This is a genomic window from Pseudomonas fluorescens (genome assembly GCF_001307155.1).
GTDB lineage: Bacteria > Pseudomonadota > Gammaproteobacteria > Pseudomonadales > Pseudomonadaceae > Aquipseudomonas > Aquipseudomonas helvetica.
This window is the reverse complement of record NZ_CP012830.1, coordinates 2,324,170-2,379,155: the sequence shown is the minus strand read 5'-3', so window position 1 is coordinate 2,379,155 and position 54,986 is coordinate 2,324,170. Positions and strand designations below refer to the sequence as shown.

Genomic DNA, 54,986 nt, shown 5'->3' with positions numbered 1-54,986 from the left:
GGTGGCCGAGTTGCTGGCTCGCGTCGGCCTGTCCGACCACGCAAAGAAGTACCCGGCGCAGTTGTCCGGTGGCCAGAAGCAGCGCGTCGGCATCGCCCGCGCCCTGGCGACCAAGCCAAAAATCCTGCTGTGTGACGAAGCCACCAGCGCCCTCGACCCGCAAACCACCGCGTCGGTCCTGCAACTGTTGGCCGAGATCAACCGTGAGCTGAACCTGACCATCGTGTTGATCACCCATGAAATGGACGTGATTCGCCGGGTCTGCGACCAGGTCGCCGTGATGGATGCCGGCGTGATCGTCGAGCAAGGTCCGGTGGCCGACGTGTTCTTGCACCCCAAGCACCCGACCACCAAGCGATTCGTGCAGGAAGACGAGCAAATCGACGAAAGCGAGCAGCGCGACGACTTCGCTCACGTGCCGGGCCGTATCGTGCGTCTGACCTTCCAGGGCGACGCCACCTACGCGCCGTTGCTGGGCACCGTCGCCCGCGAAACGGGTGTGGACTACAGCATCCTCGCCGGTCGTATCGACCGCATCAAAGACGTCCCCTACGGGCAACTGACCCTGGCGGTCACCGGCGGTGACATGGAAGCGGCCTTCGCCCGCTTCACCGCAGCCGACGTCCACATGGAGGTGCTGCGCTAATGGAAATCCTGATGAGTTTCTTCTCCAATATCGACTGGCTCGAAATCTGGCAGGCCACCGGCGACACCTTGCTGATGCTTGGCGGTTCGCTGTTGTTCACCGTACTGCTCGGCCTGCCGCTGGGTGTGTTGCTGTTCCTCTGCAGCCCGCGCCAGTTGCTCGAAGCCAAAGGCGTTTACGCGCTGCTGTCGCTGATCGTGAATATCCTGCGCTCGCTGCCGTTCATCATTCTGCTGATCGTGATGATCCCGTTCACCGTACTGATCACCGGCACCTCGCTGGGCGTCGGCGGTGCGATTCCACCGCTGGTAGTCGGCGCTACGCCGTTCTTCGCCCGTCTGGTGGAAACCGCCCTGCGTGAAGTCGATCGCGGCATCATTGAAGCGACCCAGGCCATGGGCGCGACGACCCGCCAGATCATCGTCAACGCGCTGCTGCCGGAAGCCCGCCCAGGTATCTTCGCAGCGATCACGGTGACCGCGATTACGCTGGTGTCCTACACGGCGATGGCCGGTGTGGTCGGTGCCGGTGGTTTGGGTGACCTGGCAATCCGCTTCGGTTACCAACGCTTCCAGACTGACGTGATGGTGGTGACCGTGGTGTTGCTGCTGGTGCTGGTCCAGGTTCTGCAAACCGTCGGCGATAAGCTGGTGGTGCACTTTTCCCGAAAATAAATGCAATCGCCAGCCACGGCTGGCAGGCGCTCGAAAGGGCGCCTCACAAGGAGTTTGCTGGATGAAAAAACTACTCGTCGCATTCGCTGCCGTTGCAGCGCTCTCCGCTCAGGCCGCTGAAACCCTGACCGTCGCTGCTACTCCGGTTCCGCACGCGGAAATCCTCGAGTTCGTGAAGCCGGCACTGGCCAAAGAAGGCGTCGACCTCAAGGTCAAGGTGTTCACCGACTACGTGCAGCCGAACGTACAGGTTGCCGAGAAACGCCTGGACGCCAACTTCTTCCAGCACCAGCCGTACCTCGATGAATTCAACAAGGCCAAGGGCACACACCTGGTGAGCGTTGCCGGTGTGCACCTCGAGCCGCTGGGCGCGTACTCCAACAAGTACAAGACCCTTGCCGAACTGCCAGGCGGCGCCAACGTGGTGATCCCGAACGACGCCACCAACGGCGGCCGTGCACTGTTGCTGCTGGAGAAGGCTGGCCTGATCAAGTTGAAGGATTCGAAAAACATCCTGTCGACCGTCAAGGACATCACCGAGAACACCAAAGACCTGAAGTTCCGTGAACTGGAAGCCGCGACCATCCCGCGCGTGCTGACCCAGGTCGACCTGGCACTGATCAACACCAACTACGCGCTGGAAGCCAAGCTCGATCCGTCCAAGGACGCGCTGGTGATCGAAGGCAAGGACTCGCCTTACGTGAACATCCTTGTCGCCCGCGCGGACGACAAGGACAGCGACGCGATGAAGAAACTGGTTGCTGCGCTGCACAGCCCGGAAGTGAAGGCGTTCATTCTGGAGAAGTACAAAGGCGCGGTATTGCCGGCGTTCTGATCTGCTGATGTAAAACAAAACGGGGACACAATCACTGTGTCCCCGTTTTTTTATGCCTGTGTCCCGTCTGGCTGCTATGGCCCTTTCCACTGTAGGAGCACAGCTTGCTGGCGATGGCGCCCGCAAGATCGCCATTGCCAGCAAGCTGTGCGCCTACATACGCTTGAGCATCACTGGCAACTGGGCCACCAGTTTCGTGTTGTTCAACGGTGCACGAATGAACCCGCGCTGGGTGCCGTCCGGCCCGATTACCGCCAGGTTGCCGCTGTGGTCGACGGTGTAGTTGGGTTTGCTGGTGTCCGCCGGAATGAACGGAATGCTCACCGCATTGGCGACTTTCTGCAGGTCTTCGACCGAAGCCGGTGTCAGGCCGACAAACTGCGGATCGAAGTAGCCCAGGTACTGCTTGAGCTGCTTGGGGGTGTCGCGGTTCGGGTCGACGCTGACCAGAATGATCTGCAACTTGTCGACCGCGTCCGCTGGCAGCTCGCTCTTGATCTGCCGCAGCTGTGCCAGGGTGGTCGGGCAGATGTCCGGGCAGAAGGTGTAACCAAAGAACAGCAGGCTCCACTTGCCTTTCAAAGCGTTGACCGTGACCGGTTGGCCGTCCTGATTGGTCATCTGCACGTCCGGCAGGTTACGGCTTTGCGGCAACAGGATGATCCCGGCGTCGATCAGCGCAGTCGGATCGCCCTGGCCTTTGCCAGACAGTACTTTGTTGACGGTAAGCCCCAGGACCAGCGCGATCAGGGCAACAAGAATGAAGACGGTTTTCTGGGTTCGGGTCATAGGTTCAACATTAAGTAGTGGTCTACGAGCAGGGCGATAAACAGCAGGAACAAGTAATAAATAGAGTACTTGAAGGTGTTGATCGCCGCGTGCGGCTGAGTGCCACGGTACAGCACCACGGCCCATTGCAGAAACCTCGCGCCCAGTCCCAGGGCGCAAACCAGGTACAGCAAACCGCTCATGTGAATGACATAGGGCATCAAGCTCACGGCCAGCAGGGCAAAGGTGTAAAGCAGGATGTGGATCTTGGTGTAATGCTCGCCGTGGGTCACCGGCAGCATGGGAATATCGGCCTTGGCGTACTCCTCCTTGCGATGAATCGCCAGCGCCCAGAAGTGTGGCGGGGTCCAGGCAAAGATAATCAGCACCAGCAGCAGCGGTTCGGCGCTGACATGCCCGGTAGCGGCGACCCAACCCAACAGTGGCGGTGCAGCGCCGGCCAGTCCGCCGATAACGATGTTCTGCGGCGTCGCCCGCTTGAGAAAACCGGTGTAGACCACCGCATAGCCAAGCAGCGAGGCGAGGGTCAGCCAGGCGGTCAGCGGGTTGGTGAACGCCAGCAGCAGGGCTTGCCCGGCCACCGCCAATAACAGCGCAAAGGTCAGTGCGGCGGTTGGTGAAACCCGGCCTTCGGCCAGTGGCCGCTTGTGCGTGCGCGCCATCACCGCGTCAATCCGCCGGTCCACCACATGGTTGACCGCCGCCGCGCCGCCCGCGCACAGTCCGATCCCCAGGTTGCCAAACACCAGCACCGTCCACGGCACCCCGGCACGCGTGGCGAGAAACATACCGACCAGCGACGTGATCAGCATCAACACCACGACTTTCGGCTTGGTCAGCTCCAGATAGTCACGCCAGATCGCTTGGCGGTGACGTTCGCCGATCAGAGTCGCCATGGCATTTCTCCTTTTATTGTTATCGGCCCGGCCGTGTGTTTACGCCAGCGTCCGGGCGTCTGCTGTCTGACTCGAACCAGGCTGGTTCGTGCGTGATAGTTGACCAGCACCATCGTCAGCAACAGCGCCGCGCCGCCCGCGTTATGGGCCACGGCCACCGGCAACGGCAGGTGAAACAGCACATTGCTGATGCCCAGGGTGATCTGCACCGCCAACGCCCCCAGTACCAACCCGGCGAGTCGGGTCATGCCGACGACCTTGAGCTGCCAGGCCAGCCCCAGCAGCACCAGCGTGACCAGCAACGCGCCAATGCGGTGAGTCAGGTGAATCGCCGTGCGCGCATCGCTGTCGAGCTGTCCGCCGAGGTAGTTGGGGCCGATGTGTTGGGTCAGGTGAAAGCCGTTGGCGAAATCAGCCGGTGGCAACCATTGGCCGTGACAAGTGGGGAAGTCGATACAGGCCACCGCCGCGTAGTTGGCACTGACCCAGCCGCCGAGAGCGATCTGCCCGATCACCAGCAACAACCCGGCCGTCGCCCAGTACTGCAAACGTCGCGGCACGATCAGCGCCGGCAATACACCGGACAAGCGCAAGGTCAGCAGAAACAGCAGGCTCAAGGTCGCAAAGCCACCCAGCAAATGCCCCGTCACCACCTGCGGCCAGAGCTTGAGGGTGACCGTCCACATGCCAAAGGCCGCTTGGGCAAACACCACCGCCAGCAAGAACAACGGCAGCTTCAGGGGTTGGTCCAGATGATGGCGATGAGTCCAGGAACGCGCCGCCAGCAACACAATCAGCAAGCCAAGGGTGCCGGCGAAATAGCGGTGAATCATCTCGTTCCAGCCCTTGTGGGCAACCACCGGCGTGTCTGGAAAATGCAACTCGGCATGGGCCAGTTGGGCTTCGCTCTTCGGCACGCTGATAAACCCGTAGCAACCCGGCCAGTCCGGGCAACCAAGGCCGGCATGGGTCAGCCGGGTATAGGCGCCCAGCAAGACGACAATCAGTGCCAGCAAGGTGGCAAACAGCGCGAGGCGAAATCCAGGTTTGGCCATGACGATGCCCTTATCCGATGTTCGACAGTTTGAGCAGGTGGCGCAGGTCGTTGAGCAGGTCCTTGCCTTTGACGGTAGGGTCGAAGCGCAGCACCAGATTGCCGTGCGGATCGATGATCCAGAGCTGCGCCGAGCCTTTGCCCTGAACATTTTTAGTGTAGGTCGAAAGGTCCAGTGGATAACGCTGCAACTGCGGGTATTCGCGCTTGAGCTTGCCCTCATAGTCCGCGCTCAAGGGTTGGGCCACGGCCAATGCATGGCTGGCACGCGAGGCATCACGACCCAGAGCGACCTGAATCTGCCGGGCCAGGTACACCAACTGCTGACAATCGACCGAGCAGTCCTGCGGTGCGGTCACCAGCATCTGCCAGCGGTCTTCGTCCGCCTGCACCCCCAACTCGGCACGGCTCTGACCGTTGCCGATCAGTTCACCGTGATAGCTGCGACCTTCCGGCACCCAGAACTGCAACTTGTACATGCCGGTGGCTAGGATCATCGGACCAATCACCATCAGCAGGATCAGCACCAGCTGCCAGCGCCCACGACGACGCTGTGGCGCCTGCGCTTCAGACATGTTGGGTGGATTCATGGCCGCTCCCATGCTGTTTCTCCTTTGCGTTGTGCCATCCGAAGTAGAGATAAAGACCGAACAGCGCGAGCGCCATGGCGAACCACTGCACGGCATAACCGAGGTGTTTTTCCGGCCCCATGGCCACGACCGGCCAATCGGCCTCGTAGGACGCCGGCCCGGCTTCTTCACGTAATTCGTAAGCAAACCCGGTTCGACCCAGCTCGCTCCAGAGCTTGGCCGGATCGATCGCCGTCACCAGCCGTGGCCAGTTGGCATTCGCCGGATCGGCGTGCAGTTGAAAGGTCGCACCCGGAGCGACATACACCCAGGCGTCGAGACTCAACGATTGCTCGGGGGTGGTGAACACCGGCGGTGTGCGCCGGTTCGGCCACGGCAGCCAGCCGCGATTGAGCAATAACCAGAGACCGCTCGCCTGGTCGTGAAAGGGTTGCAGCAGCTCGACCCCCGGCCGGCCATTGCGGGTGCGGTTGTCGAGCAGGTAACTGTGGGCCGCATCGAACTGGCCATGCAGGCGAACGCGTCGGAATGCCGGGTCTTGAGTGCTCGACAGTAGTTCGCTGGTCATCGGTTCAGCCACGCGGCGTTCGGCGTAGCTCGCCAGCAACACGCGTTTCTGCTCGCCCCGGCTTAATTGCCAAAACCCCAGAAAGACCAGCAACGGCAGCAGTGCGAGCACCACCAGGGTCGGTGCGATACCTGGCCGAAAGCGCTTCATGGCGTCGCCAAAAAGTTGATAAACAGGGTAGCTATACTCAAGTACATCGCATTCCCCCGGAGTCTCACCATGCTCAAAGCAGCCATCGTCCTGATGCTGATTGCCACGGTTGTCAGCCTGTTCAGCGGCCTGTTTTTTCTGGTCAAGGACGACAGCAGCTCAAAACGCCTGGTCACCGCCCTGAGTGTTCGTGTCGGCCTGGCTGCCATCACCGTCGGCTTGATTGCCTGGGGATTCTTCAGCGGCCAGCTGGTGTCCAGCGCGCCCTGGTAAGCGCCACCTCAAAGCACGTAAACGAAGACAAACAGGCCAATCCACACCACATCGACGAAGTGCCAATACCAACTGGCCGCCTCGAAGCCGAACTGGTGATCGCCATCGAAATGCCCACGCATGATCCGCATCAGCATCACGAACAGGATGATCGTGCCGATGGTCACGTGAGCGCCGTGGAAACCGGTCAGCATGAAGAAGGTCGCGCCATACACGCCTGAGCCCAGGGTCAGTCCCAGCTCGTGATAGGCGTGGATGTATTCCTTGGCCTGGAAGCTGAGGAACGCACAGCCCAGCAGTACCGTCAGCGCCAGCCAGAGCTTCAGTGCACCGCGATGGCCCTTTTTCAAGGCATGGTGGGCGATGGTCACCGTGACGCTGGAGCTCACCAGCAACACCGTGTTCAGCAGCGGCAAACCCCAGGGACTAATGACTTCCTTGGGCGGCGGGAAGAGTGTCGGGTCAGGGGTGTGCAGCAGCGGCCAGGCGAACTGGAAGTTCGGCCAGAGCATGTGCGCGATACCCTTGCCGCCCTCACCGCCGAGCCACGGCCCGGACAGATTGCGCACGTAGAACAGCGCACCGAAGAAGGCGATGAAGAACATCACCTCGGAGAAAATGAACCAGCTCATACCCCAGCGGAACGAGCGATCGAGCTGCGAGCTGTACAACCCCGCGCGGCTTTCCTTGATCACCGTGCCGAACCAGCCGAACAGCATGTAGGCCAGCAACAGGCCGCCAACGAAGAAGATCAGCGGGCCGTGGGATTCCGGGCGTGCGGCCTTGAGGTCGTTGAACCAGGTCGCCAGGCCAAACACGGTGACGAACATGCCGATCGTGGCAATGATCGGCCATTTGCTCTGGGCGGGAACGTAATAATGCTCATGACTTGCCATTTATTGTTCTCCTTATCGGGCACGCTTGAACGCCTCAAGGACCGGCATTGGTGTTTGCCACGACCGGTGGATGACGTGCGGTGATATCGAACAGCGTGTAAGCCAGCGTCAGGTGCTTCACATCCTTGGAAATCTCACGGTCAACGATGAAACGTACGGGCATTTCGATTCGTTCGCCGGGTTGCAGCACCTGCTGGGTGAAGCAGAAGCACTCGGTCTTGTGGAAATACACCGCTGAGTCGCCCGGAGAAATGCTGGGTATCGCCTGCGCGCTCATCGGGTGATCGGTCGGGTTGCGGGCAACGAAGATCATCTCGTTAACCGCCCCCGGATTGATCACCATGTCGTCGGCCTTGGGATAAAACTCCCAGACCATGTCCACGGCGTTGGTCGACAGAAACTGCACGCGAATTTGCCGCGACGTGTCGACCACCTGCTCGCCTTCGTACTGCCCGGCGGTTTTGCCGTTGATACCGAACGCCTTGCACATCACGTCGTAAATCGGCACCAGGACAAACCCGAAGACAAACATGCTGGCCACCACCAACAGCAGCCGGGTGACCAGCTTCTTCAAGGAAATAGAGTCAGCCATGGCGCAAGCCCTCCCACAAAGGTCATGGCGTTCATTTCACTTCCGGTGGCGTGACAAAGGTGTGATACGGCGCCGGCGACGGCACGCTCCACTCCAGGCCTTCCGCACCTTCCCAGGGTTTCGCCGGGGCTGCCGGGCCGCCACGGATGGTCTTGATCACGATGAACAGGAAAAAGATCTGCGTTGCCCCGAAGGTGAATGCGCCAATCGACGACACCATGTTGAAGTCGGCGAATTGCAGGTTGTAGTCCGGAATCCGCCGCGGCATACCCGCCAGGCCCACGAAGTGCATCGGGAAGAAGGCCATGTTCATGCCGATGAACGACAGCCAGAAGTGCAGCTTGCCGAGGGTTTCGTCGTACATGTGGCCGGTCCATTTCGGCATCCAGTAGTAGGCCGAAGCGAAGATCCCGAAGATCGCCCCCGGCACCAGCACGTAGTGGAAATGCGCGACCACGAAGTAGGTGTCCTGGTACTGGAAGTCCGCCGGAGCGATGGCCAGCATCAACCCGGAGAACCCGCCAATCGAGAACAGGATCACGAACGCTACGGCAAACAGCATCGGTGTCTCGAAAGTCAGCGAGCCTTGCCACATGGTGCTGACCCAGTTGAACACCTTGACCCCGGTGGGCACCGCGATCAGCAGCGTCGCGTACATGAAGAACAGCTCGCCCACCAGCGGGATGCCGACCACGAACATGTGGTGCGCCCAGACGATGAACGACAGGAAGGCGATACTCGCCGTGGCGTAAACCATCGAGGTGTAGCCAAACAGTGGCTTGCGAGAGAAGGTCGGAATGATCGAGCTGACAGCACCGAACGCCGGCAGGATCATGATGTACACCTCGGGGTGGCCGAAGAACCAGAACACGTGCTGGAACAGCACCGGATCACCGCCACCGGCAGCGCTGAAGAAGCTGGTGCCGAAGTGGATATCCATCAACATCATGGTCACGCAACCCGCCAGCACCGGCATCACCGCGATCAACAGGAACGCGGTGATCAGCCAGGTCCAGACAAACAGCGGCATTTTCATCAGGGTCATGCCCGGGGCACGCAGGTTGAGGATGGTGGCGATCACGTTGATCGCGCCCATGATCGAACTGATACCCATCAAGTGGATGGCAAAGATGAAGAAGGTCACGCTTTCCGGCGCGTAGGTCGTCGATAGCGGGGCGTAGAAGGTCCAGCCGAAGTTCGGACCGCCACCCGGCATGAACAGCGTCGACACCAGCAACAGGAACGCTGCCGGCAACAGCCAGAAGCTGAAGTTGTTCATCCGCGGCAGGGCCATGTCCGGCGCGCCGATCATCAGCGGGATCATCCAGTTGGCGAGGCCGACAAACGCCGGCATCACCGCACCGAAGACCATCACCAGACCGTGCATGGTGGTCATCTGATTGAAGAATGCCGGTTCGACGATCTGCAGACCGGGCTGGAACAACTCGGCGCGAATCACCATGGCGAACGAACCGCCGAGCAGGAACATCATGAAGCTGAACCACAGGTACAGCGTGCCAATGTCTTTGTGGTTGGTGGTCAGCACCCAGCGCATCAGGCCCTTGGCCGGACCGTGGACGTGGTCGTCGACGATTGCATGACCGTGGTCATCGTTCACAGCATTCATGGCCTGTCTCCTGCAAACGGGTGGGCTGGACGGCTCGGGGTGATTAGCCCCAAGCGTTCAAGGGAACACGCAATAGACCGGGTCATTTGCTTGCCGCCTGTTTGAGGGCCAGTACGTCTTTAGGGGTGACCATGTCGCCTTTGTTGTTGCCCCAGGCATTTCGTTCGTAGGTCACGACGGCGGCGATATCGACTTCCGACAGCTGCTTGCCGAACGCCGCCATGGCGGTGCCGGGTTTGCCGAAGAACACACGATGCAGATGGTCTTCTATTGGCCCGGTCGCGATAGGCGAACCTTTGAGTGCCGGGAACAGCGGTGGCATACCCTGGCCTTCAGGCTGGTGACAGGCAGCACAGGTGGTGTGATAAATCTTGTCGCCGCGTTCCTTCAGCTCGTCGAGGGTCCACTCTTTGCTGGTCAGCTCCTTGAGCTTGGCGGCGTCGGCTTTGCGCTCAGTCAGCCAGGTGTCGTAGTCGGCCTGGGTTTTGACGTCGACCACAATCGGCATGAAGCCATGGTCCTTGCCGCACAGTTCGGCGCACTGGCCACGGTAGATGCCGGGCTTGTCGACGCGGGTCCAGGCTTCGTTGACGAACCCTGGAATTGCATCGCGCTTGACCGCAAACGCCGGCACCCACCACGAGTGGATGACGTCGGCAGAGGTCACCAGAAAGCGCACCTTGGCACCGATCGGCAGCACCAGCGGCTGATCGACTTCCAACAGGTAATTTTCGCCTTTGGCAGTTTTGTTGTGGATTTGCTCTTGCGGGGTGGCCAGGTTGCTGAAGAACTCGACGTCCTGACCCAGGTACTTGTAGTGCCACTTCCACTGATAACCGGTGATCTGGATATCGATATCCGGCTCACTGGTGTCATACATCTTGATCAGGGTCGCGGTCGCCGGAACGGCCATGGCGACCAGAATGATGAAAGGCACCACGGTCCAGAGGATCTCGACCGTCGTACTTTCATGGAACTTGGCAGCCACCTGCCCGGTGGAGCGTCGATGCAGCATCATCGACCAGAACATGGCGCCGAAAACGATGATGCCGATCACCACACAGATCCAGAAAATGGTCATGTGCAGGTCGAATACTGCGTGACTGACTTCAGTCGCTCCAGGCGCCATATTCACAGTCCAGGCCGCTTGCGCCTGACCGAAAATCGACCACAACAGGAGGCCCATCCAGACATGTGGATGTCGCATCATTGCGGGTTCCCCTTATCGTTCTTGTTATCCCGCCGGCTAACACCGACGGCAAGGGAGCGGCTTTTTCAGACTACGAACTTGAATCGCCGGGCCTTGCTGCCTACGCAGTCGGGCGTCATCAGCTAACTCCATTCAGATCCGAGTATAGACAGCGAGTGCGACCCCGCAATGCGATGGCGTAAATGAGCTGAAACACCTGACACTTGCGCCACAGGCCACGGATGGAGAAGGATGTGGGATCGGTGATGGCAAATCGATATAACGCAGTGGCATGAAAGGTGAAATAATTATGACAAATACGTCTTAGCCACGTTTATAAGCAGGCTAACTTATGTCTTCCCCTATTTCCTTGCCTTCGTTTCCTGGAGTTTTCATGAACACCGCCGCATTGCGCGAGCAGATTCAACGTGCACAACAACATGAAGCCGAAACCGGTCAGCTGACCCGTCAGCTGGAAGTCCAATTGCCGCACCTGCATTCATCCATCCAATTGCCAGACATCGACGCCAAGGGCGTGATGACCCGTTTTGTCACTGCTTATATAGAACAAGTGCCGGACTTGCTCGACGCTGCCAATGACGTAGCGCGTGAAGCGGGGATCGAGTCGCAGATCAAACCGGTGCTGACAATCGCCGAGCAGTTCTTCCTCCAGCCACCGGCAATCATGGCCGGTCACGAAGGCCTGGATGGCCTGCTGGACGAAGCCTACCTGGCACATCGCCTGGTAGAAGAGGTTAACGACCTCTACATCAAACATTTCGGCCAGCCACTGATCCCATTGGACATGACTGTTGCCAACCTGATTGCCCACCAACTGATTGGCGAGGACTTCGCCAATCAACTGGATGAGGCTGTGCATCACGCCGTTGATGAGATGCTGAACGAAGAAAGCTTCGCGCTGGAGTCCGTCGAAGCCTACCGGGAAAAACTCAACAGCCCGGACACCGGCGCCGCCTGGAAGCGCTGGCCATGCCTGTCGCGCCAGCTGGGCGTAGGCCTGGAACTGGATCAGCCTGCGGCTTGATCCAACTGTAAAAACCGAACACCTGTGGGAGCGGGCTTGCCCGCTCCCACACTGTTATCTATCCGGCGGAACCCACTCCTACGGTCGTCCGCAATCGCCCCTCCAGCCGGCGCTTCAATCCGCGCGCCTCGATCAGCAGTTTCGAGCCTTTGCTGGCATTGGCCCGCCCCCATTCCTCAAGCAACTCCAGACATGAGTGGTCGATATAACTCAGGTTATTCAGCGGCACATGCACCGTCGCGCCCGCCGGAATAGCCCCCAGCACCCGGGTCAACGCCGGCACCTTGAGAAAGGTCGCAGCCCCCATCAATCGCAACTCCATTTCGCCCTCTGCCGGAAGGTCGATCAGGCTGATTTTCAACCGCGAAGCCTTCCAGGCCAGCTTCGCCAGGGTCAAGCCAAAACCGACCAGCACTCCGGTCAGCAAGTCGCTGAAGATAATCGCCAGCGCGGTCACCGCGTAGGTAATCATCGGCATCCGGCCATACCGTCCCAGTCCGCGAAACGCCTTCAAATCCACCAGTTTCACCCCGGTGTACACCAGCACGCCTGCCAGACTGGCAACCGGGATGCTTTGCAGCACACTGGACAACAGCAACACAAATGCCAGCAGCCAGACACCGTGAAAAATCGCCGACAACCGCGTTTTGGCGCCGGCCTGTACGTTGGCTGAACTGCGCACGATCACGCCCGTCATTGGCAGAGCGCCGACCAGACCGCAGAGCATGTTGCCGATGCCTTGGGCGGACAGTTCGCGGTCGAAATCCGAACGCTCGCCGCTGTGCATGCGATCGACCGCAGCGGCCGAAAGCAGGGTTTCGGCGCTGGCGATAAAGGCCACGGCAAAGGCGGCAATCAGCAGGTTGGGGTCGGCGAAATTCAACAGGTCGGCCGGTTTCAGCCAGTCAATTGCCTCGGCGAGGTTAGCCGGGACTTCGACCCGCTTGACGTTCAATGCCAGCGCCAGACTGGCAAGGGTCGCCAATCCAACGCCAAGCAACGCACCAGGAATAAAGCGCAGCGCTTGCGGGCGAAATTTCTCCCACAGTCCCATGACCAGAATCGTCGACAGCCCAAGCAGACCGGCCTGCCAACCCAGCCCGCCACCCAGGGTCGGCAAGGCTTGGGCAACAGCCGCCGGAAACCCGCTGAGGTTGTCCAGGCCTGAGGGTTTAGGGACTCCGTCGAGCATCACATGTATCTGCGACAGCACGATCAACACACCGATGCCTGCCAGCATGCCGTAAACCACCGCTGGCGCCGTCACGCGGAACCAGCAGCCCAGCCGCAAACGCCCTGCCACCAGTTGCAGAAACCCGGCCAGTAGCAAAATCGGCCCAAGCATCGCCACACCATGCTGGCGCACCAGTTCAAAGACCAGTACCGCCAGCCCCGCAGCCGGACCACTGACTTGCAGCGGCGAACCGGCCAGCCAACCGACCACCAGACCACCGATAATCCCGGTGATCAGGCCCTTGGCCGGCGGCATGCCGGAAGCGATTGCAATGCCCATGCACAAGGGCAGGGCGACCAGAAACACCACCACCGAAGCCAGCAGCTCCCGTGGCAAAACAGCTTTCAATTGCGCAGCACGCATGAGCGTTCTCCTGAGATTCTTCAGGCGTGGCGAAGCCCGACCGCTTTTTCAGCAGCCTTGGCCAGACCAGACAAGGTGTTTAGGAGGATTTAGAAGCGCGCTTTGGGCGTCGCCACGGGAATCGGATGACTGCCATCCAGAGGCAGGAAGCAGCCCTTATCCGCGTCGTAGGCTTTTATTTCGCTGGTTTCGATGCTGTAGACCCAGCCATGGATAAACAGCTGACCGTTGGCCATGCGCGAGGCCACTGAAGGGTGAGTGCGCAAATGCTGCAACTGGGCGATGACGTTTTCTTCGGTAAGCACCTGCATGCTTTCGTTTTCGTCAGCGCAATGGCAGTTTTCCTGGACCATGGTTTTTGCCACTTCGGCGTGGCGTAGCCAGGCTTTGACCGTGGGCATTTTTTCCAGGCTTTGCGGATTGAGTACAGCACGCATGGCACCGCAATCGGAATGCCCACAAATGATGATGTGCTGCACGCCAAGAGCCAGCACTGCATATTCGATGGCCGTGGAAACCCCGCCGTTCATCTGGCCATAGGGCGGCACTACGTTGCCAACGTTGCGGGTGACAAACAGATCGCCAGGAGCGCTTTGGGTAATCAATTCGGGAACGATGCGCGAGTCCGCGCACGCAATGAACATCGCTCGGGGCCGTTGAGCCGTGGCGAGTTTCTTGAAGAGTTCTTCCTGTTGCGGGAAGACCTCGTGGTGGAAGTGTAAAAAACCGTCAACGATGTGCTGCAGCGCTGCATCGGCGCTTTCGGCCTCGGGCAGGGCGGAAGCCGACGCAGCCAACGGCTGTTTATCCTTGTCACTCATGATTCATCCTCTTTGACGGAGTAGGGAAATTTTCCCGATTTACCTGGGATAAAGCCAGCGACTGGTAAGGAAACATCCAGATCGCCGATAAGTGACCATCCAGTCACTTGATGAGCAAGGTACCCACCGAAACTTAACTCAAACTGAATCAACTGCTCTAGAACGTGCGTTCCAGGTTACAAAAAACGTGACTGACGGACAAACACACAACGCTTTTCACTACTCACCATAGGCCAATTGTTGCTAAAGCAACGACATTTGAGCCCCGGGCGGACAAAAGGCTGTGCAGTCCAGGTTGAAGCCTTCACGTTGATTGAGCCCAAGACGTTTTATTGTTTTGGCGAAGCGTTGCGCCAACAGATCGGCGAACGGTCCTTCACCGCGCATACGAGCGCCAAAACGACTGTCATACAGTTCGCCGCCGCGGCTTTGACGGATCAAACTCAATACATGGGCTGCACGCTGCGGATAGTGGGCTGCCAGCCACTCCTCGAACAACGGTGCCACTTCCAGCGGCAGACGCAACATCATGTACGCCGCACTCTGCGCACCGGCCGCGTGAGCTTCGGTCAGCAGGCTTTCCAGTTCACTGTCGTTGATCATCGGAATCATCGGTGAACACAAGACGCCCACCGGAATTCCAGCCTCGCGCATAACCCGAATCGCCCGCAGCCGCGCCTTCGGGGCAGCCGTTCGCGGCTCAAGGATGCGCTTGAGCTCGTCGTCGAGGCTGGTCAGGCTGATCATCACCGCCACCAGCCGCTGTTCGGCAAGCTCACCGAGCAAATCCAGATCACGAAGAATCAACGAGCCTTTAGTGATGATCGTCACCGGATGCCGGTAACGCAGCAGCACCTGAAGAATCCGCCGGGTGATTTTGTGTTCACGCTCGATCGGCTGATAGGGATCGGTATTTGAGCCCAGATTGATCGGCGCACACTGATAACCGCGCTTGGAAAGCTGCTGCTCCAGTACGTCGGCCGCGTTGCTTTTGGCGATCAGCTTCGTCTCGAAGTCCAGACCCGGTGACAGGTCCCAGTAGGCATGACTGGGTCGCGCATAGCAGTAGATGCAGCCGTGCTCGCAACCTCGATAGGGATTGATCGAGCGATCGAAGGGCAGGTCGGGCGAGTTGTTGCGGGTGATGATGGTTTTCGCCGTTTCGATGCGCACCTCGGTGCCTTGGGTCAGCGGTGCTTCCTGGTACCAGCCATCGTCTTCGACCACCGAACGGTTCGGTGCAAAGCGATTGTGCGGGTTGCTGGCGGTGCCACGTCCGCGAGGTGGCAAGGGCGTGAACATTGGAAAAACCCTCATTGCTGTATGCATGTACAGTACCGAAAGATCCAATGTCAGGCCAGTGCCGTTCGGCAGCTTCAGCGAAAAGATCAGGCTAGCCGCCTACCCACTTTATATAACTACTTGCTAATCACGCTATATACGCAAGAACGAGAAACATATAAGCATTGGTCATCCGATAAAGATAACCCGTACTATCCTTGGCACACGCACCACCAGACTGAATAACCATTAAAAGGATTTAACAATGTCTTTCTTTAATCAACGCGGTATCTTTCTGCAACTTATGCAGCCGAGTCCTTCTGAACCCAATACCCTGGTTTCACTGCAACTTGCCCGTAAAGAACTTGGTTGGGATGCGGAAAATGAAATGCAAACCGAGACGCTGGTGAAATCGATTTTCATGACGGCGGTTTCCAGCGACGGCGGGCACTCCTTCACCCTCGGAACCGTGCGCAAGGATGTCGACGGTGATGGCGACATTGATGCCGATGACAAAGCCAAGCTGCTGGCACTGGCCAAAGCTTACGCAAATATTGTTAATCCATGATTAAACTTGATCGCGTAGCGGCTAATGCACTCTACCGATCATAAACCAACGCCTGCGAGGCTCATTTCGCAGGCGTTGATTATTACAACTTAATAAACATCAATTAGAACTTGTTAGTTTTCCAGACTTGTCAGCAGGCATTGATTTCACTTCATCCTTGCGCACGTCAGCGACGTCAGCCGGCTTAATCTGCGCCCCCTTGTTTCCCCAACTCGTGCGAATGAAGTTCACCACATCCGCCACTTCCTGATCCGACAAACGCCAGGCGAATGCCGGCATGGTGAACGTCGACGGCGCCGTGTGGGTCGCCGGCAAGGTAGCGCCCTTGAGCACGATATTGATCAACGAGACCGGATCGTCCGATTGCAACACCGGATTGCCCGCCAGTGCCGGGAATACCCGGGTGTAGCCATGCCCGTCGGTACGGTGGCAGGCGGCACAGTTGTCGATGTACACCGAGGCACCGGGTTTGCTGTCGTCACCTTTCCACAGCGCTTGTGCCACTTGCGGGTCGTACGGGTGTGGCTGATCGTTCGGATCATTCGCCGGCAAAGACTTGAGGTATCGGGCGATCGCTGTCAGGTCGTCATCGCTCATATATTGCATGCTGTGTTCCACCACATCGCTCATGCCGCCGAACACTGCACTGCGGTCACTACGACCGGTCTTGAGGAACTGCACCAGTTGCTCTTCGCTCCAACTACCGAGTCCATCCTTGTGATCGCCACGCAAGCTTTTCGCGATCCAGCCTTCTAACGGCGCACTGCCTGACAGAAACGCACTGCCTTCGTTGGCGCTCAAGGCTTTTTCCTGCATGGTCAGGGCTCGTGGCGTATGGCAAGCGCCGCAATGTCCGAGGCCTTCCACCAGATAGGCTCCACGGCTGATTGCCGCCTCTTTACCGTCGGCCGGCTGATACGCCACGACGCTTGGCGCAAACATCCAGCGCCAGCCGGTCAGTGGCCAGCGCATGCTCAACGGCCAGGGAATGTCGCTGCCCTTGTTCTCTTGAGTGACCGGCGCCACGCCTTTCATGAAATAGGCATACAAGGCTTTCATGTCTGCATCGCTGACACGGGCATAGGACGGATACGGCATCGCCGGGTAAAGCGTACTACCGTTTTTGGCCACACCATGGCGCACGGCTTTGTCGAAATCGTCAAAGCTGTAGTCGCCCAGGCCGGTTTTGTCCGGGGTAATGTTGGTGGAATAGATCGTGCCGATCGGCGTCTCCATCGGCAGTCCGCCTGCAAACGGCTTACCACCCTTGGCGGTATGGCAAGCCACACAGTCACCCGCGCGGGCGAGGTATTCGCCCTGTTTGATCAACGCTTGCGATGCATCTTCTGCCGCGCTGATCGAGCAACTGCCGAGCAGGGCAAGGGTGGCGATAACGAGATTTTTCATGGTCATCGCTCCTTAAGCCTGAACCAGCGGGCCGGGATTCTTCAGGTACTGCTCGCGAATCGCCCGCGCCGACCAGTAGGTCAGTGCCGCGACCAGACCGGTCGGGTTGTAACCCAATCCTTGCGGGAACGCCGAAGCGCCCGGCACGAACACGTTATGTACGTCCCAGCTCTGCAAATAGCGGTTCAGCGCACTGGTTTTCGGATGGGTGCCCATGATCGCGCCACCATTGAGGTGGGTGGTCTGGTAAGAAGCCGTGTTGAAATGTTCACCCACCTGTTTGCCGAGCAGGGCAATGGCCTTGGGGTTCATCGCTTGTGCGATCTTGCTCATCTTGTCGACCATGAAGCGGTTCATCTTGATGTCGTTTTCATGCCAGTCGAAAGTCATCCGCAGCAGCGGCTGGCCGTAGGCATCGCGGTATACCGGGTCGAGATCCAGGTAGTTGCCTCGGTAGGACTGATGCGCACCGTGAGCGTCCATCGACACCTGGTGGGTGTAATAATCGGCAGTCGCACGTTTCCATGCACTGCCCCAGGCGGGTGTTCCCGGCGGGTTCGAAGTTCCGGCAATCGGCCGGCTGCCGGCCTGGTTGACCCACATCGGTGCACCACCGACAAAGCCGTGCGGGCCGTGATCGAAGTTGTCGGCGTTGAAGTCATCCACCGCCACACCATTGCCACCTGCGCCAATGAAATTATTGGTGTGCACGTCTTTGTCGAAGTAGGCCTTGATCGTCGCCATGTTCTGATAGGCGAAGTTCTTGCCGACCACACCTTCGCCGCTGATCGGGTCGTACGGTTTGCCGATCCCGGACAACAGCATCAACCGCACGTTGTGGAACTGGAACGCACCGAGGATCACCAGGTCCGCCGGCTGCTCGATTTCCCGACCCTGACTATCGATGTAGGTCACACCGGTCGCCTTGCGCTTGGTACTGTCGAGATTGACCCGCAGCACGTGGGAATTGGGCCGCAACTCGAAGTTCGGCAATGGCTTGAGCGCCGGCAGGATGTTCACGTTCGGCGAAGCCTTGGAGTACATGTAGCACACGTAGCCACTGCAAAAACCGCAGAAGTTGCACGGTCCCATCTGCGCACCGTAGGGATTGGTGTAGGGCCCTGAGGTATTGGCGGAAGGCAGGTTGTAGGGTTTGTAACCGACAGCATTGGCGGCATTCTGGAACAACTGCGCGGAGTAGGTGTTCTTCTGCGACGCCAACGGGAAGTGGTTCGAACGGTCCGGCGCATAGGGGTTACCGCCCTTGCCTTCGCCGACCACTTGACCTTTCACGGTCCAGGCCTGACCCGAGGTGCCGAAGACTTTCTCGGCGTAATCGAAAAACGGTTCCAGCTCTTCATAGCTGACGCCAAAGTCCTGGATGGTCATGTCCTTGGGGATGAAGTGCTTGCCGTAGCGCTCCTCATAATGACTGCGCATACGCAACTCGATCGGATCGACCCGAAAGTGCACACCCGACCAGTGCAGTCCGGCCCCGCCCACACCATTACCCGGCAGAAACGCCCCGAGCTGACGGTTGGGCAGCGCAATGTCATTCACGCTATGGCGAATGGTCACGGTCTCTTTGGAGATGTCCTGAAAGAGTTTCTTGCGCACGCTGTAGGTGAGTTCGTCGATCACCTGCGGATAGTTGCCGTCGGGGTAGGTGTCCTGCATCGGCCCGCGTTCCAGCGCCAGCACATTGAGGCCAGCCTCCGTCAGTTCCTTGGCCATGATCGCGCCGGTCCAGCCAAACCCGACGATCACTGCGTCGACCTTCTTCATCGTGGTTGTCATGCTCACGCCCTCTCGCCGCGAATAGAAACTGCCGGGAAGGGGTATTGCTCGTTGCGTTCAACCCAATCCATGAAATCGGCGCGCGCGCCGGGAAAGCCGATCATGGTCCAGCCGACCATGCCTTTGTTGCCGCCGTGGATCGGGTCGCAGAAGAACCCTTCCTTGGTGTTTTGCAGCAAAAGGCTGAAAAAAATCTTCGGCGGGACGCTGTCGAATGTTGGCGTACCGGCCTCCAATTGCTTGAGCAAATCGTCTCGGGTAGCGCTGTCTTGCGCAGCAAAAACTTTGCCGTTGAACGCCTTCGACCAGGCGTCCGTCGCGGCGATACCCAAACGGTAGATGTCCTTGGGAACCAGTTTGCTCTGCCAGCCCATTTCCGGCGCAGCGTCCGCATTGAACGGGCCTTGCATGTACCAGAGAGCACCCGCCGCGTACGGGGTATTCATTTGCCGGTCGATGTACTCCGGCACACCCGCTTCGAGTGCACCCGGTCCCTGTTCATCGGCAGGAATCAAGCGGGCAACCGCTGCCTGGATGAATGCCCACTCTTCGGCGGTGAAGTAGCTCGGCTCATAAACACTGCTGCTGACCGGCGTTTTGCCAGGACCGGCCGGTGCGGCTTCAGGAGCGGCCATCAAGACCGAACTGCCCAAACCGGTACTGGCAACGGTGACCACCGGGATCAAGGTCAGGGATTTGCGTAAAAACTCACGCCGCGGGTTGTCTCGATCTTGATCAGACATGGGGGGGGTGCACCTCATCAGGCATTCACGGATAGATCAGCTGCTTCATGGAGCAGCTTGTCGTTTTGGCAGCGATGCAGGCCGATAAGGCCCGAAGGAAAAGAACATATCTGCAAACTTTAGTTACAAATGGTAGCAGGCTAAGCATATGAGTGAATCGTTTCAGTTTAAAATCCACAGATTATTTCTGAAGTATCGAGGGCCCCTCAGGCTTAACGATTCTTTGACAAGCCCCTCACAGAGCTTTGACTGCTCAGGGTTCAGGCTGGGATTTAGTCACCCATTCCTTCATCCACGGCTCCCTGACTCATGTCGAAAAACCACCTCTTGCTCGCACTGTGCCTGTCGCTCATGGCGTTATTTGCGTTCGATCAGGTTCAAGCCGAGCAAACCCAATCCATCCGTCCCGGCGAATGGGCCCAGCCCGTCGAAGCGCAGTACGGCCTTTACCAGATGTCACCGACTCTCTACCGCAGCACACTTCCCGATCACGGAGCGCTGCCGCTGCTGGAAAAACTCCAGATCACGACGGTGATCAATTTTCTGCCCGAGTCCGACGCAAGCTGGCTATCGACACCCGGCATCAACCTGGTGCAATTGCCGTACAAGACCAGCCATGTCGATGACAGCGAGGTGCTCAGTGCATTGCGGGCCATACAAACCGGTCAAAGCAAAGGCCCGGTGTTGATCCATTGCAAACGCGGATCGGATCGCACTGGCCTGATGGCTGCGATGTACCGCGTGGTGGTACAAGGCTGGAGCAAGGAAGACGCCCTCGACGAAATGACCCAGGGCGGTTTCGACGACAATACCCACTTCAAGAACGGCATTCGCTACATGATGAAGGCAGATATCGACAAACTGCGGACCGCACTGGCCAACGGCGATTGCAGTACCAGTGTGTTTGCGACCTGCTCGATGAAAAGCTGGTTGAAAACGGTCAATAGCGAAAAACCGAAGATCTGAGGGGCGCACCACAACCAGCCCCTGCCCCAAACAGGCAAGGCGGGGTCGTGAACATACAATCGAGGAGTGTGGCGTCAGTCGATAAATACCGCCCTTGAGCGCTCAGACTCAAAGGCGGATTACCAAGCGCCGGGAGATCAGGAGTGATCGTCGGGCTTTTTCTTCAGCTTCGGATTGGGGAAGAACTGCACAGCCTGGACCTTGGCGTCCGGGACTTTCAACGCGGTGGTATTGACCCGCGTACCCAATTCCTTGGGCACTGACAGACCTTGCTCGTTCAGCGTGTCGGAATAACCGCAGGCCACGCATTCGCGGTGCGGCACCTCGTCTTCGCTCCACATCATCAACTTGTCCGGCTCGCTGCACGCCGGGCAGACTGCCCCGGCGATGAAGCGTTTCTTGGTTTTGCTCACTGGCGCGTCACTCATGCTGCCGCGTCCTCGTCGAGGCCGCTATGGCGCAAGAGTGCGTCAATCGACGGTGCACGTCCGCGGAAGTCGACGAACAGCACCATCGGCTCCTGAGAACCGCCGCGCGCCAGGATCGCCTCGCGGAACGCACGACCGGTGGCCGCATTGAGCACGCCGTCTTCCTCGAATTTCGAGAAGGCATCGGCCGACAGCACTTCAGCCCATTTGTAGCTGTAGTAACCCGCCGCATAACCGCCAGCGAAGATATGCGCGAAGCTGTTAGGGAAACGGTTGTAGGCCGGCGGACGCATGACCGAAACCTCGTCGCGCACGCCTTCAAGCACTTGCAGTACGCTGCGACCGTCGCCATGGGTAGCGTGCAGCTCGAAGTCGAACAGCGAGAATTCCAGCTGGCGAACCATCATCAGTCCGGACTGGAAGTTCTTCGCAGCGAGCATTTTTTGCAGCAGGTCCTGCGGCAGTGGCTCGCCGGTTTCGTAATGACCGGAGATCAACGCCAGGCCTTCCGGCTCCCAGCACCAGTTTTCCATGAACTGACTTGGCAGCTCGACCGCGTCCCACGCCACGCCGTTGATCCCGGACACGCCGGAATATTCAACGCGGGTCAGCAGGTGATGCAGGCCGTGACCAAATTCGTGGAACAGCGTGGTGACTTCATCGTGGGTCAGCAGGGCAGGCTTGCCACTGTCGGCCGGGGTGAAGTTGCACACCAGATTAGCCACCGGGCTTTGCAGTACACCTTCAGCGGTGCGGCGACGGTCGCGGGCGCCGTCCATCCAGGCACCGCCGCGCTTGTTGGCACGGGCATACAGGTCGAAGAAGAAGCGCCCGACGTGCTCGCCGTTCTCCTTGATTTCGAACAGGCGAACGTCCGGATGCCAGGTGTCGAAACCTTTCAGCTCGGCGATTTCGATGCCATACAGACGCTGAACGATGGCGAACAGACCGCTCAGGACTTTATCGATCGGGAAGTACGCACGCAGGGTTTCCTGGGCAACGCTGTAACGCTGTTCACGGAGTTTTTCGCCGTAGAAACCGCTGTCCCAGCTTTGCAGATCAGGGCAACCCTGTTCGGCAGCGTAGGCTTTGAGTTGCTCGAGATCCTGCGCGGCGAACGGTTTGCTGCGCTTGGCCAGGTCGCGCAGGAAGCTCAGCACCTGATCGCTGGACTCGGCCATTTTGGTCGCCAGACTCAGCTCCGCGAAACTGGCGAACCCCAGCAGCTTGGCCAGCTCCTGACGCAGGTCGAGGATTTCTTCCATCACCGGGCCGTTATCGTTCTGACCGGCATTCGGGCCTTGGTCCGACGCACGGGTGCAGTAAGCGGCGTAGACTTCTTCGCGTAGCGCGCGGTCTTGGGCGTAGGTCATCACCGCGTAGTAGCTAGGGAATTCCAGGTTGATCAGCCAGCCTTGCAAATCTTTGGCTTGGGCGGCGGCGGCCATTTGCGCCTTGGCCGAATCGGTCAGGCCGGCGAGGGCGGCCTCATCGGTGATGTGCTTGGTCCAGGCCTGGGTGGCATCGAGCAATTGGTTGGAGAAATGGCTGCCCAGCTCGGACAGCTTGCTCTGCACCTCGGCGTAACGCTTTTGCTCTGCCGCCGGCAAATCGATACCCGACAGACGGAAATCACGCAGCGCGTGTTCAAGAATGGTTTTTTGCGCGACATCGAAACCGGCTGCTTCCGGGCTATTGACCAGCGCTTCATAGGCCTGGAACAGCTCGCGGTTCTGGCCCATTTCAGTGGCGTAGGCACTCAGCGCCGGAAGGCAGGACTCGTAAGCCTCACGCAGTTCGGCACTGTTGCACACCGCGTTCAGGTGACTGACCGGGCTCCAGGCTGCGCCCAGGCGATCGTTCAGTTCGTCCATCGCCAGCACCAGGCCCGCCCAGGTAGGCTGTTTGCCCTGAGTTTTGAGGATCTCGGCGATGGCGGCGCGGTTGTCCGCAAGGATCTGTTCGATGGCCGGTTGTACGTGCTCGGCGCGGATCGCCGAGAACGGCGGCAGGTCGTAGGGCTGCAAAAGAGGATTGTTCACGCTCACGGTTGGCACCTTGGCTGGAAGAAACATGCGGCCATCTTAATTACAATCGACGCCAACCGCAGCTATCAACAACAGAGAGAGAGCCTATCGTGTCCCTTCGCAAGTACCAGAACCACACCCCCGTGCTCGGCAAATGCGCCTTTGTCGACAGCTCGGCGGTGGTGATCGGCGACGTCGAAATAGGCGAAGACAGCTCTGTCTGGCCGCTGACCGTGATCCGCGGCGACATGCACCGCATCCGCATTGGCCAGCGCACCAGCGTGCAGGATGGCTGTGTGCTGCACATCACCCACGCCGGGCCCTTCAACCCTGACGGTTTCCCGCTGTTGATCGGCGACGACGTGACCATCGCCCACAAAGTCATGCTGCACGGCTGCTCCGTCGGCAACCGGATCCTGATCGGCATGGGCAGCATCGTCATGGACGGTGCGGTGGTCGAAGACGAGGTGATCATCGGCGCTGGCAGCCTGGTGCCACCGGGCAAACGCCTGGAAAGCGGTTTCCTCTATGTCGGCAGCCCGGTGAAACAGATCCGTCCACTGACTGACAAGGAACGGGCGTTTTTCACCTACAGCGCGGCGAATTACGTGAAGCTCAAAGACCTGCATCTGGCCGAAGGCTACGACCAGCTCTGACACCGGCAGACTCACTCAGGAATATTCATGCATTACCAAACCGTTTTATTCGACCTCGATGGCACCCTGACCGACCCGCGTGAGGGCATCACTCGCTCGATCCAGTTCGCCTTGAGCAAACTGGGGATCGACGAGCCAGACCTGACCAAGCTCGAACACTTCATCGGCCCGCCATTGCTGCAAGCCTTCATGCAGTTCTACGACTTTGATGAGCCGAAGGCCTGGGAGGCGGTGAGTTTCTACCGCGAGCGCTTCAAGGTTACCGGCCTGTACGAAAACCGTGTGTTCGACGGTGTCATGCCATTGTTGGAAACCCTTGATGGGCAAGGGCGGCAGCTGTATATCGCGACGTCGAAGCCGTGGGTTTTCGCCCGGGAAATCGCCCGGCACTTCGGTTTCGATCGGCACTTCAAAGTGATCTACGGCAGCGAACTGGATGGCACCCGCACCGATAAGGTCGAGCTGATTGCCCATTTGATGGCCGAAGAAGGCCTGGATCCGGCCACCACACTGATGATCGGCGACCGCAAACACGACCTGATCGGCGCCAAACGCAACGGTCTGGACGCAGCGGCGGTGGGCTATGGATTCGGCAGCCACGAAGAATTGAGCGCCGAACAGCCGGCGTATCACTTCGAGACATTGGCCGAGTTGCATCAGACGTTTTTGCGGGGTTAACCGCTGGACCGCTTTTGTGGCGAGGGAGCTTGCTCCCGCTGGCCGGTCCGCGCTCGGGCGCAGCAGTCGTAACCTGTGGAAGGTGTTCAACTTGAAACACCGTGCCGCATGATATTGGGGTCGCTGCGCGACCCAGCGGGAGCAAGCTCCCTCGCCACAGGGCTATTTGCCAGCCAACGCTTTCAACGCTGCCTTTCGCTCCCCAACTGGCAACCTGCCGAGTTTTTCCACGGCGGCGTAGAAAGCCACCCAATTACCATCGATCTGTCTAAACAAAGCGGAAAACGCCGGCACCCATTGATCATAGAGTCCGAATGGCAGCAGCCGGGCGTTGTTCATCGGGGCATTGATCCAGGCATCAAAGCGCTTGTCGCCGGCCCATTGGCTGTCGCGCAGGGTTCGATAATCGCTGCGCAAACGTTCGAACTCGGCGACTTTACGCTGGCGCATCTGTTCGGTCGCAAGGGGCAATGCATAGAGTTTTTCGAGTCGCGTACGGGTGTCCAGAATCAGCTGGGTAAATTGATCACGTTGCTGCTCTTGAGCTTTGCCGGCCGGCGGTAAACCGCAAGCTGCACGCCATTGGCGGGTGCCTTCCTGTTCGACGAAGGTGGCGAAAGACTCGTTGAACTCTGTGTCGTCCTTCACATAAAACCGCTGATGCGCCAGTTCGTGAAAAATCAGCGTCGCCAGACGCTCGTCACCCCAGTTCATCATTGAACTGATGATCGGGTCGTTGAACCAGCCCAAGGTCGAATAGGCTTCAACACCGCTGATCGACACGTCCATGCCCTGCAGGCGCAGCAGCGCAGCGTTGCCTCGCGCGGCGCTCTGGCTGTAGTACCCGCGATAGGCCACGCACCCGGCGATCGGAAAGCAATGATTCTGCGGCTTGAGGGAAAACTCCGGCGTGGCGAACACATTCCACACCACATACGGTCGGCCAATGTCGGCGTAGAGGCGATAACTTTTGTTGTCTGGCAAGTGCAACCGCTGGCTGGCGAACTCGCGGGCCTTTTGCGACTGAGCCAGGCGCGCGCGCAGTTTCGCGTCACGCGCAGGGTCGGCAACCACCTCGCTCACCGGCTCACGCGCCCGCAGCAATTGCCACTGACCGCTGGCCAACTGACCGTAGTAATTGACGCTCGAGCAACCGTTCAGCAACAAAAGCAACGCGGCCGGAAACAAAACGCGCAAAACGCGATCAAGTAACCGATGGCTTGAAAGCAGCCTGATCACATCAAATCATCCTTGGGGAGTCTGCCCGCAAGACTATCTCGCCTGACTGGAGCTTCGCTATGCGCGCGTTATTGCTGACTGCAAACCTGCTGATGCTGGCTGGCTGTGTTGGACTGCCCCAACCCGACCCGACGCAAGCCTGGATCGACCTCGGGCCCCATCAACATGACACTGTGTTGCAAGCGCTGGAAGTGGACGCCAAGGCCACCGCCGATAAACGCTACTTCCAGATTCCACCGGGCAGCCATGAGTTGAAGGTGCGTTATCAGTTCGCGGTAGAACCAACGAATATCGGCCCCGACGCCGAACCGCTATGGCGCGATTGCCGGTTAAGTGTGAAGTTCAACGACTTCAGTGCCGGCCAGCGATATCAACTGCAAGCGGGGAATATCGGCTTCCGGCCGTGGGCCAAACTCTATGATCAGCAGCGCAAAGTCGTTGGCCAAGCGCATCTGGCGGGCTGCCAACGCACCTGATCAGCGCTATGCTTATTACCTGACCGCTCGGAAATCAATCATGCGCAGGTATCTGCTGTTTTTCGCTATCAGCTCTCTGACTGCCTGTGTGAGCCCGCTACCCACCGCGAACCCGAACATGGCCTGGGTCGACTTCGCCATGCCGACGCCCGGGGGCAAAGTCCTCATGGCCGAGAGCCTGGACAATAAGCGCCTGAAAGACGGGCGATTCTTCCAGGTCACACCCGGCAGCCATGAATTGAAGGTTCGCTTCGACTTTGAGCAGTTTTACGGAGGTTTTGGCATGCAATTCGACTCGCCAAACCGACTGTGCTATTTGACCGTGCGCTACGATCATTTCGAAGCCGGCCAACGTTACCTGCTCGAAGCTCGCTCGCTGACCACCACACCCAGCGCCCGGCTGTATAACGCCAAGCGCGAGCTCGTCGCCGAAGAGAGTCAGACTTTTTGCATCCCGTAAGACGGATTATCTGTCGTTCTTCTGATAGATGATTTTCTTCGTTCCGCCTTCACACGTGCCGACCACCATGTTCTGGTCGTGCACTTCGTCATTGGTGACGATCTCCAGGGTGTAGGACGATACGTTATTGGCCTGGATCTTGGATTCGATCTCGGCCTTGAGTTCTTCGCAGGATTTGGTTGCCGCCAGGGCCGATGTGGCCAGCACACTGCAGATAACCGCCAAGGCAAAACGTTTCATGGTTGAAGCTCCCTTGAGGCAGCGCGCACAGTCATGCGCTGAAGCTGCTGTCACTTATTCGACCACAGTTTCAGTTCACGAGTTCTGATTTGTAGCAGCTGGCGTGCCAGCTGCTACCAGGGCGCGATCAGCCCACGAGTGTCGCATCAAGCGTGATTTTAGCGTTCAACACCTTGGAAACCGGGCAGCCTACTTTAGCCTTCTTGCTCAACTCCTCGAATTGCTGCTGGCTCGCGCCAGGGATTTTCGCTTTGAGCGTCAGGTGCACGGCGGTGATCGCAAAACCACCGTCGACCTGATCCAGCGTCACTTCGGCCTGGGTGTCGATCGTGTCGGCCTTGAGGCCAGCCTCGCCGAGAATCATCGAAAATGCCATGGAGAAACACCCCGCATGAGCGGCGCCGATCAGTTCTTCCGGGTTGGTGCCCGGGCCGCCTTCGAAACGCGCCTTGAAGCCATAAGGTGCATCTTTCAGGACCCCGGTTTCGGTGGAGATAGAACCAAGGCCGGTCTTCAAATCACCGACCCAATGTGCCGATGCTTTCTTTTTGATACTCATCTCTGCCTCCTCAATATCCGGCGCGAGGATCGCGCCTTCATGGTTTTCGGTTGCCTGGGTTCTGAGGATAGAAGGCTGGGCAAAGTTCATCGTGTCGGATCGAACCGCTTATCTGGTCGGCAATTTCACGTCTGCTATTGAAACTCGGGTATATGCCCACATTGCATAGAACACGCTCATGCATTCGGCAGGTTTTCGTTGGTGAAAAAAGCCTGCGTACCCTCATTGGAGAAGCCGGCTTATGAAACAACTGTCCGATATCAAGTTCTCGACGCTGGACCTGGTGCCCGTTCGCGAGAACGGCAGCCCTGCGCAATCGCTGCGTAACTCGCTGGACCTGGCGCAACACGTGGAGAAGTGGGGCTATAACCGCTTCTGGGTCGCCGAACACCACAACATGGATGGCATCGCCAGCTCTGCGACTTCCGTACTGCTTGGCTATCTGGCCGGCGGCACGTCGAGCATTCGTGTCGGCTCCGGTGGCGTGATGCTGCCCAACCATGCGCCGCTGGTGATTGCCGAACAATTCGGCACCCTTGAAAGCCTCTATCCGGGGCGAATCGACCTCGGTCTGGGTCGCGCACCGGGCTCCGATCAGATGACCGCCCGCGCCTTGCGCCGTGAACGCTCCGGCAGCGCCGACGATTTCCCCGAAGACGTCGCCGAACTGCTGCGCTACCTGGGCCCACGCACGCCGGACCAGCGCATTATCGCGATGCCCGGCACCGGCACCCATGTGCCGGTCTGGCTGCTGGGCTCCAGCCTGTTCAGCGCGCAACTGGCCGGCGAGCGCGGTTTGCCTTACGCCTTCGCCTCGCATTTCGCACCGCGTTATATGCATGAAGCGATTCGGGTTTACCGCAATCACTTCAAGCCTTCAGCCGTACTGGATAAACCCTACGTGATGCTGGGCGTGCCGCTGGTAGCCGCCGACACCGACGAACAAGCCGATTACCTGGCAACCTCGGTCTACCAACGAATCCTGGCGCTGATGCGCGGCCAAAGCCTGGTTCAACGGCCACCGGTGAAAACCATGGATGGCCTGTGGTTGCCCCATGAGAAAGAAGCCGCCGGTGATTTCCTCGGCCTGGCGATGGTCGGCAGCCCGGCGAAAATTCGCGGCAAACTTGAAGTGCTGATCGAGCAGACTCAAGCCGACGAGTTGATCTTCACCTGTGACCTGTACGAACACGCTGATCGCCTGCATTCCTACGAACTGCTGGCACAAGTAATGAAGGGCTAAGGCTCGGAAAGCGCCTGCAAAAAAGCCGACGCCATGGCGTCGGCTTTACATAAACAGCTGACTCAACCTACTTCTTGTAGACGATGACCTTCTTGCCTGCCTCGCATTTTCCGACCACCTTGCCACCCGCGGCCGCGCCTTTATCGACGATTTCCAGCGAATAGTTTTTGGAGCCCTTGGCATCGATTTTTGCCGCAATTTCGCTTTTCAGCTCTTCGCACGGTTTGCCCGCCGCAAAGGTTGTTCCCGCAATGCTCAACAAACCCACCGCCAATATAAATTTCTTCATCGGTCACATTCCCTGGTCGGATCAAAAGGGGTAAGCGTTAACACTCGGGCACCTGACGCCCAAGACGAAGTAGCGCTTTGCCATTCCCTATGGCAATCGGCCAGCGCACAAGTTCAGAAGCCTAGCTCAACCTCAGCTATTGGCAATCCGGAACCCGACTTTGAGCGTGACCTGAAAGTGTGCCGCCTTGCCGTCCTTGATGTGCCCGCGGGTTTCGGTAACCTCGAACCACTCCATCAGCTTGATGCTTTTGCTGGCCTCGGCCAATGCATTGTTGATGGCATCTTCAATGCTGGTAGGGGACGAGCCAACCAGTTCGACTTTCTTGTAAGTGTGATGGTCAGTCATGGCGTTCTCCTGGAATTGTGATTAGAGCCTAGCAGCGATTGTCGGTATTTCTTCTGTCGTTGAAGGTTCAAAATGAATGCACTTTCCCGAACCGTTGGAGTCCCAACCAACACAAGCACTCAATCAATGAAGGAGAGTCATCATGGCCATCACCTCGTTGCGTAAAGCCTCATTGCAAAGCATGGAAGCCGAGATCGAAAGTCTGCTCAAGTCGCTGGAAAGCTTGAAGAGTGATACCTCGGACGAGTCGCTGAAAACTCTCAAGGCCCTCAAAAACAACGCCGAGAACGCGCTGAGACACTCGCGCCACCTGCTCAGCGATGCATACGAAGAAGTCAAAGTCAAAACCCGCGAAACCGGGATCGCCACCCGCGATTACGCCCAGGAACACCCATGGACTAGCGCTAGCGTCGCAGTCGGTGCCTTGGGTTTGCTGGCCGCGTATCTGCTATACAAACGCGGCCATTAAGGCTGGCGCAGCTCGTTTTTCAGCCACTGCGCCAACTGCCGAGCGCGCCCGTCAGCGGCGCGCTTGGGTAGCCACAACGCCAGTTGCGCCGGGGTTTCACTGAAACCCCACGGCGCAACCAGGCGACCGGCCTTCAAGTCCTCGGCCACCAGCGGCTCAGGGGCAATCGCCACGCCCAGCCCGGCCACCGCCGCCTCCAGCAAATAATACAAATGCTCGAAACCCTGCCCGAACTTCAGCGCCTTGGCGTCGAGGTCGTTGCGCTGAGCCCAACTGGGCCAGGCTTGCGGGCGTGAAGTGGTGTGCAGCAAGGATTGGTTGAGCAGCGCGGCCGCTGGCGCCTGGCACAGACTGTCGTAACCGGCAAAGCGAGGGCTGAGCACCGGGCCGATGCGCTCGCTGGCCAATTCATAAACCTGCATGTCCGCAGGCCACGGCGGCTCGGCAAACACCAGCAAGGCATCGAGCCCCGGCCGCCGTGGGTCAAGATCGCCTTCACCCGCCGACAGGTGCAAACGCAAGTCCGGCAGGTCGGCATTCAACCGGCCCAGACGTGGAATGAACCAGCGCGCCAGCAAACTGCCAGAGCAGCCAAGCACGAACGGCGCGTCGGCGTGACCTTGCGTCAGTTCACCGCAAACGGTGCGCAAACGCTCGAAGGCCTCGCTGCTGGCATCGCGTAAGCGCACGCCGGCATCTGTGAGTTTCAGGCCGCGCCCATCCTTGACGAACAGGCTCACCCCCAGATGCTCCTCCAGTACTTTCAACTGTCGACTGACGGCACCGTGAGTCACATGCAGTTGCTCCGCAGCCTGACTGACGCTGTTCAGGCGGGCAGTGGCTTCGAAGGCGCGCAGGGCGTTCAGCGGGGGGAGGTCGTGGCTCATGATATCTGTGAGTTTTCCTGACAGGTTACGGCGATCTTATCGGTTTTCAGCCCGGGACGTCAGGGGTAGAGTGAACGCCATTGCCACTTCACGAATTCAACTGGAGCGCCCCATGACCCAGACTAATCTGCGCAACGGCCCTGATGCCAACGGCCTGTTTGGCGCGTTCGGCGGCCGCTACGTCGCCGAGACCCTGATGCCGTTGATCCTCGACCTGGCCCGCGAATATGAAGCGGCCAAGGATGATCCGGCGTTCAAAGAAGAACTGGCCTACTTCCAGCGCGACTACGTCGGCCGCCCAAGCCCGCTGTACTTCGCCGAGCGCCTGACCGAGTTCTGCGGCGGCGCGAAGATCTACCTCAAGCGCGAAGAGCTGAATCACACCGGCGCGCACAAGATCAACAACTGCATCGGCCAGATCCTGCTGGCACGGCGCATGGGCAAAAAACGCATCATCGCCGAGACCGGCGCCGGCATGCATGGCGTGGCGACTGCCACCGTGGCCGCGCGCTTTGGCCTCGATTGCGTGATCTACATGGGCACCACCGACATCGAGCGCCAACAGGCCAACGTGTTCCGCATGAAACTGCTGGGCGCCGAAGTGATCCCCGTGGTCGCCGGCACCGGCACCCTGAAAGACGCGATGAACGAAGCCCTGCGTGACTGGGTGACCAACGTCGACAGCACCTTCTACCTGATCGGCACCGTGGCCGGCCCGCACCCTTATCCGGCGATGGTCCGCGACTTCCAGGCAGTGATCGGCAAAGAAACCCGCGAACAACTGCAAGCCAAGGAAGGTCGCCTGCCGGACAGCCTGGTGGCGTGCATCGGTGGTGGTTCCAACGCCATGGGCCTGTTCCACCCGTTCCTCGATGACAAAAGCGTCGAAATCATCGGCGTTGAAGCGGCGGGTCATGGCATCGAAACCGGCAAACATGCGGCCAGCCTGAACGGCGGCGTACCGGGCGTGCTGCACGGCAACCGGACCTTCCTGCTGCAGGACGACGATGGCCAGATCATCGATGCTCACTCGATCTCCGCCGGCCTCGACTATCCGGGCATCGGTCCGGAACACGCCTGGTTGCATGACATCGGCCGCGTTCAGTACACCTCGGTGACTGACCACGAAGCCTTGGACGCCTTCCACAAATGCTGCCGCCTGGAAGGGATTATTCCTGCACTGGAAAGCGCCCACGCCCTGGCCGAAGTGTTCAAACGCGCACCGACCCTGCCGAAGGATCACCTGATGGTGGTCAACCTGTCCGGCCGTGGCGACAAAGACATGCAAACCGTGATGCACCATATGGATCAGTCCCAGCAGGAGAAACACTGATGAGCCGCCTGCAAACGCGCTTCGCCGAACTCAAAGAACAGAACCGCGCCGCCCTGGTGACCTTCGTCACTGCCGGCGACCCGAGCTATGACACCTCGCTGGCGATCCTCAAAGGTTTACCAGCGGCAGGTGCCGACGTGATCGAACTGGGCATGCCCTTCACCGATCCGATGGCCGACGGCCCGGCAATCCAGCTCGCCAACATCCGCGCCCTGGGCGCCAAGCAAAACCTGGCGAAAACCCTGCAAATGGTTCGCGAGTTCCGCAAAGACAACAACCACACGCCGCTGGTGCTGATGGGTTACTTCAACCCGATTCATTATTACGGCGTACCGCGTTTCATCAGCGATGCCAAGGAAGCCGGTGTCGATGGCCTGATCGTGGTCGACATGCCGCCAGAACATAACGCCGAGCTGTGCGACCCGGCGCAAGCGGCTGGCATCGACTTCATCCGCCTGACCACACCGACCACCGACGACGTGCGTCTGCCGACGGTGCTCAATGGCAGTTCCGGTTTTGTGTACTACGTGTCGGTGGCCGGTGTGACCGGTGCTGGCGCAGCGACCCTGGAACACGTCGAAGAAGCCGTGGCCCGCTTGCGTCGCCACACCGACCTGCCGATCAGCATCGGGTTCGGCATCCGCACACCAGAGCAAGCGGCGTCCATCGCCCGTCTGGCAGACGGCGTGGTGGTGGGTTCGGCACTGATCGACCACATCGCTAACGCAACCACACCCGAGCAGGCCATCGACGGCGTACTCGGCCTGTGCTCGGCGTTATCCGAAGGTGTGCGTAAAGCCCGCGTCAGCTAAGAGTAAAGTTCCTGATACAGAGGAATTAGTGCCCGGCGCCGCAGACTAAATAGCAAGACCCAGGGGTTTGGAACCGAGTTCTAAGCCCCTTTTTTTGCTGTGGATGCTCTGAGGAAGACCCAAATGAAAATGCCCAAACGCTTGATCGCCAGCCTGGGTGTATTGATGCTCAGCGCCACGCCCTTGCTCCACGTAAGCGCCGATGAGCGCGACGATCATGATCGCGGTGGCCCGCGGTATGAGCATCGCGGCGATGATCACCGCGATCACCGCCCTGAATACAGACGGCCACCGCAGGACTTCGGTCCGGTGCGCGAAGTGATCCGCGTCAACCACGGGTATTTCGTCCGCGGTGCACCACCACCGCCAGGCGTTCGCTGGGTCAGAGGCCAACCCTTGCCGCGCGGCTACTATGGTGAGCGCCTGGACAGCCGGGCCCTCGAACGCTTGCCGTATTACCCAGGTTACGAATGGCGACGCATGGGCGGTGACATCGTGCTGATCGCCATAGGCACCGGGGTGGTTTATGAAGTGCTGGAAGGGGTTCTGTACTAAATACCGTCCGTGGCGAGGGAGCTTGCTCCCGCTCGACTGCGTAGCAGTCGTAACTCAGCGACCTCGTCTTACCTGATGTAACCGGGTCGTTGAAGTTGGGGCCGCTTCGCGACCCAGCGGGAGCAAGCTCCCTCGCCACGGGTTTGCACTGTACTGAACATATGCTCAAAAAATCGACAAATCCAGTGGCCGAACCGCACCCATCCAGATCGCATGGTCGGTGTGGTCCGCCAGGTCGTCGCCCGTATCCGGGTGTACAAACACCACCAGACCTTTGCGATTAAGCGCCAGCCACGGCAGCACTTCGCCGAGCAACTCCGGTGCAAAGGCCAGCTGGCAGCTCCAGTCCGGGTGCGGGCCGACCAGCCGTTCGTGGACCCGGCCCATCTTCAGCGGGAACAGCTGCGCAGCCTGCTCACACAGGGCTCGCGCCTGATCGATGGTGTTCGCGTCAAAGTACACATGGGCGTGATAGCCCTTGATTCGTTGCATAGCGTTCTCGTGTCTCGGGATTCATTCCTCACCCGCAACGCTACACCGCAATAGACGGCAGCGCCAAACCTGTCAGCGACTCCGCGCTGCTGGCCTGTTCGGTCATCAGCCAATCGACGAACTGCTGGATCAGCGCACTGCGGCGCTTGCGCTGGGGCAAGACCACGTAATAGCCGAAGCTCGATATCGCCGTCTCGGCAATCGGTCGGCACAACAAGCCTTGCGCCAGCAAGTTATCCACAAGGTGTCGCCAACCAATAGCCACGCCCTGACCGCCAATCGCCGCTTGAATCAACAGTGTGTAGTTGTCGAAACGCAACTGCCCGGGCGCGGGCGGTGTGGCGATACCCAAGGTGCGGAACACGCCGCTCCAGTCGAACCAGTGGCTGCTGTTTTCGCCACGTAAATGCAGCAGCGGCAACTCTTGTAGAGCGTGGGCGGGCAGGGGCACTGCGCGGTCTTTGAGCAGCAGCGGGCTGCACACCGGGAACACCTCTTCACTGAACAGCCAATGGCTTTCGCCCTGCTTGAAGCGCCCATCGCCAAACAGCACGGCCACGTCGATGTCAGTGCGCAGCATGTTGTGGCTGCGCTCGCTGGTGACCAGGCTGACATCCACCTGTGGATTGGCCTCATGAAAACGGTGTAAACGCGGCATCAGCCAATAGGCGGCGAAGGCAAAGTCGGTGGCAACCTGCAACACTTCGTGCTGATGCTGGGCGCTGATTGCATTCAGCCCGGCGTCGATGCTCTGCAAACCGACCTGCACCTGCTCGAACAGAATCGCCCCGGCCTCGGTCAGCTCGATGCCTCGGTAGATGCGGTCGAACAGCCGCGTGCCGAGTTGCTCCTCCAGCCGTTTGAGCTGCTGGCTGACGGCGGGCTGCGTGGTGCCGAGCTCCACCGCCGCAGCGGTAAAGCTGCGATGACGTGCCGCGGCTTCAAAGGCGCGAAACAGGTCCAGGGACAAATCACCAAGGGCGTCATACATAAGCTGTGCTTATCCTAGTCATTGCCGGGCGTGGGCTTTACCGCGAAGTGCGTGGGCTACATCCTCGATCACAGCACTTTCGCATAACTGCTCACTATGGAATGCCGCGATCTCATGAAGCGCAAGAACATTCTTTTCATCATGGCCGATCAAATGGCCGCGCCCCTGTTGCCGTTCTACGGTTCATCGCCGATCAAGCTGCCCAACCTGAGCCGCCTCGCCGCACAAGGCGTGGTGTTCGACGCTGCGTATTGCAACAGCCCGTTGTGTGCCCCTTCGCGTTTCACCCTGGTCAGCGGCCAATTACCGAGCAAGATCGGCGCCTACGACAACGCGGCGGATTTTCCGGCAGATGTACCGACCTATGCCCACTACCTGCGGCGCCTCGGCTACCGCACCGCGTTGTCCGGCAAGATGCACTTCTGTGGCCCGGATCAGTTGCATGGCTACGAAGAACGCCTAACCAGCGACATCTACCCGGCTGACTACGGTTGGGCAGTGAACTGGGATGAGCCGGACGTACGCCCGAGCTGGTATCACAACATGTCCTCGGTGCTACAGGCCGGGCCTTGCGTGCGCACCAATCAGCTGGATTTCGACGAGGAGGTGGTGTTCAAGGCCCAGCAGTACCTGTTCGATCACATCCGCGAAGATGGCGATCAGCCGTTTTGCCTGACCGTGTCGATGACTCACCCACACGATCCGTACACCATTCCCAAGGCCTTTTGGGACCTGTACGACGACAACGACATCCCATTGCCGGAAACCCCGGCGCAAACCGATCTCGATCCGCATTCCCAGCGCCTGCTCAAAGTGTACGACCTGTGGGACAAGCCGCTGCCTGTGGATAAGATTCGCGATGCGCGCCGCGCCTATTTCGGTGCGTGCAGCTATATCGACAGCAACGTCGGCAAACTTCTGCAAACCCTCGAGGATACGGGGCTGATCGACGACACCATCATCGTTTTCTCTGGCGACCACGGCGACATGCTCGGCGAGCGTGGGCTCTGGTACAAAATGCACTGGTTCGAAATGGCCGCCCGCGTGCCGCTGCTGGTCAGCGCACCGGGGCAGTTCGCCGCTGGGCGAGTCGGCGCTGCGGTGTCCACCGCCGACTTGCTGCCAACCCTGGTGGAACTGGCCGGCGGCACGTTAGAGCCCGGCTTGCCACTGGACGGTCGCTCGCTGGTGCCGCACCTGCAAGGGCAGGGCGGACACGACGAAGTGTTTGGTGAATACATGGCCGAAGGCACCATCAGTCCGCTGATGATGATCCGCCGTGGCGCCTACAAATTCATCTACAGCGAAGACGATCCGTGCCTGCTTTTCGACGTGCACAACGATCCGCATGAACAGGAAGAACTCAGCCAATCCTTGCAACATCGCCAGTTGTTCGACGGTTTTCTCGCCGAAGCACGGGCTAAATGGAATATTCCGGAAATCCACCAACGGGTTCTCGCCAGCCAGCGTCGACGACGTTTCGTCGCCCAGGCGCTGACGTTCGGCAAGCTGAAGAGCTGGGATCACCAGCCGTTTATCGATGCCAGTCAGCAGTACATGCGCAACCATATCGACCTCGATGATCTGGAGCGCAAAGCACGTTATCCACAACCCTGCCAAAACCAATAACGTAAGGGGAAGAACATGCAAAAGTTATCCACAGTACTGACGGCGGGGCTGCTGGCCTTGAGCAGCGTTTCGGCCTACGCCGAGCAAAGTTGCGACACGGTGAAAATGGCGGACCCGGGCTGGAGCGACATTGCCGCAACCAACGCCATCACCGGTTTCCTGCTTGAAGGCATGGGCTACAAGGCCAAGGTCGACACCTTGGCGGTGCCGATCACCTTTGGCGGGCTCAAGGACGGCCAGGTCGATGTGTTCCTGGGTAACTGGATGCCGGCGCAGCAGGGCTTCTACGACAAATTCGTGGCCAATGGCGATGTCACCCAGCTGTCGAAGAACCTCGACGGCACCGAGTTCACCCTGGCAGTGCCAGACTACGTGTGGGACGCCGGTGTGCATAACTTTGCCGACTTGAACAAATACGCCGACAAGTTCGACAAGAAGATCTACGGCATAGGCTCCGGAGCCCCGGCGAACATCTCGCTGCAAGAGATCATCAAGAAGAACGATTTCGACCTCGGCCAATGGAAGCTGATCGAATCCAGCGAACAGGCAATGCTCGCCGAAGTGTCCCGCGCGGTGAAAAAGCAGAAGTTCGTGACCTTCCTCGGCTGGACCCCGCACCCGATGAACGTGCAGCTGAAAATGCATTACCTGAAGGGCGGCGAGAAATACTTCGGCGACACCGGCAGTGTGCACACCTTGACCCGCAAAGGTTATGCACAGGCCTGCCCGAACGTCGGCAAACTGTTGACCAACCTGAGCTTCACCCAGGAGATGGAGAACAGCATCATGGCCGAAGTGGTCAACAAGAAGCTCAGCAACGCCGACGCGGCGAAGGCGTGGATCAAGGCCAATCCGGCGGTGCTGGACAAGTGGCTGGATGGCGTGAAGACCGTGGATGGGAAGGACGCGTTGCCAGCCGTAAAGGCCAAACTGTAGGGATCTCTGACCACCCTGTGGCGAGGGAGCTTGCTCCCGCTCGACCGCGCAGCGGTCGCAAAATCGCTCATTGCGTTGTATCTGAAAGAGCGCGATTGCCGGTTTTGGGGCTGTTATGCAGCCCAGCGGGAGCAAGCTCCCTCGCCACAATGCTTTATCCTGACGCCTTTGAATGATTCCGACCGAGAGGCCCCATGGCAATCTCCAGACGCCATAAGCTCTTCCCCTTTCTCAGTTGGCTGCCCCGGCAAACCCGCGCCAGCGTCGGCCGCGACCTTGTCGTTGGCCTCAGCGGGGCGATTCTTGCGTTACCACAATCCATTGCCTACGCCCTGATCGCCGGGTTACCCGCCGAATACGGCTTGTACGCTGCCATCATCCCGGTATTGATTGCCTGCCTCTGGGGGTCGTCCTGGCATTTGATCTGCGGCCCGACAGCAGCGATCTCTATCGTTCTTTACGCCAGCGTCAGTCCCTTGGCCGTGCCCGGTTCCCAGGACTACATCACGCTGATCCTGCTGCTGACCTTCCTCGCCGGTATTTTCCAGTGGCTGCTGGGCATGTTGCGCTTTGGCGCGCTGGTGAACTTTGTCTCGCACTCGGTGGTGCTGGGTTTCACCCTCGGTGCGGCAGTGGTGATCGCCCTTGGGCAGTTGCCGAACCTGTTGGGGCTGGACCTGCCGAATCAGGCCACGGCGCTGAACAGCCTGGTGTCACTGATCGGCGACATTGGCGCGCTGGATAAACCGTCGCTGGTGCTGGGTCTTGGCACACTGGCAGTGGGCATTGTGCTGAAACTGCTGCTGCCACGCTGGCCGAGCCTGTTGATCAGCCTGATTTTCAGCGGCCTGTTGGTGTGGCTGTGGCCGTCGATGTTTGGCCATGTGAAGTTGGTCAGCTCGTTCGTCGGCCGGTTACCGCCATTCAGCCCGTTGCCGCTGGATCTGGACCTGGTGTTGCGCCTGCTGCCCAGTGCGGTGGCAGTCGGCATGCTCGGGCTGGTGACCAGCCTGTCGATTGCCCGCTCCTTGTCGCAACGCTCGCAGCAGTTACTCGATGCGAATCAGGAGGTCCGCGCGCAGGGGCTTTCGAACATCGTCGGCAGCTTTTTCGCAGGCTCGCTGTCGGCCGGCTCCTTTACCCGTTCGGGATTGAGTTATGAGGCGGGTGCCTGCTCGCCACTGGCCGGGGTGTTCTCGGCGCTGTGGGTGGCGTTGTTTGCACTGACCGGGGCGACGCTGATAGCGCATATCCCGATTCCAGCGATGGCCGGGAGCATTCTGCTGATTTGCTGGGGATTGGTGGACCATCGCGGCATTCGCGCGTTGTTCCGGGTCAGCCATGCCGAATTCGCGGTGATGGCGCTGACGTGCGTCGCCACATTACTGCTGGAGCTACAAACGGCGATCTACGCCGGGGTGTTGGTCTCGCTGTTTTTCTACCTCAAACGCACCTCGCAACCCCGCGTGCAGCAATGGAGCGAAGGCGATGAAGAGATTCTGCGGGTCGGTGGCTCGATCTTCTTCGGCGCCAGCCACTACCTGCAAGTCCGCCTGCAACGTACTCAAGGCTTGAAGGTGGTAATCGAAGGGCAGTACATCAATTTCATCGACTATTCCGGCGTAGAGATGCTGCACCAGGAAGCGCGACGACTGCTCAGACAAGGCCGCAGCCTGATCCTGCGCCGGGCGCGCGGGCATGTGGTCGAAGAGTTGTTGAGACTGGAAGGACCGGAGAAATGCCCAATCCGGTTTGAGGATTGAAACACGCAAATACCGCGTCGACCCCTGTGGCGAGGGAGCTTGCTCCCGCTGGGGTGCGAAGCGGCCCTAAAACTTGCCAACTCGGTGCATCAGGCAATGTGAGATCGCCAAGAACGCGGGCGCTTCGCACCCGAGCGGGAGCAAGCTCCCTCGCCACAAAAGCCTAGAGCGCCAACTGGCGGCGGAGTTCAGCCAGCACAGGGGCGGTGTCCGGGCGTACGCCGCGCCACAGGAAGAACGCTTCGGCGGCCTGTTCGGCGAGCATCCCCAAGCCATCCATCGACACCGCGGCGCCGTGTTCGCTGGCCCAGCGGCAGAACGAAGTCGGTTCCTTGCCGTACATCATGTCGTAGCAAACGGTCTTGCCCGGTTCGATCAGGCTGCTGGCAATCGGCGGCACATCGCCTGACAGGCTGGCCGACGTCGCGTTGATAATCAGGTCCACGGGCTCACGCAACCAGTCGAAACCACTGGCGGACACCGGGCCGAGATCCGCGAACAGTTCAGCCAGCAACTCGGCTTTTTCCAGTGTGCGATTGGCGATGATCACCGACGCCGGCTGCTCGGCCAGCAACGGCTCCAGCGCGCCACGCACTGCACCGCCTGCACCCAGCAGCAGAATGCGTTTACCGCGCAGGCTGAATCCGGCGTTGACCGTCAAATCCCGCACCAGCCCGGCACCATCGGTGTTGTCGCCCAACAGGCTGCCATCCGCCAGTTTGCTCAAGGTGTTGACCGCACCTGCCCGCTGGGCCCGTTCCGTCAGGCTGTTGGCCAGACGATAGGCCTCTTCCTTGAACGGCACCGTGACGTTGGCTCCACGACCTTCGCGGAAAAACTCCGTGGCACAACCGGAAAAGTCATCCAGCGGCGCCAGCAAGGTGCTGTAGTCCAGTTTTTGAGCGGTCTGCTCGGCAAACAGGCGATGGATCAACGGCGATTTACTGTGGCCAATCGGGTTACCGAATACGACGTAACGGTCCATCAGGATTCCTCGTTCAGACGTTTGCCAACCAATCGCGATCTTGCAGGAAATACTCGGTCAGGCGCGCTTCTTCACTGCCAGGCTCGGCCTTCCAGTCGTAACTCCAGCGCACTTGCGGCGGCAGCGACATGAGAATCGACTCGGTACGACCGCCCGATTGCAGGCCGAACAGCGTGCCGCGGTCGTACACCAGGTTGAACTCGACGTAGCGCCCACGGCGGAATTCCTGAAACTCGCGCTGTTTTTCGGTGAAGGCTTGTGCCTTGCGACGCTGGACGATCGGCAAGTACGCATCGATGTAAGCATCGCCGATAGCGCGCATGAAGGCGAAACAGGTGTCGAAGTCCCACTCGTTCAGGTCATCGAAGAACAGACCGCCGATACCTCGGGGTTCGTTGCGATGCTTGATCTGGAAGTAGCTGTCGCACCACGCCTTGTAACGGCTGTAGACGTCCGGCCCAAAGGGCTCGCAGGCCTTCGCGGCCACACGGTGCCAATGCACGCAGTCTTCTTCGTTGCCGTAGTAAGGGGTCAGGTCGAAGCCGCCGCCGAACCACCAGACCGCTTCTTCACCTTCTTTCTCGGCGATGAAAAAGCGCACGTTGGCGTGGGACGTCGGCACATGCGGGTTGTGCGGGTGAATCACCAGCGACACACCAAGGGCTTCGAAGCCGCGCCCGGCCAGTTCCGGCCGATGGGCGCTGGCGGACGGCGGAAGACCGCTGCCAAAGACGTGGGAAAAGTTGACGCCGCCCTTCTCGATGACCGCGCCGTTTTCAATCACCCGCGTGCGACCGCCACCACCGGCTGGCCGGGTCCAGGCGTCTTCGACGAAACGAGTGCCACCGTCTTCGGCTTCCAGCGCAGCACAAATGCGGTCTTGCAGGTCGAGCAGGTAGGCTTTTACGGCCTCGGTGCGGGTAGTCATGGCATCACCTTGAATCGGGCAAAGCTACGCGGCGCTCGATCAGAACGGCGGCCGGCGCAAATGGGCGCGTAGCATAACACTGCACCCGTGACCGTCGCAGTTGACGAAGATCAAGCTTAGGAGTCCGATAGGGTCCTTCGCCGAAAGACCGACGGCAAACACACCCAAGGAGAGTGCAGATGGCCAAACGTATCCAGTTCCGTGCCCATGGCGGCCCCGAAGTGCTTGAGTATGTGGATTATCAGCCTGCCGAGCCGGGCCCGCAGCAAGTACGCGTCAGCAACAAGGCTATCGGTCTGAATTTCATCGACACCTATTACCGCAGCGGCCTCTACGCGCCGCCCGCCCTGCCATCGGGCCTTGGCGCGGAAGGCGCGGGCGTGGTCGACGCAGTGGGCAGCGACGTCACGCGCTTCAAGGTCGGTGACCGCGTGGCCTACGGCAGTGGCCCACTGGGTGCTTACAGCGAGATGCATGTATTGCCGCAAGACAATCTGGTGCATCTGCCGGATGCCATCAGTTTCGAACAGGCCGCGGGCGTCATGCTCAAGGGCCTGACCGTGCAGTACCTGTTGCGTCAGACCTACGAACTCAAGGGTGGCGAGACCATCCTGTTCCACGCCGCTGCCGGTGGTGTCGGTTCGCTGGCCTGCCAATGGGCCAAGGCCTTGGGCGTGAAGTTGATCGGTACCGTCAGCTCGCCGGAAAAAGCCGCACTGGCAAAATCCCTCGGCGCCTGGGCAACCATCGACTACAGCAAGGAAAACGTCGTACAACGCGTGCTGGAACTGACTGACGGCAAAAAGGTGCCGGTGGTCTACGACGGCGTTGGCAAGGACACCTGGCTGACTTCGCTCGACTGTGTAGCGCCACGCGGGCTGGTGGTGAGTTTCGGCAATGCATCAGGTGCGGTGGACGGGGTGAACCTGGGGATTCTCGCGGCGAAGGGCTCGCTGTACGTGACCCGGCCAACCCTGGGGACTTACGCCAACAACGCTGAAAACCTGCAAACCATGGCCGATGAGCTGTTCGGGATGATCATCAGCGGCCAGTTGAAAGTGGACATCAACCAGCGTTATCCACTGGCTGACGCGGCTAAGGCGCAGATTGAGCTGTCGGCGCGGCGTACTACCGGGTCGACGGTGTTGTTGCCTTAAATCTGAATTGTGGTGAGGGGACTTGCCCCCGTTGGACTGCGCAGCTGTCCCAAAATCTGCCAATGCAGTAAATCAAGCATATGACCCACGCCTGATTTACCGGCGCTACGCGCCCGAACGGGGACAAGCTCCCTCGCCACAAGGTCTCAGGCCGGGCGCACCACATTGCCGGTCGCCAGATCGCGAATCAGGCTCGGGTTTTTCCGTCCGCCCAGATTCCCGCCCAGCACCAGATCGATTTGCCCGCGGAAATACTGCTCGACGCGAATTCGCGAACGCGCTGCCGGCCGGCCTTGCGGGTTGGCAGAAGTCGACACCAGTGGTCCGACCAACGCACACAAATCCCGCACCTGCGGGTGATCGCTAACCCGCAACGCCACGGTCTCATGCACTCCGGTGATCCATTGCGGCAGCATGTTTTGATGGGGCACCAGCCAGGTGTTCGGCCCCGGCCAGGTGCTGGCCATGCGATCCATCCACAGTTCCGGGAAATCTTCGAACAGGAAGTCGAACTGGCGAATGTTGTCGGCAACCAGGATCAGGCCCTTTTCCACCGAACGGCCCTTGATCGCCAGCAAGCGATACACCGCCTCTTCATCCCACGGGTCGCAACCCAGGCCCCAGACCGCTTCGGTTGGATAGGCAATCACCGCCCCTGCGCGAATCGCTTGTGCGGCTTGTTGCACACGCCAACTGTTGACCATTACCGACTCTCCAAAATAAGGCTGTGCGCAGTTTACCGATCTTTCATGAAGCTAGCTTACGCGCGCAAACCAGCGTCCGCCTTCGCTCACCGCCCGTCCCTCCATTTCAAGCTCCGTCAGCGCCGCCAATACCTTCGGCAACGCCCATCCCGCCGCGTCGGCCAGGGCCTCGCTGGTATGCGGGGCGGCGAATAGCAGGCACAGCAACGGATGATCGACGGGCGCCGCAGTTTCTGTGGATAACGGTAGATTCTGCCAACCGCGCAGGCCTTCGAGGATATGTTCAATGGTCTCCACCAACACCGCGCCGTCACGTATCAACTGGTGGCAACCACGAGCCCCGGGGTGATGGATCGATCCTGGAATGGCATACACCTCGCGCCCCTGTTCTGCCGCCAACCGTGCGGTAATCAGCGAGCCGCTGGCGACACTGGCCTCGACCACCAGCACGCCGAGGGATAAACCGCTGATGATCCGATTGCGCCGCGGGAAGTTGCTGGCCTGCGGTCCGGCGTCCAGCGGGAACTCGGAAACCACTGCACTGCCTTGCGCAATCATCGCGTCAGCAATCCGCCGATTGCGCTGTGGATAAAAATTTTCCAGGCCGGTGCCGAGCACTCCGACGGTCTGCCCACCGACGTCCAGCGCGGCTTGATGCGCTGCCGCATCGATTCCCAATGCCAAGCCGCTGGTGATGACAAAACCGGCGCCTGCCAGGCTGCGGGAAAACGCCGTGGCGGTGTCCATCCCCGGCCTTGATGCGCGTCGGCTGCCGACCATCGCCAGCTGCGGTTTTTCCAGAATGCCCGGATCGCCCGCGACAAATAACAGCGGTGGCGGGTCACTGATTTCTGCCAACAGAGCCGGGTAGCCCGGCTGGTCAACCATCAGTAAATACTGGCCTTCGCGCTCTAGCCAGGCTAATGCGTGGTAGGCGCCATCACGAATAAGCGGGCTACGCCGAGCGTCGGCGCACGCCGCTGGCAACCCCAACGCACGCCAGGCAGAGGCTGGAGCGCTGATGGCTTTTGAGGCCGAGCCAAAAGCTTCGAGCAGCTTTTGAAAACGTCGAGGGCCGAGCTCTGGAAGACGATGCAAACGCAAACGCGCTTCCAGTTCCGCCGGTGAAACCTGCGTAGGTGCGAACAGCGGCATAAGATCATCCTTGATCGTTATTGGTCGTGTTGAATCAGCAACAAGTTGTGGATAAGTCTGTTGGTAACTTGTTGAGTCTTTTACGGATTACGCACCTTGTCCATCACCGCGAGGGAGCGCGAAGCGTTGAGCACCAAGCCATAGCTGAGCTTTTCGTAGGTGCGGAAGATCATCAGCAAACCGGCGCGTTCATCCGGTATTTTCACCTGTTCGCCGGTGACCCGGTCACGTACGGTTTCACCGGTTTTCATCACCACCAGCACGTTGCCTTCGGCCAAGCCGTCGCGCTGGCCCTTGTTCAAAGTGACCACATCGAGCGCACCGATCTGCGTAACACCACGTGGCACGTCGATGATCAAGCCGTGAATATCGGTTTTCGGTGCGCTGGGCATGAAGGTTGAGTTGATCGCCCGTTCTTCGCCGCTGAACAAGCGGTCGCCGAGTCGAACCTCTTGAGTGGTGCGTTGCAAGGCGAGGGTGGCGACATCGCCTTCAGTGGCGATGATCTCGCCGCCGCCGATATCGTCGGCGTTGATCCCCAGAAACTCTTTGCTTTGCGGGTCGCTGTAGACCTTGCCCTGACGGAAAATGCCGTACACCGAATGCTCCGGGTCGAACTTGCCGCGTGCGTAGATGCGATCGCCCATACCGCTGAGTACCCGTTCGGCGTCGCCGGCAACGATGTACGGCGCCTTGTTGAAGTCTTCGACGTTGTCGATGATGCGGTTGCTCAACAGGAAACTGTTGATCGAGCGCAGTGGAATACTCGGAATGGCGTCGGCCATCGGCGTACTGCGCACTTGTGGCGAAAGCTTGATAGTGCCGCGTGAAGCCCCGCGATTGAGGGTCAGGCGCGGTTGCCCGTTGATGTAGACCAGCGACAGCGAGTCGCCGGGATAGATCAGGTTGGGGTTTTCGATCTGCGGGTTAGCCTGCCAGAGCTCGGGCCATTTCCAGGGTTCGCGGAGGTATTTCCCGGAGATGTCCCAAAGTGTGTCGCCCGCCACCACGGTGTAATGCTGTGGAAAACCTTCCTTGAGTTGCACTTGTCCGTGTGCGAAACCGGCCGAGGCCAGAAGCAGCAAGGCGAGTAGTGATTTCCTCATGCGGTGAATCCCTTTATTATGTGCATTCGAGTAGAACGCCAGAGCCCTCGTGGCCCGCTCCCCCTTTCTAATGAAAAGAAGGGAGCTACGTTTTACAACGGTAGCCTGCATCTTCGGACCCGCCAGGCCATCGGCCCAGACTTTACTTCACACGTGCAGCAATTACGCTTATGGCTATTTTGAACATCCTCGAATTTCCCGACCCGCGCCTGCGTACTATCGCCAAACCGGTGGCCGTAGTGGACGACGAAGTGCGGCAGTTGGTCGATGACATGTTTGAAACAATGTATGAAGCACCCGGCATCGGCCTCGCGGCGACCCAGGTCAACGTGCACAAACGCATCGTGGTCATGGACCTTTCCGAAGACCGCAGCGAACCTCGGGTGTTCATCAACCCCGAGTTCGAAGTCCTGACCGACGAAATGGGTCAGTATCAGGAAGGCTGCCTTTCGGTACCGGGCTTCTACGAAAACGTCGACCGTCCGCAACGCGTGAAGATCAACGCCCTGGACCGTGACGGCCAGCCTTTTGAACTGATCGCCGAAGAACTGCTGGCGGTGTGCATTCAGCATGAATGCGACCACCTCAACGGCAAATTGTTCGTCGATTACCTGTCCACGCTCAAACGCGACCGGATCAAGAAGAAGCTGGAAAAGCTCCATCGCCAGAACGCTTGATGCCCTTCCAAAGGCTTGCTGCGGCAAGCCTTTTTCTTTTCCGCGTGTTTCCAACCGAGAATTCCCATGACTGAGCCACTGCGCATCGTCTTTGCCGGCACCCCCGAATTTGCCGCCGAACACCTCAAGGCCCTGCTCGACAGCCCTTATGAGATCGTTGCGGTCTACACCCAACCGGATCGCCCGGCGGGTCGTGGGCAAAAGCTGATGCCGAGCCCGGTCAAGCAGTTGGCTCTGGAGCACAACATCCAGGTGCTGCAGCCACCAACCCTGCGCAACGCCGAGGCCCAGGCCGAACTGGCCGCACTCAAGCCGGACTTGATGGTCGTCGTTGCCTACGGCCTGATCCTGCCGCAAGTGGTGCTGGATATTCCGCGTCTGGGTTGCATCAACAGCCACGCCTCGTTGCTGCCACGCTGGCGCGGTGCGGCGCCGATCCAGCGCGCCGTCGAAGCGGGCGACGCTGAAAGCGGCGTGACCGTGATGCGCATGGAAGCCGGCCTCGACACCGGGCCGATGCTGCTCAAGGTCACCACGCCGATCAGCGCTGATGACACCGGTGGCAGCCTGCATGACCGTCTCGCCGAAATGGGCCCGCCAGCAGTGGTTCAGGCAATTGCCGGGCTGGCCGCTGGTACGCTGGAAGGCGAAATCCAGGACGACAGCCTGGCTACTTATGCGCACAAACTGAACAAAGACGAAGCGCGCATCGACTGGAACCGCCCAGCGGTTGAGCTGGAGCGTCTGGTTCGCGCGTTCAATCCGTGGCCGATCTGCCACAGCACGCTCAATGGCGAAGCCTTGAAAGTACTCGCTGCCAGCCTCGCCGAAGGCAAGGGCGCACCGGGCGAGATCCTCGGCGCCAGCAAAGACGGCTTGATCGTCGCCTGCGGTGAACAGGCGCTGTGCCTGACGCGCCTGCAATTGCCTGGTGGCAAGGCGCTGAACTTCAGCGACTTGTTCAACAGCCGTCGTGAGAAATTTGCTGTGGGCACCGTCTTAGGCCTTGCGGTGGACGCCCAATGAACCCGCGTCTGGCCGCCGCCAAGGCCCTGGCCGCCGTCCTTAACGGCAAGGCTTCGCTGAACAGTTCATTGCCGACGCAATTGGACAAGGTTGAAGACCGCGATCGCGGCTTCACCCAGGACCTGGCCTTCGGTACCGCACGCTGGCAGCCGCGCTTGTCGGCGCTGGCGGCCAAGCTGCTGCAAAAACCTTTCAAAGCTGCCGACGCTGACGTCGAAGCGCTGTTGCTGGTCGGCCTTTACCAGTTGCTGTACACCCGTGTCCCGGCCCACGCCGCCATCGGTGAAACCGTGGGCTGCGCCGACAAGCTGAAAAAACCGTGGGCCAAAGCCCTGCTCAACGCCGTGCTGCGCCGTGCCCAACGTGAAAGCGAAGCACTGCTGGCCGAGCTTGAGCACGATCCGGTGGTGCGCACCGCCCACCCGCGCTGGCTGCAAAAATCCCTCAAGGCGTTCTGGCCAGAACAGTGGGAAGCCATTTGCGCCGCGAACAACGCGCATCCACCCATGATTTTGCGGGTCAACCGTCGTCATCACACTCGCGATGCCTACCTCGCCTTGCTCAGTGATGCCGGTGTCGCGGCCAAGCCGTGCGTGTTCAGTCGGGACGGCATCGTGCTCGACACGCCAGGCGATGTGCGCCAACTGCCGGGTTTCGCCGATGGCTGGATCAGCGTGCAAGACGAAGCCGCGCAACTGGCGGCGGATCTGCTGGACCTGGCGCCGGGCCAACGGGTGCTCGACGCCTGCTGCGCACCGGGCGGCAAGACCTGCCACATCCTTGAAGTCGAGCCGAAACTGGCCGGCGTAGTGGCCGTGGACCTGGAAGCCAAGCGTCTGGTGCGTGTGCGGGAAAACCTTGAGCGGCTGGGCCTCAGCGCCGAATTGATCGCCGCCGACGGCCGCGACACTCAAGCGTGGTGGGACGGCAAGCCGTTCCAGCGCATCCTGCTCGACGCGCCCTGCTCGGCGACCGGCGTGATTCGCCGCCACCCGGACATCAAACTGACCCGCCAACCGGATGACATCGCTGCGCTCGCGGTGCTTCAGGGTGAACTGCTCGACGCGATGTGGCCGACCCTCGACGTCGGCGGCATCCTGCTCTACGCCACCTGCTCGACCTTGCCGACCGAAAACACCGAAGTCATCGAAGCCTTCCTCGCCCGAACTCCGGGTGCTCGCGAGCTGGATATCGCCAGCCAGGCCGGTATCAAGCAACCGCATGGCCGCCAGTTGTTGGCACAAGAAGGCGGTCACGACGGGTTCTACTACGCCAAGCTGATCAAGATTGCCGCCGCACGCGGTTAAGCGGATTTCAAGGGAGTGACCGGATGAAGATCATCATCCTCGGCGCCGGGCAGGTCGGCGGTACGCTGGCGGAACACTTGGCCAGCGAAGCGAACGACATCACCGTGGTCGACACCGACGGCGAACGCCTGCGAGACCTCGGTGACCGCCTCGACATCCGCACCGTGCAAGGTCGCGGCTCGTTCCCGACGGTGCTGCGCCAGGCCGGTGCCGACGACGCCGACATGCTGGTGGCGGTGACCAACAGCGACGAGACCAACATGGTCGCCTGCCAGGTCGCGCACACCCTGTTCCATACGCCGACCAAGATCGCCCGGGTGCGCGAAGCCGCGTACCTGACCCGCGCCGGCCTGTTCGACAACGACGCGATCCCGGTCGACGTGCTGATCAGCCCCGAACAAGTAGTGACCCATTACATCAAGCGCCTGATCGAGCACCCCGGTGCATTGCAGGTGATAGATTTTGCCGAGGGCAAGGCCCAACTGGTGGCGGTCAAGGCCTACTACGGTGGACCGTTGGTGGGGCAGCAACTGCGCCAGTTGCGCGAACACATGCCGAACGTCGATACCCGCGTGGCAGCGATTTTCCGTCGTGATCGACCGATCCTGCCGCAAGGCGATACGGTGATCGAAGCCGACGACGAAGTGTTTTTTATCGCGGCCAAAGCGAACATTCGCGCCGTGATGAGCGAAATGCGCCGGCTCGACGAGAGCTACAAACGCATCGTCATCGCCGGTGGCGGGCAGATCGGCGAGCGGCTGGCCGAGGCGATTGAAAGCCGCTATCAGGTGAAGATCATCGAGATGAACCCGGCGCGCTGCCGCTACCTCTCGGACACCCTCGACAGCACCGTGGTGTTGCAGGGCAGCGCCTCGGACCGCGATCTACTGCTGGAAGAGAATATCGCCGACGCCGATCTGTTCCTGGCGCTGACCAACGACGACGAAGCCAACATCATGTCGTCGCTGTTGGCCAAACGCCTGGGCGCGAAGAAGGTGATGACCATCATCAATAACCCGGCCTATGTCGACCTGATCCAGGGCGGTGATATCGATATCGCCATCAGCCCGCAACTGGCGACTATCGGTACTTTGCTGGCCCACGTGCGCCGGGGCGATATCGTCAGCGTGCACTCGCTGCGTCGCGGTGCGGCAGAAGCCATCGAGGCGATTGCCCATGGTGACGCGAAGTCGAGCAAGGTGATCGGCAAGGCCATCGAAAACATCGTCCTGCCGCCGGGGACTACTATTGGTGCAATCATTCGCGATGAAGAAGTGTTGATCGCCCACGACGACACCGTGATCGAAGCCGGCGACCATGTGATTCTGTTCCTTGTGGATAAAAAGCATATTCGTGATGTGGAGAAGTTGTTCCACGTGGGGTTGAGCTTTTTCTGATCTGTGCGCAATTGTGGCGAGGGAGCTTGCTCCCGCTCGGCTGCGCAGCAGTCGAAAAATCTGCAACTATGTTCTTTCAGGCACATCGAGTCAGCTGAGTTGCGACCGCTTCGCGCTCGAGCGGGAGCAAGCTCCCTCGCCACGAAAGCCATTCGACACCCATTCAAGGAGCCCATAGATGATCGAATCCCTCGAAAAAATGCTCGCCAAGGGTGTGGATAACTCGCTGCTGCGCTTCGGTCTGGGCAAGGGTTATCTGGATCTGGGCGAACATGCCAAGGCCGCCGAGCATTTCAGCCGCTGCGTGGCATTCGATCCGAAGTACTCGGCAGCCTGGAAGCTGTTGGGCAAGGCTTATTTGGCACAGGCAAACCATGCAGCCGCCCGTCAGGCCTGGGAGCAGGGTCTGGAAGCAGCTCGCGCGCATGGCGACAAGCAGGCAGAAAAGGAAATGACGGTGTTTCTGAAGAAGCTAGACCGGTTGGACAGCTGATCAAAAAACGCTCAACTCAAAGGTAACGCAGGCCGATGCCTTCCGCGTCGACCTGCACCACTTCCATGCGCACTCGCGGCGCACCGCACGGCAACCCCTGCACCTGACCATAGACGACCGCGCCTTTGGCCAACGCCGCGAGCGTCGGATGCTTCACGTAGACGCCGCTGGCGGAAAGGTTGCGAGTCTGGCCCAGGCACTCGCCGAAGCTCTCATGCTGGATCTTGATTCGAAATGACTTACGGTGCTCGGACATCTTCTGCGCCCTTGATTGAACGATTGTGGATAACCCCAGCCCAAGGTTATCCACAGATCATGCCAGCTGGATCAATACCAGCGTGCTTCGCCCGGCGGGCGTTTCTTGAAGCGCTTCATGCTCCACATGTATTGGCTCGGGTAAGCCCGCACATATTTCTCGACGATCTGGCTCATGGCTGCGCAGGACGTCTCGGTATCGGTGCTGTACATAGCCTCGGGCGCGGCTTCCAGGATCACTTTGTAGCCTGAACCGTCCGGCAGGCGCAGGGCGTGCAGGAAGACGCCGACCGCTTTGCCGCCCGCGAGCATGTTCGGCACGAACTTGCTGGTCAAAGCCTTGGTGGCGAAGAAGGGCACGAAGATCCCGGCGGATTCGGCCGGTTCCGGGTCAGCCGGAATCCCCACTGCACCACCTTTGCGCACTTCCTTGATGACACTGAGGATGCCTTCCTTGGTAGAAGCTGCCACGCGGTTGCCCAACTGCACCCGTTGCTTGCGCAGCAATTCATCCACCGCCTTGAGCTTGGGCGGACGGTAGAAAATGATCGGTTTGCACTGGCTGCAATAGAAGTGGTTCAACACCTCCCAATTGCCCAGATGACTGGTGATGCCGACCACGCCTTTGCCGGAAGCCAGCGCGTCCTTGAGCACATCGAGGCCTTCGACTTCACGCACCAGATCGATGGAGCGCTGTGCCGGCCAGATCCAGGCGCAGGCGCTTTCGGTCAATGATTTGCCGATGTCCATCAGGCTCTGTCCCACCAGACGCTCGCGCTCGGCGGCGTCCATGTCCGGAAAACACTTGGCGAGGTTGATGCGCACCACGTCGCGGGAACGGTTGGGGGTTTTCCACATGACCCAGCCAATCGCCGCACCTACCGTTTGCACCGCCCGCCACGGGAGCAGGGCAAACAAACGCAGAGCGCCTACCAGCAAGGCGCCTTTAAACTTATCCACAGGTCACTCCTGATCTTCTGAACCGACGTCATGAACCTTGTCGCGAGCCGGCTATTCTAACCGCCCACTGCGCAAGATGGCGTAACGATCACAATCGGTGGTGTGATCCATGACCATGCCCGAGGCCTGCATCAAGGCATAGCAGATGGTCGGGCCGACAAACGTGAAACCGGCTTTTTTCAGACCTTTACTCATCTCCACGGCGGCCGGTGTCACGGCCGGCACTTCGCTGCGATCCTTGAAATGATTGATCTTCGGGACGCCGCCGACAAACGACCAAAGCAGCTCCACCGGGTCCTCCAGCGCCATCCAGGCCTGGGCATTGCGCCGTGCGGCATTGAGTTTCAGGCGGTTGCGAATGATCCCCGGATCAAGCATCAAATCGTCGATTTCGGCGTCGCTCATCTGCGCCACCCGTTGTACATCGAAGCCGAATAACACCTCACGGTAGCGCTCGCGCTTCCTCAGCACGGTGATCCAAGACAGGCCGGCCTGGAACCCTTCGAGCAAAAGCAACTCGAACAAGCGCTGCGCATCGCGTAGCGGTACGCCCCACTCCTGATCGTGATAAGCCATGTACAGCGGATCTTCGGAACACCAAAAGCAGCGTGGCATAAGGCTCCAGGGGGCGTGCGGACGAATGAATCGGGTATACTCCCGCTCTTTAAATCGCAGCCCAAGAAACAGGTGAATTTCGTGAGCCAGCCTACGCCAGCCGTGCGTACCTTCCAAGACTTGATCCTCGCCCTCCAGCAATACTGGGCCGAGCAAGGTTGTGTGGTACTTCAGCCCTACGATATGGAAGTAGGCGCCGGCACTTTCCATACCGCCACGTTCCTGCGCGCCATCGGCCCGGAAACCTGGAACGCCGCTTATGTGCAGCCCAGTCGTCGCCCGACTGACGGCCGCTACGGCGAAAACCCGAACCGTCTGCAGCACTACTACCAGTTCCAGGTAGTCCTGAAGCCGAACCCGGACAACTTCCAGGAACTGTACCTGGGCTCCCTCAAGCACGTGGGCCTGGACCCATTGGTGCACGACATCCGTTTCGTCGAAGACAACTGGGAATCGCCGACCCTCGGTGCCTGGGGCCTGGGCTGGGAAGTCTGGCTCAACGGCATGGAAGTGACGCAGTTCACCTACTTCCAGGCGGCGGGCGGCATCGAGTGCTACCCGGTGACCGGCGAGATCACCTACGGCCTCGAGCGTCTGGCCATGTACCTGCAAGGCGTGGACTCGGTCTACGACCTGGTCTGGGCTGACGGTCCGTTCGGCAAAGTGACCTACGGCGATGTGTTCCACCAGAACGAAGTGGAGCAGTCGACCTACAACTTCGAACACGCCAACGTCGAGAAGCTGTTCGAACTGTTCGATTTCTACGAAAGCGAAGCCAAGCGCCTGATCGAACTCGATCAACCGCTGCCGCTGCCAAGCTACGAAATGGTCCTGAAGGCCTCGCACACCTTCAACCTGCTGGATGCACGCCGGGCGATCTCGGTGACTGCGCGTCAGCAATACATTCTGCGTGTTCGCACCCTGGCGCGTTCCGTTGCGCAAGCCTACCTGCTGGCTCGCGCCAAGCTGGGCTTCCCGATGGCGACCCCGGATTTGCGTGATGAAGTGTTGGCTAAGCTGGAGGCTGCACAATGAGTGCTCAAGATTTCCTGGTTGAACTGGGCACCGAAGAGCTGCCACCCAAAGCCCTGAACACCCTGGCCGATGCGTTCCTCGCCGGTATCGAGAAGGGCCTGCTGGCCGCTGGCCTGGGCTTTGAAGCCAAGCAGGTCTACGCCGCACCGCGTCGTCTGGCCGTGCTGATCACCAAACTGGCCACTCAACAACCGGATCGCAGCATCAACCTCGACGGCCCGCCACGTCAGGCCGCCTTCGACGCCGAAGGCAATCCGACCCAGGCTGCCCTGGGCTTTGCCAAGAAGTGCGGCGTAGAGCTGAGCGAAATCGATCAAAGCGGGCCGAAGCTGCGTTACAGCCAAAGCATCGCCGGCAAGCCGACCGTCAGCCTGTTGCCGACCATCGTCGAAGACTCGCTGAACGACCTGCCTATCCCCAAGCGCATGCGTTGGGGTGCTCGCAAGGAAGAATTCGTTCGCCCAACCCAATGGCTGGTGATGCTGCTTGGTGATCAGGTGATCGACTGCACCATCCTCGCCCAGAAGGCCGGTCGCGATTCCCGTGGTCACCGCTTCCATCACCCGGAAAGCGTGCGCATCACCTCGCCAGCCAACTACCTGAACGACCTGCGCGCAGCCTACGTACTGGCCGATGCCAATGAGCGCCGCGAGCTGATCAGCACGCGTACCGCCGAACTGGCCACTCGTCAGGAAGGGACCGCGATCGTTCCGCCAGACCTGCTCGATGAAGTGACCGCGCTGGTGGAATGGCCAGTGCCGCTGGTGTGCTCGTTCGAGGAGCGCTTCCTCGATGTGCCGCAAGAAGCCCTGATCACCACCATGCAGGACAACCAGAAGTACTTCTGCCTGCTGGATGCCGACGGCAAGTTGCTGCCACGTTTCATTACCGTGGCCAACATCGAGAGCAAAGACCCGCAGCAGATCATCGACGGTAACGAGAAAGTGGTTCGCCCACGCCTGACCGACGCCGAATTCTTCTTCAAGCAAGACAAGAAGCAGAAACTCGAAGACTTCAACCTGCGCCTGCAAAACGTGGTCTTCCAGGAAAAACTCGGCAGCGTCTACGACAAGGCCGAGCGCGTGTCCAAACTGGCCGCATTCATCGCTCAACGCATTGGCGGCAACGCCTCGTGGGCGGCGCGTGCAGGCCTGCTGTCGAAGTGCGACCTGGCAACCGAGATGGTCGGTGAGTTCCCGGAGATGCAAGGTGTCGCCGGTTACTACTACGCCCTCAACGATGGCGAGCCGGAAGATGTCGCACTGGCGCTGAACGAGCAGTACATGCCGCGCGGTGCCGGCGCTGAACTGCCGACCACCCTGACCGGTGCGGCCGTGGCCATCGCCGACAAGCTCGATACCCTGGTCGGGATCTTCGGTGTCGGCATGCTGCCAACCGGTAGCAAAGACCCGTATGCACTGCGCCGTGCTGCGCTGGGCGTGTTGCGGATCCTGATCGACAAGAAGCTCGACCTCGACCTGACCGACGCCGTGGCGTTCGCTGTCAATGCGTTCGGCAGCAAGGTCAAGGCTGCCGGCCTGGCTGATTCGGTGCTGGAGTTCGTCTTCGACCGTCTGCGTGCCCGTTACGAAGACGAAGGCGTGGATGTGGCCACTTACCTGTCGGTTCGTGCCCTGAAACCGGGTTCGGCGCTGGACTTCGATCAACGTGT

60 protein-coding genes (2 of these 60 only partly in view) are annotated in these 54,986 nt (G+C 59.8%); 27 read left to right on the top strand and 33 right to left on the bottom strand.

The genetic code is table 11. From position 1 onward, the window contains the following. The 3 genes from AO353_RS10890 to AO353_RS10880 form a co-directional block, all read left to right on the top strand. Positions 1-646 carry the 3' portion of a methionine ABC transporter ATP-binding protein gene (locus tag AO353_RS10890; RefSeq protein ID WP_054594939.1) on the top strand. Its footprint begins 362 nt before the window's first position, so only the last 646 of its 1,008 coding nucleotides appear in the window; its start codon lies beyond the left edge, outside the window; its stop codon occupies positions 644-646. Next, positions 646-1,320: a methionine ABC transporter permease gene (locus AO353_RS10885; RefSeq protein ID WP_054594938.1), complete on the top strand. Its 675-nt coding sequence runs from the start codon at positions 646-648 to the stop codon at positions 1,318-1,320. Before AO353_RS10890 ends, AO353_RS10885 begins: the two co-directional genes overlap by 1 nt. 61 nt (positions 1,321-1,381) lie before the next feature. Then, on the top strand, positions 1,382-2,155 hold the full coding sequence (locus AO353_RS10880) for a MetQ/NlpA family ABC transporter substrate-binding protein (protein WP_054594937.1): 774 nt from the start codon (positions 1,382-1,384) through the stop codon (positions 2,153-2,155). 153 nt (positions 2,156-2,308) lie between these two features. Here the strand turns inward: AO353_RS10880 and AO353_RS10875 are convergent, their stop codons facing one another. The 5 genes from AO353_RS10875 to AO353_RS10855 are packed head-to-tail and all read right to left on the bottom strand — an operon-like array spanning position 2,309 to position 6,202. Next, positions 2,309-2,944 carry an SCO family protein gene (locus AO353_RS10875; protein WP_054594936.1) on the bottom strand — a complete coding sequence of 212 codons (636 nt, stop codon included), beginning with the start codon at positions 2,942-2,944 and terminating at the stop codon, positions 2,309-2,311. Next, positions 2,941-3,840, bottom strand: coding sequence for a heme o synthase (gene cyoE, locus AO353_RS10870; RefSeq protein ID WP_054594935.1), 900 nt, complete (start codon positions 3,838-3,840; stop codon positions 2,941-2,943). The genes AO353_RS10875 and cyoE overlap by 4 nt, the downstream gene beginning before the upstream one ends. Then, positions 3,828-4,895 carry a COX15/CtaA family protein gene (locus AO353_RS10865; protein ID WP_054594934.1) on the bottom strand — a complete coding sequence of 356 codons (1,068 nt, stop codon included), beginning with the start codon at positions 4,893-4,895 and terminating at the stop codon, positions 3,828-3,830. Before AO353_RS10865 ends, cyoE begins: the two co-directional genes overlap by 13 nt. 10 nt (positions 4,896-4,905) lie before the next feature. Continuing rightward, positions 4,906-5,496 carry a hypothetical protein gene (locus AO353_RS10860; RefSeq protein ID WP_054598210.1) on the bottom strand — a complete coding sequence of 197 codons (591 nt, stop codon included), beginning with the start codon at positions 5,494-5,496 and terminating at the stop codon, positions 4,906-4,908. Next, entirely contained in the window at positions 5,462-6,202 is a 741-nt protein-coding gene (locus AO353_RS10855) for an SURF1 family protein (protein ID WP_054594933.1), read from the bottom strand. Before AO353_RS10855 ends, AO353_RS10860 begins: the two co-directional genes overlap by 35 nt. 69 nt (positions 6,203-6,271) lie before the next feature. On the opposite strand from AO353_RS10855, the gene AO353_RS10850 reads away from it, so the two are divergent. After that, on the top strand, positions 6,272-6,475 hold the full coding sequence (locus tag AO353_RS10850) for a twin transmembrane helix small protein (RefSeq protein WP_019694466.1): 204 nt from the start codon (positions 6,272-6,274) through the stop codon (positions 6,473-6,475). Positions 6,476-6,483: 8 nt separating this feature from the next. Here AO353_RS10850 and AO353_RS10845 read toward each other — a convergent pair whose 3' ends face one another. The 4 genes from AO353_RS10845 to coxB form a co-directional block, all read right to left on the bottom strand. Further along, positions 6,484-7,371, bottom strand: a complete 888-nt coding sequence (locus AO353_RS10845) for a cytochrome c oxidase subunit 3 (RefSeq protein WP_054594932.1) — start codon at positions 7,369-7,371, stop codon at positions 6,484-6,486. 34 nt (positions 7,372-7,405) lie between these two features. Beyond that, a complete protein-coding gene (locus AO353_RS10840) occupies positions 7,406-7,963 on the bottom strand; it encodes a cytochrome c oxidase assembly protein (protein WP_054594931.1) in 558 nt (185 codons plus the stop codon). A gap of 31 nt (positions 7,964-7,994) precedes the next feature. Then, positions 7,995-9,590 carry a cytochrome c oxidase subunit I gene (ctaD, locus tag AO353_RS10835; protein WP_054594930.1) on the bottom strand — a complete coding sequence of 532 codons (1,596 nt, stop codon included), beginning with the start codon at positions 9,588-9,590 and terminating at the stop codon, positions 7,995-7,997. An 82-nt stretch (positions 9,591-9,672) separates the two neighbouring features. After that, the gene (coxB, locus tag AO353_RS10830) at positions 9,673-10,800 is read right to left on the bottom strand and encodes a cytochrome c oxidase subunit II (RefSeq protein WP_054594929.1); all 1,128 of its coding nucleotides are present in this window, start codon (positions 10,798-10,800) and stop codon (positions 9,673-9,675) included. A gap of 373 nt (positions 10,801-11,173) precedes the next feature. Between coxB and AO353_RS10825 the strand changes: the two genes are divergently transcribed. Then, positions 11,174-11,824 carry a hypothetical protein gene (locus tag AO353_RS10825; protein ID WP_054594928.1) on the top strand — a complete coding sequence of 217 codons (651 nt, stop codon included), beginning with the start codon at positions 11,174-11,176 and terminating at the stop codon, positions 11,822-11,824. 58 nt (positions 11,825-11,882) lie between these two features. On the opposite strand, the gene AO353_RS10820 is transcribed toward AO353_RS10825, so the two are convergent. The 3 genes from AO353_RS10820 to AO353_RS10810 all read right to left on the bottom strand — a co-directional run bounded on the left by AO353_RS10820 (position 11,883) and on the right by AO353_RS10810 (position 15,544). Further along, positions 11,883-13,421, bottom strand: a complete 1,539-nt coding sequence (locus AO353_RS10820) for a SulP family inorganic anion transporter (protein WP_054594927.1) — start codon at positions 13,419-13,421, stop codon at positions 11,883-11,885. An 89-nt stretch (positions 13,422-13,510) separates the two neighbouring features. Next, positions 13,511-14,242 carry a carbonic anhydrase gene (locus tag AO353_RS10815; protein ID WP_054594926.1) on the bottom strand — a complete coding sequence of 244 codons (732 nt, stop codon included), beginning with the start codon at positions 14,240-14,242 and terminating at the stop codon, positions 13,511-13,513. 243 nt (positions 14,243-14,485) lie between these two features. Further along, positions 14,486-15,544 (bottom strand): PA0069 family radical SAM protein, encoded by a 1,059-nt coding sequence (locus AO353_RS10810; RefSeq protein WP_054594925.1) that lies wholly within the window; start codon positions 15,542-15,544, stop codon positions 14,486-14,488. Between the two features lie 244 nt (positions 15,545-15,788). Between AO353_RS10810 and AO353_RS10805 the strand changes: the two genes are divergently transcribed. Next, positions 15,789-16,091, top strand: coding sequence for a hypothetical protein (locus tag AO353_RS10805; RefSeq protein ID WP_054594924.1), 303 nt, complete (start codon positions 15,789-15,791; stop codon positions 16,089-16,091). Between the two features lie 99 nt (positions 16,092-16,190). Here AO353_RS10805 and AO353_RS10800 read toward each other — a convergent pair whose 3' ends face one another. From AO353_RS10800 to AO353_RS10790, 3 genes are read right to left on the bottom strand one after another with little or no spacing between them, the layout of a single operon-like run. After that, on the bottom strand, positions 16,191-17,498 hold the full coding sequence (locus tag AO353_RS10800; protein WP_054594923.1) for a c-type cytochrome: 1,308 nt from the start codon (positions 17,496-17,498) through the stop codon (positions 16,191-16,193). Positions 17,499-17,510: 12 nt separating this feature from the next. Beyond that, positions 17,511-19,295 carry a GMC family oxidoreductase gene (locus AO353_RS10795; protein WP_054594922.1) on the bottom strand — a complete coding sequence of 595 codons (1,785 nt, stop codon included), beginning with the start codon at positions 19,293-19,295 and terminating at the stop codon, positions 17,511-17,513. A gap of 2 nt (positions 19,296-19,297) precedes the next feature. Next, positions 19,298-20,038, bottom strand: coding sequence for a gluconate 2-dehydrogenase subunit 3 family protein (locus tag AO353_RS10790; RefSeq protein WP_054594921.1), 741 nt, complete (start codon positions 20,036-20,038; stop codon positions 19,298-19,300). Positions 20,039-20,347: 309 nt separating this feature from the next. On the opposite strand from AO353_RS10790, the gene AO353_RS10785 reads away from it, so the two are divergent. Beyond that, complete coding sequence (locus AO353_RS10785; protein WP_054594920.1) at positions 20,348-21,004, top strand: dual specificity protein phosphatase family protein; 657 nt, start codon at positions 20,348-20,350, stop codon at positions 21,002-21,004. 137 nt (positions 21,005-21,141) lie between these two features. On the opposite strand, the gene AO353_RS10780 is transcribed toward AO353_RS10785, so the two are convergent. Both AO353_RS10780 and prlC read right to left on the bottom strand, forming a co-directional pair. After that, positions 21,142-21,432, bottom strand: a complete 291-nt coding sequence (locus tag AO353_RS10780) for a YheV family putative zinc ribbon protein (RefSeq protein ID WP_019694456.1) — start codon at positions 21,430-21,432, stop codon at positions 21,142-21,144. Next, on the bottom strand, positions 21,429-23,507 hold the full coding sequence (prlC, locus tag AO353_RS10775) for an oligopeptidase A (protein WP_173859955.1): 2,079 nt from the start codon (positions 23,505-23,507) through the stop codon (positions 21,429-21,431). The genes AO353_RS10780 and prlC overlap by 4 nt, the downstream gene beginning before the upstream one ends. A gap of 62 nt (positions 23,508-23,569) precedes the next feature. Between prlC and AO353_RS10770 the strand changes: the two genes are divergently transcribed. Both AO353_RS10770 and AO353_RS10765 read left to right on the top strand, forming a co-directional pair. Then, the gene (locus AO353_RS10770; RefSeq protein ID WP_054594919.1) at positions 23,570-24,115 is read left to right on the top strand and encodes a gamma carbonic anhydrase family protein; all 546 of its coding nucleotides are present in this window, start codon (positions 23,570-23,572) and stop codon (positions 24,113-24,115) included. Positions 24,116-24,142: 27 nt separating this feature from the next. Next, positions 24,143-24,793 carry an HAD family hydrolase gene (locus AO353_RS10765; protein ID WP_054594918.1) on the top strand — a complete coding sequence of 217 codons (651 nt, stop codon included), beginning with the start codon at positions 24,143-24,145 and terminating at the stop codon, positions 24,791-24,793. A gap of 162 nt (positions 24,794-24,955) precedes the next feature. On the opposite strand, the gene AO353_RS10760 is transcribed toward AO353_RS10765, so the two are convergent. Continuing rightward, positions 24,956-26,032, bottom strand: coding sequence for an aminopeptidase (locus tag AO353_RS10760; RefSeq protein WP_054594917.1), 1,077 nt, complete (start codon positions 26,030-26,032; stop codon positions 24,956-24,958). Positions 26,033-26,091: 59 nt separating this feature from the next. Between AO353_RS10760 and AO353_RS10755 the strand changes: the two genes are divergently transcribed. Together AO353_RS10755 and AO353_RS10750 are read left to right on the top strand one after the other, a co-directional pair. Next, a complete protein-coding gene (locus AO353_RS10755; protein WP_054594916.1) occupies positions 26,092-26,508 on the top strand; it encodes a hypothetical protein in 417 nt (138 codons plus the stop codon). Between the two features lie 40 nt (positions 26,509-26,548). Beyond that, complete coding sequence (locus tag AO353_RS10750) at positions 26,549-26,968, top strand: hypothetical protein (protein WP_054594915.1); 420 nt, start codon at positions 26,549-26,551, stop codon at positions 26,966-26,968. A gap of 6 nt (positions 26,969-26,974) precedes the next feature. Here the strand turns inward: AO353_RS10750 and AO353_RS10745 are convergent, their stop codons facing one another. Together AO353_RS10745 and AO353_RS10740 are read right to left on the bottom strand one after the other, a co-directional pair. Further along, the gene (locus tag AO353_RS10745; RefSeq protein ID WP_054594914.1) at positions 26,975-27,208 is read right to left on the bottom strand and encodes a DUF1161 domain-containing protein; all 234 of its coding nucleotides are present in this window, start codon (positions 27,206-27,208) and stop codon (positions 26,975-26,977) included. Between the two features lie 127 nt (positions 27,209-27,335). After that, entirely contained in the window at positions 27,336-27,767 is a 432-nt protein-coding gene (locus AO353_RS10740) for an OsmC family protein (protein ID WP_054594913.1), read from the bottom strand. A gap of 241 nt (positions 27,768-28,008) precedes the next feature. Here AO353_RS10740 and AO353_RS10735 point away from each other — a divergent pair, with 241 nt between their 5' ends. Then, complete coding sequence (locus tag AO353_RS10735; protein WP_054594912.1) at positions 28,009-29,010, top strand: LLM class flavin-dependent oxidoreductase; 1,002 nt, start codon at positions 28,009-28,011, stop codon at positions 29,008-29,010. Between the two features lie 67 nt (positions 29,011-29,077). Here AO353_RS10735 and AO353_RS10730 read toward each other — a convergent pair whose 3' ends face one another. Together AO353_RS10730 and AO353_RS10725 are read right to left on the bottom strand one after the other, a co-directional pair. After that, positions 29,078-29,299: a DUF1161 domain-containing protein gene (locus AO353_RS10730; protein WP_054594911.1), complete on the bottom strand. Its 222-nt coding sequence runs from the start codon at positions 29,297-29,299 to the stop codon at positions 29,078-29,080. 132 nt (positions 29,300-29,431) lie between these two features. Next, positions 29,432-29,647 (bottom strand): dodecin, encoded by a 216-nt coding sequence (locus AO353_RS10725; RefSeq protein ID WP_054594910.1) that lies wholly within the window; start codon positions 29,645-29,647, stop codon positions 29,432-29,434. A 142-nt stretch (positions 29,648-29,789) separates the two neighbouring features. Here AO353_RS10725 and AO353_RS10720 point away from each other — a divergent pair, with 142 nt between their 5' ends. Then, positions 29,790-30,116, top strand: a complete 327-nt coding sequence (locus AO353_RS10720; RefSeq protein WP_054594909.1) for a DUF883 family protein — start codon at positions 29,790-29,792, stop codon at positions 30,114-30,116. Here AO353_RS10720 and AO353_RS10715 read toward each other — a convergent pair. Then, entirely contained in the window at positions 30,113-31,003 is an 891-nt protein-coding gene (locus AO353_RS10715) for a LysR family transcriptional regulator (RefSeq protein WP_054594908.1), read from the bottom strand. The genes AO353_RS10720 and AO353_RS10715 overlap by 4 nt on opposite strands. Before the next feature lie 112 nt (positions 31,004-31,115). Here AO353_RS10715 and trpB point away from each other — a divergent pair, with 112 nt between their 5' ends. From trpB to AO353_RS10700, 3 genes are all read left to right on the top strand, one after another. Beyond that, entirely contained in the window at positions 31,116-32,336 is a 1,221-nt protein-coding gene (trpB, locus tag AO353_RS10710) for a tryptophan synthase subunit beta (protein WP_054594907.1), read from the top strand. Continuing rightward, positions 32,336-33,148, top strand: a complete 813-nt coding sequence (gene trpA / locus AO353_RS10705; protein WP_054594906.1) for a tryptophan synthase subunit alpha — start codon at positions 32,336-32,338, stop codon at positions 33,146-33,148. Before trpB ends, trpA begins: the two co-directional genes overlap by 1 nt. A 123-nt stretch (positions 33,149-33,271) precedes the next feature. Further along, positions 33,272-33,703: an anti-virulence regulator CigR family protein gene (locus AO353_RS10700; RefSeq protein ID WP_054594905.1), complete on the top strand. Its 432-nt coding sequence runs from the start codon at positions 33,272-33,274 to the stop codon at positions 33,701-33,703. Positions 33,704-33,868: 165 nt separating this feature from the next. Here AO353_RS10700 and AO353_RS10695 read toward each other — a convergent pair whose 3' ends face one another. Together AO353_RS10695 and AO353_RS10690 are read right to left on the bottom strand one after the other, a co-directional pair. Beyond that, complete coding sequence (locus tag AO353_RS10695) at positions 33,869-34,195, bottom strand: DOPA 4,5-dioxygenase family protein (protein ID WP_054594904.1); 327 nt, start codon at positions 34,193-34,195, stop codon at positions 33,869-33,871. A 40-nt stretch (positions 34,196-34,235) separates the two neighbouring features. After that, positions 34,236-35,186 (bottom strand): choline sulfate utilization transcriptional regulator, encoded by a 951-nt coding sequence (locus tag AO353_RS10690; protein WP_054594903.1) that lies wholly within the window; start codon positions 35,184-35,186, stop codon positions 34,236-34,238. Positions 35,187-35,300: 114 nt separating this feature from the next. Here AO353_RS10690 and betC point away from each other — a divergent pair, with 114 nt between their 5' ends. The 3 genes from betC (at position 35,301) to AO353_RS10675 (ending at position 39,514) form a co-directional block, all read left to right on the top strand. Then, the gene (betC, locus tag AO353_RS10685; RefSeq protein ID WP_054594902.1) at positions 35,301-36,815 is read left to right on the top strand and encodes a choline-sulfatase; all 1,515 of its coding nucleotides are present in this window, start codon (positions 35,301-35,303) and stop codon (positions 36,813-36,815) included. A gap of 15 nt (positions 36,816-36,830) precedes the next feature. Then, positions 36,831-37,751 (top strand): choline ABC transporter substrate-binding protein, encoded by a 921-nt coding sequence (gene choX / locus AO353_RS10680; RefSeq protein ID WP_054594901.1) that lies wholly within the window; start codon positions 36,831-36,833, stop codon positions 37,749-37,751. A 194-nt stretch (positions 37,752-37,945) separates the two neighbouring features. Then, positions 37,946-39,514 carry a SulP family inorganic anion transporter gene (locus AO353_RS10675; RefSeq protein ID WP_054594900.1) on the top strand — a complete coding sequence of 523 codons (1,569 nt, stop codon included), beginning with the start codon at positions 37,946-37,948 and terminating at the stop codon, positions 39,512-39,514. 163 nt (positions 39,515-39,677) lie between these two features. On the opposite strand, the gene aroE is transcribed toward AO353_RS10675, so the two are convergent. Continuing rightward, positions 39,678-40,499 (bottom strand): shikimate dehydrogenase, encoded by an 822-nt coding sequence (gene aroE / locus AO353_RS10670; protein WP_054594899.1) that lies wholly within the window; start codon positions 40,497-40,499, stop codon positions 39,678-39,680. A 13-nt stretch (positions 40,500-40,512) separates the two neighbouring features. Next, entirely contained in the window at positions 40,513-41,427 is a 915-nt protein-coding gene (gene hemF / locus AO353_RS10665; RefSeq protein ID WP_054594898.1) for an oxygen-dependent coproporphyrinogen oxidase, read from the bottom strand. Between the two features lie 179 nt (positions 41,428-41,606). Here hemF and AO353_RS10660 point away from each other — a divergent pair, with 179 nt between their 5' ends. Then, on the top strand, positions 41,607-42,584 hold the full coding sequence (locus AO353_RS10660; RefSeq protein WP_054594897.1) for an NADPH:quinone reductase: 978 nt from the start codon (positions 41,607-41,609) through the stop codon (positions 42,582-42,584). A gap of 146 nt (positions 42,585-42,730) precedes the next feature. Here the strand turns inward: AO353_RS10660 and AO353_RS10655 are convergent, their stop codons facing one another. The 3 genes from AO353_RS10655 to AO353_RS10645 form a co-directional block, all read right to left on the bottom strand. Further along, a complete protein-coding gene (locus tag AO353_RS10655) occupies positions 42,731-43,288 on the bottom strand; it encodes an L-threonylcarbamoyladenylate synthase (protein WP_054594896.1) in 558 nt (185 codons plus the stop codon). 51 nt (positions 43,289-43,339) lie between these two features. Continuing rightward, a complete protein-coding gene (gene dprA / locus AO353_RS10650; RefSeq protein ID WP_054594895.1) occupies positions 43,340-44,443 on the bottom strand; it encodes a DNA-processing protein DprA in 1,104 nt (367 codons plus the stop codon). 80 nt (positions 44,444-44,523) lie between these two features. Continuing rightward, positions 44,524-45,549 carry a LysM peptidoglycan-binding domain-containing protein gene (locus tag AO353_RS10645; protein ID WP_054594894.1) on the bottom strand — a complete coding sequence of 342 codons (1,026 nt, stop codon included), beginning with the start codon at positions 45,547-45,549 and terminating at the stop codon, positions 44,524-44,526. A 170-nt stretch (positions 45,550-45,719) separates the two neighbouring features. Here AO353_RS10645 and def point away from each other — a divergent pair, with 170 nt between their 5' ends. The 5 genes from def (at position 45,720) to AO353_RS10620 (ending at position 50,449) form a co-directional block, all read left to right on the top strand. Continuing rightward, positions 45,720-46,226, top strand: a complete 507-nt coding sequence (def, locus tag AO353_RS10640; protein WP_054594893.1) for a peptide deformylase — start codon at positions 45,720-45,722, stop codon at positions 46,224-46,226. 66 nt (positions 46,227-46,292) lie between these two features. Then, positions 46,293-47,252, top strand: coding sequence for a methionyl-tRNA formyltransferase (gene fmt, locus AO353_RS10635; RefSeq protein WP_054594892.1), 960 nt, complete (start codon positions 46,293-46,295; stop codon positions 47,250-47,252). Further along, entirely contained in the window at positions 47,249-48,559 is a 1,311-nt protein-coding gene (gene rsmB, locus AO353_RS10630; RefSeq protein WP_054594891.1) for a 16S rRNA (cytosine(967)-C(5))-methyltransferase RsmB, read from the top strand. Before fmt ends, rsmB begins: the two co-directional genes overlap by 4 nt. 23 nt (positions 48,560-48,582) lie before the next feature. Beyond that, on the top strand, positions 48,583-49,956 hold the full coding sequence (gene trkA / locus AO353_RS10625; RefSeq protein WP_054594890.1) for a Trk system potassium transporter TrkA: 1,374 nt from the start codon (positions 48,583-48,585) through the stop codon (positions 49,954-49,956). 178 nt (positions 49,957-50,134) lie between these two features. After that, positions 50,135-50,449 (top strand): tetratricopeptide repeat protein, encoded by a 315-nt coding sequence (locus AO353_RS10620; protein WP_054594889.1) that lies wholly within the window; start codon positions 50,135-50,137, stop codon positions 50,447-50,449. Between the two features lie 16 nt (positions 50,450-50,465). Here AO353_RS10620 and AO353_RS10615 read toward each other — a convergent pair whose 3' ends face one another. The 3 genes from AO353_RS10615 to tag all read right to left on the bottom strand — a co-directional run bounded on the left by AO353_RS10615 (position 50,466) and on the right by tag (position 52,279). Continuing rightward, positions 50,466-50,705: a PilZ domain-containing protein gene (locus AO353_RS10615; protein ID WP_054594888.1), complete on the bottom strand. Its 240-nt coding sequence runs from the start codon at positions 50,703-50,705 to the stop codon at positions 50,466-50,468. Between the two features lie 71 nt (positions 50,706-50,776). Further along, positions 50,777-51,664 (bottom strand): lysophospholipid acyltransferase, encoded by an 888-nt coding sequence (locus AO353_RS10610; RefSeq protein WP_054594887.1) that lies wholly within the window; start codon positions 51,662-51,664, stop codon positions 50,777-50,779. 51 nt (positions 51,665-51,715) lie between these two features. Further along, on the bottom strand, positions 51,716-52,279 hold the full coding sequence (tag, locus tag AO353_RS10605) for a DNA-3-methyladenine glycosylase I (protein ID WP_019694421.1): 564 nt from the start codon (positions 52,277-52,279) through the stop codon (positions 51,716-51,718). 81 nt (positions 52,280-52,360) lie between these two features. Between tag and glyQ the strand changes: the two genes are divergently transcribed. Then, positions 52,361-53,314 (top strand): glycine--tRNA ligase subunit alpha, encoded by a 954-nt coding sequence (gene glyQ / locus AO353_RS10600; RefSeq protein ID WP_031319418.1) that lies wholly within the window; start codon positions 52,361-52,363, stop codon positions 53,312-53,314. After that, positions 53,311-54,986: the 5' portion of a glycine--tRNA ligase subunit beta gene (gene glyS, locus AO353_RS10595; protein WP_054594886.1), read on the top strand. Its footprint extends 379 nt past the window's final position; the window shows 1,676 of its 2,055 coding nt (coding positions 1-1,676); it begins with the start codon at positions 53,311-53,313; the stop codon falls past the right edge of the window. Before glyQ ends, glyS begins: the two co-directional genes overlap by 4 nt.

Bases quoted from the DNA above. Each gene is read 5' to 3' on its own strand.
- AO353_RS10885 (WP_054594938.1), top strand. From the start codon at position 646: ATGGAAATCCTGATGAGTTTCTTCTCCAATATCGACTGGCTCGAAATC.
- AO353_RS10880 (WP_054594937.1), top strand. From the start codon at position 1,382: ATGAAAAAACTACTCGTCGCATTCGCTGCCGTTGCAGCGCTCTCCGCT.
- AO353_RS10875 (WP_054594936.1), bottom strand. From the start codon at position 2,944: ATGACCCGAACCCAGAAAACCGTCTTCATTCTTGTTGCCCTGATCGCG.
- cyoE (WP_054594935.1), bottom strand. From the start codon at position 3,840: ATGGCGACTCTGATCGGCGAACGTCACCGCCAAGCGATCTGGCGTGAC.
- AO353_RS10865 (WP_054594934.1), bottom strand. From the start codon at position 4,895: ATGGCCAAACCTGGATTTCGCCTCGCGCTGTTTGCCACCTTGCTGGCA.
- AO353_RS10860 (WP_054598210.1), bottom strand. From the start codon at position 5,496: ATGGGAGCGGCCATGAATCCACCCAACATGTCTGAAGCGCAGGCGCCA.
- AO353_RS10855 (WP_054594933.1), bottom strand. From the start codon at position 6,202: ATGAAGCGCTTTCGGCCAGGTATCGCACCGACCCTGGTGGTGCTCGCA.
- AO353_RS10850 (WP_019694466.1), top strand. From the start codon at position 6,272: ATGCTCAAAGCAGCCATCGTCCTGATGCTGATTGCCACGGTTGTCAGC.
- AO353_RS10845 (WP_054594932.1), bottom strand. From the start codon at position 7,371: ATGGCAAGTCATGAGCATTATTACGTTCCCGCCCAGAGCAAATGGCCG.
- AO353_RS10840 (WP_054594931.1), bottom strand. From the start codon at position 7,963: ATGGCTGACTCTATTTCCTTGAAGAAGCTGGTCACCCGGCTGCTGTTG.
- ctaD (WP_054594930.1), bottom strand. From the start codon at position 9,590: ATGAATGCTGTGAACGATGACCACGGTCATGCAATCGTCGACGACCAC.
- coxB (WP_054594929.1), bottom strand. From the start codon at position 10,800: ATGATGCGACATCCACATGTCTGGATGGGCCTCCTGTTGTGGTCGATT.
- AO353_RS10825 (WP_054594928.1), top strand. From the start codon at position 11,174: ATGAACACCGCCGCATTGCGCGAGCAGATTCAACGTGCACAACAACAT.
- AO353_RS10820 (WP_054594927.1), bottom strand. From the start codon at position 13,421: ATGCGTGCTGCGCAATTGAAAGCTGTTTTGCCACGGGAGCTGCTGGCT.
- AO353_RS10815 (WP_054594926.1), bottom strand. From the start codon at position 14,242: ATGAGTGACAAGGATAAACAGCCGTTGGCTGCGTCGGCTTCCGCCCTG.
- AO353_RS10810 (WP_054594925.1), bottom strand. From the start codon at position 15,544: ATGTTCACGCCCTTGCCACCTCGCGGACGTGGCACCGCCAGCAACCCG.
- AO353_RS10805 (WP_054594924.1), top strand. From the start codon at position 15,789: ATGTCTTTCTTTAATCAACGCGGTATCTTTCTGCAACTTATGCAGCCG.
- AO353_RS10800 (WP_054594923.1), bottom strand. From the start codon at position 17,498: ATGAAAAATCTCGTTATCGCCACCCTTGCCCTGCTCGGCAGTTGCTCG.
- AO353_RS10795 (WP_054594922.1), bottom strand. From the start codon at position 19,295: ATGACAACCACGATGAAGAAGGTCGACGCAGTGATCGTCGGGTTTGGC.
- AO353_RS10790 (WP_054594921.1), bottom strand. From the start codon at position 20,038: ATGTCTGATCAAGATCGAGACAACCCGCGGCGTGAGTTTTTACGCAAA.
- AO353_RS10785 (WP_054594920.1), top strand. From the start codon at position 20,348: ATGTCGAAAAACCACCTCTTGCTCGCACTGTGCCTGTCGCTCATGGCG.
- AO353_RS10780 (WP_019694456.1), bottom strand. From the start codon at position 21,432: ATGAGTGACGCGCCAGTGAGCAAAACCAAGAAACGCTTCATCGCCGGG.
- prlC (WP_173859955.1), bottom strand. From the start codon at position 23,507: ATGTTTCTTCCAGCCAAGGTGCCAACCGTGAGCGTGAACAATCCTCTT.
- AO353_RS10765 (WP_054594918.1), top strand. From the start codon at position 24,143: ATGCATTACCAAACCGTTTTATTCGACCTCGATGGCACCCTGACCGAC.
- AO353_RS10755 (WP_054594916.1), top strand. From the start codon at position 26,092: ATGCGCGCGTTATTGCTGACTGCAAACCTGCTGATGCTGGCTGGCTGT.
- AO353_RS10750 (WP_054594915.1), top strand. From the start codon at position 26,549: ATGCGCAGGTATCTGCTGTTTTTCGCTATCAGCTCTCTGACTGCCTGT.
- AO353_RS10745 (WP_054594914.1), bottom strand. From the start codon at position 27,208: ATGAAACGTTTTGCCTTGGCGGTTATCTGCAGTGTGCTGGCCACATCG.
- AO353_RS10740 (WP_054594913.1), bottom strand. From the start codon at position 27,767: ATGAGTATCAAAAAGAAAGCATCGGCACATTGGGTCGGTGATTTGAAG.
- AO353_RS10735 (WP_054594912.1), top strand. From the start codon at position 28,009: ATGAAACAACTGTCCGATATCAAGTTCTCGACGCTGGACCTGGTGCCC.
- AO353_RS10730 (WP_054594911.1), bottom strand. From the start codon at position 29,299: ATGAAGAAATTTATATTGGCGGTGGGTTTGTTGAGCATTGCGGGAACA.
- AO353_RS10725 (WP_054594910.1), bottom strand. From the start codon at position 29,647: ATGACTGACCATCACACTTACAAGAAAGTCGAACTGGTTGGCTCGTCC.
- AO353_RS10720 (WP_054594909.1), top strand. From the start codon at position 29,790: ATGGCCATCACCTCGTTGCGTAAAGCCTCATTGCAAAGCATGGAAGCC.
- AO353_RS10715 (WP_054594908.1), bottom strand. From the start codon at position 31,003: ATGAGCCACGACCTCCCCCCGCTGAACGCCCTGCGCGCCTTCGAAGCC.
- trpB (WP_054594907.1), top strand. From the start codon at position 31,116: ATGACCCAGACTAATCTGCGCAACGGCCCTGATGCCAACGGCCTGTTT.
- trpA (WP_054594906.1), top strand. From the start codon at position 32,336: ATGAGCCGCCTGCAAACGCGCTTCGCCGAACTCAAAGAACAGAACCGC.
- AO353_RS10700 (WP_054594905.1), top strand. From the start codon at position 33,272: ATGAAAATGCCCAAACGCTTGATCGCCAGCCTGGGTGTATTGATGCTC.
- AO353_RS10695 (WP_054594904.1), bottom strand. From the start codon at position 34,195: ATGCAACGAATCAAGGGCTATCACGCCCATGTGTACTTTGACGCGAAC.
- AO353_RS10690 (WP_054594903.1), bottom strand. From the start codon at position 35,186: ATGTATGACGCCCTTGGTGATTTGTCCCTGGACCTGTTTCGCGCCTTT.
- betC (WP_054594902.1), top strand. From the start codon at position 35,301: ATGAAGCGCAAGAACATTCTTTTCATCATGGCCGATCAAATGGCCGCG.
- choX (WP_054594901.1), top strand. From the start codon at position 36,831: ATGCAAAAGTTATCCACAGTACTGACGGCGGGGCTGCTGGCCTTGAGC.
- AO353_RS10675 (WP_054594900.1), top strand. From the start codon at position 37,946: ATGGCAATCTCCAGACGCCATAAGCTCTTCCCCTTTCTCAGTTGGCTG.
- aroE (WP_054594899.1), bottom strand. From the start codon at position 40,499: ATGGACCGTTACGTCGTATTCGGTAACCCGATTGGCCACAGTAAATCG.
- hemF (WP_054594898.1), bottom strand. From the start codon at position 41,427: ATGACTACCCGCACCGAGGCCGTAAAAGCCTACCTGCTCGACCTGCAA.
- AO353_RS10660 (WP_054594897.1), top strand. From the start codon at position 41,607: ATGGCCAAACGTATCCAGTTCCGTGCCCATGGCGGCCCCGAAGTGCTT.
- AO353_RS10655 (WP_054594896.1), bottom strand. From the start codon at position 43,288: ATGGTCAACAGTTGGCGTGTGCAACAAGCCGCACAAGCGATTCGCGCA.
- dprA (WP_054594895.1), bottom strand. From the start codon at position 44,443: ATGCCGCTGTTCGCACCTACGCAGGTTTCACCGGCGGAACTGGAAGCG.
- AO353_RS10645 (WP_054594894.1), bottom strand. From the start codon at position 45,549: ATGAGGAAATCACTACTCGCCTTGCTGCTTCTGGCCTCGGCCGGTTTC.
- def (WP_054594893.1), top strand. From the start codon at position 45,720: ATGGCTATTTTGAACATCCTCGAATTTCCCGACCCGCGCCTGCGTACT.
- fmt (WP_054594892.1), top strand. From the start codon at position 46,293: ATGACTGAGCCACTGCGCATCGTCTTTGCCGGCACCCCCGAATTTGCC.
- rsmB (WP_054594891.1), top strand. From the start codon at position 47,249: ATGAACCCGCGTCTGGCCGCCGCCAAGGCCCTGGCCGCCGTCCTTAAC.
- trkA (WP_054594890.1), top strand. From the start codon at position 48,583: ATGAAGATCATCATCCTCGGCGCCGGGCAGGTCGGCGGTACGCTGGCG.
- AO353_RS10620 (WP_054594889.1), top strand. From the start codon at position 50,135: ATGATCGAATCCCTCGAAAAAATGCTCGCCAAGGGTGTGGATAACTCG.
- AO353_RS10615 (WP_054594888.1), bottom strand. From the start codon at position 50,705: ATGTCCGAGCACCGTAAGTCATTTCGAATCAAGATCCAGCATGAGAGC.
- tag (WP_019694421.1), bottom strand. From the start codon at position 52,279: ATGCCACGCTGCTTTTGGTGTTCCGAAGATCCGCTGTACATGGCTTAT.